Genomic DNA, 57,350 nt, shown 5'->3' with positions numbered 1-57,350 from the left:
ATGACCCTGTCCGCGCTGACCGCACGGATGCCTTCGGTATAAAACAGGGCGGAAGCCTGTTCCAGGATCCGCTCCCGCACGGTTTGCGCTGACATTGGTGTTCTCCTGTTTCCTTGCTTCACCAGGGTTCTACGGCGGCATCCGCAGCTGCCGCAGACTTCATCCGTTTGCAGTAGACGTACTAGTTCGTCTACCTTGAATCCTACATGCTTTCCCCCACCGAAGGCTTCCCCATTAAAGGAGTTCCCATGAGCGCTTTGTACACCGCAGCTGCCACCGCAACCGGCGACGGACGCAACGGCGAGGCCCGCACCAGCGACGGCAAGCTCGAAGTGAACCTGTCCACTCCCACCGAAATGGGCGGTTCCGGCGAGGGAACGAACCCGGAGCAGCTCTTTGCCACCGGATACGCCGCCTGCTTCCTCTCCGCCCTGAAGATGATTGCCCGCGCGGAGAAGGCGCCGATCTCCGATGCCGCCGTGACCGCCGATGTCAGCATCTACAAGAACGACGACGGCGGCTTCAAGCTGGGCGTTGAACTGCACGTGGAGATGTCCGGCGTCGACGAAGGCACTGCGGAGAAGCTGACCCAGGCCGCCCACCAGGTCTGCCCGTACTCCAATGCCACCCGCGGCAATATCGAGGTGGACCTGGACGTCACCGTCGGCTAGCGCCCGCAGACACCACGACGGCAGGTGTCCTCCCCGGTCCGGGGGAGGGCACCTGCCGTCGTTGGTGGTGGACTACTTCTTGAGGGAAGCCGCGATCTGCTGCATCACCGTGTTGTCCGCGAGCGTGCTGGAATCGCCTGCTTCGCGTCCTTCGGCGACGTCCTTGAGCAGGCGGCGCATGATTTTGCCGCTGCGGGTCTTGGGTAGTTCGGGAACCACCAGGATGTGCCGCGGCTTGGCGATCGGGCCGATCTCCTTGCCCACATGGTTCCGCAGGGTCGTGACAATGTCGTCGTCGTCCTTCGCACTGCCGCGCAGGATGACGAAGGCCACCACGGCCTCGCCGGTGGTTTCGTCCGCAGCACCGACGACGGCGGCTTCGGCCACGGACGGGTGGCTGACCAGGGCCGACTCGATTTCCGTGGTGGACAGCCGGTGCCCGGAGACATTCATGACGTCGTCCACCCGGCCCAGGAGCCAGATGTCGCCGTCCTCGTCCCTCTTGGCGCCGTCGCCGGCGAAGTACATGTTGTCGAACCGGGACCAGTAGGTCTGCTTGAAGCGTTCCGGGTCTCCCCAGATGCCGCGCAGCATGGACGGCCAGGGTTCCTTCACCACGAGGAAACCGCCGGATCCGTTGGGTACCGATTCGCCCATCTCGTCGACCACGTCCACCGAAATGCCCGGCACGGCAACCTGGGCCGAGCCCGGCTTGGTGGCCGTCACTCCCGGCATCGGGGCGATCATGTGCGCGCCCGTCTCGGTCTGCCACCAGGTGTCCACGATGGGTGCGGGATGTTCCTTCTTGCCGCCGTTGGCACCGATGACCTGCCGGTACCACATCCATGCCTCGGGGTTGATGGGTTCACCCACGGACCCAAGTACCCGGATGGAGTCGAGGTTGTACTTCTGCGGGATGTCGCGGCCCCACTTCATGCAGGTGCGGATCGCGGTGGGCGCGGTGTACAGGATCGAGACCTTGTACTTCTCCACCAGTTCCCACCAGCGCCCCTGGTGCGGGGTGTCCGGCGTGCCTTCGTAAATCAGCTGCGTGGCTCCGTTAACCAGCGGGGCGTAGGCGACGTAACTGTGGCCGGTGACCCAGCCGATGTCCGCGGTGCACCAGTACACGTCCGTCTCCGGGTGCAGATCGAAGGTGTTCAGGTGGGTGAACGCCGTCTGGGTGAGGAAACCGCCCGTGGTGTGCAGGATGCCCTTGGGCTTACCTGTGGTTCCGGAGGTGTAGAGGATGAACAGCGGGTGCTCGGAGTCGTGGCCCACGGGGGTGTGTTCGGCGTCTGCCGAGTCAACGACGTCGTGCCACCACCGGTCCAGTCCATCGTTCCACTGAACGGGTTCGCTGTTGCGGCGGACCACGAGGACGTTCTGCACGGTGTGGCCGTCTTTGGCCAGTGCTTCGTCCACTGCCGGCTTCAGGGCGGTGGGCTTGCCGCGGCGGTAGGAACCGTCCGCAGTGACCACAAGCTTCGCTTCGGCGTCGTCGATCCGGCTGCGCAGCGCTTCGGCGGAGAAACCGCCGAAGACGACCGAGTGCACTGCCCCGATCCGGGCGCAGGCCAGCATGGTGATCAACGCTTCCGGGATCATCGGCAGGTACACCGCTACGCGGTCACCCTTGCTGACGCCCAGGGACTCGAAGGCGTTCGCCGCCTTTTTTACTTCCTCGGTCAGCTGCGCGTAGGTATAGGTCCGGGTATCCCCGGGTTCGCCCTCGAAGTGGATGGCCACCCGGTCGCCGCGGCCCTCTTCGACGTGCCGGTCCAGGGCGTTGTATGCGGCGTTCAGCTTGCCGCCCACAAACCACTTGGCGAACGGTGCATCCGTCCAATCGAGGGTCTGGGTGAAATCCTGTTCCCAGCTGAGGATGTTCCTGGCCTGACGGGCCCAGAACTCGTGACCCTCCGCTGCCGCTTCCTCATACAAGGACGGCTGGGCCACCGCCGATGCCGCGAACTCGGTGCTCGGAGGGAAGCTCCGGTGTTCATGCAGCAGGTTCTCGAAGGCGTCTCCGTGCTTCTTTGCAGGGGACTGATCAGACATGGTTGAACCCTTTCACGTCGCTGAAATCCAGCACCAAAAGATCGTGCATGGTTGCCAACCACCCTATCGCCGGATTTCGACCAGTGTGTCCGGGGTCACTTAATCGAATGCAAAACGGCTCGATTATGCGGTGAGCGGTATGTCACTCCCTACGGGACGCGCCGTCGCCCGGCTAGTCTGCTCCGCCGTCCATGATTAGGCTGTCAGGAGGAAGCAACCGCCTACGGACCGTAGATGCGGCCTACCGTTCTGCGGCGCACCTGTGCGGTGCAGCGACGGGAGTCGTGAATGGAGATCAGTATGAACAACCCCCCTGTTGAGAATGAGGCCCGCGCCATGGCCGGATCTTCCGAAACCGGTGGACACCCCTCCGCATCGGACAAGGGCGTGCAGGCGCACCCCAGTGCCGCCGGCCAGGAGGCGCACCCCGGTGCCGCCGGCCAGGAGGCCCTCGCCGGCCCGTTCGGCCTGCGTGACATTGCCGTGATCGGTTCCGTTCTCGTGATGCTCGTGGGCAGCATCCTGCCCTTCTTCACGGTGACCCGCCTCGGGTTCGAAGAGGACTTCAACCTCTGGAGCGCGTTCTCCCTGTTCTTCATCGGCATCGGAATCCTGCTGCCCCTGGTGGTCGCAGGCCTGTTTGCCGGCCGCCGGCTCGCCCCGGGCATGAAGCCGCGCGTCGGCTCCCTGTCCCTGGACCAGTTCGCCTCCGTGACCGCGGTACTGGCCCTCGCCTTCTTCTTCCTCCAGACGGTGACGGATTTCAGCGTCGGCGCGATGGTTGCCCTGATCGGTTCCCTGGGCCTGGTGGTGTCCACCACCCTGGCGCCGCACCTGCCGTTCTTCGCCCGGGAATTCAAGGACCGCCCCGAAGCCGCCGCCGCGCTGACGGCCCGTAACGCCGTGCCGCTCCGTCCGCGTCCTGCGCGTCCGAAGCCGGAGCCGACCGGCACGGACAATGCAGGCAGCGCCCGCCGCTTCCCGAACCCGCTGCGCCGCAGCGAGGCGGACGCCCGCACCACTGTGCACGGTGCACCGCACCAGGGCGGAACTGACGGAATTGCCGGCGCTGGCGGCACCGCCGTCGTCGGGACCTCTTCCCCCGGCGCCTCCGCCGCTGCCCCGGCCACGCAGGCCCAGTCCGCCGCGGCCCCCGCGACGCACGCGGCCCCCGCAACGCACGCAGCCCCGGCAACGCAGGCCCAGCCCACTGCCGCGCCGGCCTCCGGCCTGCACGCCGAAGAGCCCCTGGCCGCCACCACCGTGAACCCCGTCGTCCGCGATGCGGGTGCCAGCGGTGTCGAAGCCTCCGGTGCACACGAAGTGGAATCCACCCCGGCGGAGCCGATTACCGCCACGCGCAACGAGTCCGAGCCCGTTGTGGAGGCCTTCTGGTTCGCCGTTGGCACACCCCGCCAGATTGTCGACGAGCGGACCGGCCTGCCGCTGTTTATGTTCCACCCGGGTGACTGGGAACTGGGGCTGGAGGACCGCGGCGACGAATTCCTCGTCCAGGACAAGCGCACGGGACGCATTGGCGTGCTGCGCGACCTGAGCAACATCGAACGCGTCGACGCCGACCAGTAGATTTTCGGCCCCCGTGGCCACCAGCAGCACGACCGCCAGCAGAAGGACACCAATAAGTGGCAAAGGCAACCGGCAGCGACCCGTCCCTCCTCGCATTGAAACGGAGGGCGCGGCGCATTAACCGGCTGCTCGGCGAGGCCTACCCCTACGCCGTTGCCGAACTGGACTTCACCAACGCGTTCGAGCTGCTGGTGGCCACTGTGCTTTCGGCCCAGACCACCGACATCCGGGTCAACGCCGTCACGCCCATCCTGTTTGCCCGTTATCCGGATGCCAAGGCAATGGCCGAGGCCGACGAGGAGACTCTGCAGGAGATCATCCGGCCTACCGGATTCTTCCGCGCAAAATCCGCGAGTGTAAAAGCCTTGTCGACCCGGTTGGTGGATGAGTTTGACGGTCAGGTGCCGGACCGGCTCGAAGACCTGGTCACCCTGCCCGGCGTCGGGCGCAAGACCGCGAACGTGGTGCTCGGCAATGCCTTCGGCATTCCCGGTATCACTGTGGACACGCACTTTGGGCGTCTCTCCCGCCGGTTCGGCTGGACCACCGCCACGGACCCGGTCAAGGTCGAGGAAGAGGTCGCGGCGCTGTTCGAGCCCCGGGACTGGACGCCGCTCTCCAACCGGGTGGTGTTCCACGGCCGCCGTGTCTGCCATGCCAAGAAGCCCGCCTGCGGGGCCTGCCCCGTCGCGCAGCTGTGCCCGTCCTACGGGGAGGGAGAGACTGATCCCGTGAAGGCCCGGAAACTGCTGAAGTATGAGCTCGCCCCAGGACGCGAGGAGCTGCATGCCCGGATGATGGCTGCGGAAACCCGTGCGCAGCTGCGGGCCGCGGGCTTCGGACTGGAAGCATGAGCGTTCTCGCGGACCTTGAAGCGCTGGCCGCCGGGGCTGCCGCCGGCACGACGCACTTCAACGTCCACATTGACCAGCTGCGCAGCAGCGTGGACCCCGCCACGGCGCGTGCGGCGGCAGTGTTGATCCTCTTCGGCGTCCTGGACAGCCGACCCGCTGACTTCTCTGCCGAGGCCGTCCCCGGCGACGTCGACGTGCTGCTGGTTGAACGGGCAGCCACGCTCAACGACCATCCCGGCCAGGTCGCCTTCCCCGGCGGGTCGGTGGATGCCTCGGACGCCTCGGTGGTGGCCGCTGCCCTGCGCGAAGCGGAGGAAGAGACCGGACTGGATCCCGCCGGTGTCCGGGTCCTCGGTGCGCTGCCGCCGGTAGGGCTGCCGGTCAGCAACTTCCTGGTCACCCCCGTCCTGGGCTGGTGGGATAAACCGACGCCGGTGGACGTCGTCGACTACGGCGAGTCCGCGTCGGTGTTCCGGGTCCCGGTGGCGGACCTGCTTAACCCGGAGAACCGCCGCACTGCCGTCCTGCCGGGCCGTAAGGGTGCTCCCCGGACCCCTGCCTTCCTGGTCAACGGGGTGCTGGTGTGGGGATTCACCGGCATTATCCTTTCGAGCCTGCTCGACGAGCTGGGCTGGACCCAGCCGTGGGATGAGGGCCGGGAAATCGTTCCCAAGCTCTAGACACGAGCGGTCATGGCTTCGGTGAGAGCGCCGTCAAGGTAATGTGATATCCGTTACCGCGCACCTAGCGGTAGAACGATCACAAAACCGCCTGGTATGCCGCCCTGTCTCGGGTCCGGCAGGCGCGTCGACCGCGGGCGCTGCCTCTCCCTGGCGGTAACGGACTTGGATAGCGAAGCTAGAGGGCGTCGGCGGTGCGCTTGGGGGAAGCGTGGCCGTTGCGAGTCTCAGTGTCACAGTCGTGCGCGCCGGCGCTGGCCGGCATTTGTCGAGCGGGATCCGCGGAGCGGGACCGCAGGCCCACGGCTTCCGCACCGACATCCAGGCGCTGCGTGCCCTGGCAGTGGGGCTGGTGGTCCTGAACCATCTTTGGCCGCTTCGCCTGCCTGGCGGCTACGTCGGGGTGGACGTCTTCTTTGTCATTTCAGGGTTCCTCATCACCTCGCATCTGTACCGTGAAATCCAAACATCAGGGAAGATCCGGTTAGCTGCCTTTTACTCGCGGCGGGCACGCAGGCTATTCCCCGCAGCCTTCCTCGTTCTCGCCGCGTCCATGCTCCTCGCCGTGCTGTTCCTGCCTTATCCGCGCTGGATCACCACCGCCCAGGAAGTACTGGCCAGCGTCTTCTACGTGGAGAATTGGCTGTTGGCTGCGAAGAGTGTGGATTATTCGGCGATGACGGAATCTGCGTCCGCAGTCCAGCATTACTGGTCCCTCTCAGTGGAAGAACAGTTCTACCTTTTCTGGCCGCTCGCAATTGTGTTGTTCGCTTTCCTTGCCCGCTGGCTGAGGATGTCAATGCGCTACGTACTGCTGGCCGGTGTGTTCGCCGTCGCGGCAGTCTCGCTTACGGCCAGCATTTATCTGACAGCAGTTACGCCCGCCCAAGCGTACTTTGCTACTCCGGCACGGGTGTGGGAATTTGCTGCGGGTGCCCTGATTGCCCTGGCCGGGGTACGGCTGGCTTCCCTGAAGCTCAGTAGTCTCCTTGCCATCGCCGGGTTCGCCTTGATCCTTGCCAGCGCCCTGGCCTACGACGGGCAGACCCCCTTCCCGGGCTGGACCGCTGTGGTGCCCGTGGCGGGGACGGCATTGGTTATTGTGGCCGGTACCGGCGGCGGGCGCCTGTCACACAACCGGCTGACGGCGTCGGCGCCGGTGCAGTTCTTCGGGAAGATCTCCTATTCGCTGTATCTCTGGCACTGGCCGTTGATAGTTGCTGCACCTTTCGCTCTCGGGGTTGTGCCGACGGCGCCCTACAAACTGGCGGTGCTGGCCGCTGCGGTCCTGCTTTCCTGGGTGACGAAGAAGTGGGTGGAGGATCGGTGGATCACCCGCCCCGGAGGCCGACGGTCGAAGGTCCGGGAGCATGGTTTCGGTCGTGCGCTGTGCGGCATGCTGGCCGTGGCTGCCGTTGCAGGTTTACTGGCCGGCAGCGGCGCGGTTAAGGAACGGCAGGCTGTTGAACTGGCGGCTACGGGAGCCGCGGGACCCTGCTATGGTCCGGCCGCGATCGATAACCGGGACTGCGGTGATCCGTTCTCGGCCCCGGTCGCAATGCCGCACATGGGTGTCGAGAACGAGTACGGGCGCCTCCCCGCAGAATGCGGAAAACCGAAAGACATGCTTTTGGAGGGAGGTGGTCCATCATCCTGCGACTTTTCCGGCGGCAACCCCGAGGCGGAGGTCGTCTGGGTCGCTGGGGACTCGCATGCCGTGCAATGGATGGCACCAATCGCCGCAATCGCTCAGGAACGGGGATGGATGCTCAAATGGTCCAACGCCGCAGGATGTCCCCTCGTGGAAGCATCCATTGTTTCCATACGGGGAGAGCCGGTACCAACGGACGCTGCAGAGCACTGCCGGCGCTGGAACCGGGCACTCGTCGACGCCGTCGAAGCGGACAAACCTGACCGAGTATTCGTGGCGATGTTCGCGGCCGCTGAGCACATCGACGATGGAAGCGGACAGTCACAAACGGATCAGTATGCCAGAGGACTGGCACTGGATTGGAAACGCTGGGTAGACGTCGGAATCACGGTGATACCTGTCACCGATCCGCCCTTAAACGGATCGGTGCGGAGCCTCGATTGCCTTGCCCTTAACGCCGCCACTCCTACCGCATGCGCCGTGCCGCGCGATCAGGCACTGGGCATCAATCCGTTCGTCGAAGCTGCGGCAATGGTGGACAGCCCGAGTGTGCGGCCGCTTGACCTCACAGACTACTTCTGCGATCTCCACAAGTGCTACAGCGCCGTAGGCGGAGTATCGGTGTACTTCGATGCTGACCATCTCAATGCCCAGTATGCACAGGCCCTGGCCGGGCACTTCACTGCGGTGCTGGATTAGCAGGTTCTACACAGCCAACGCGCGCGCATCACCTCGCCGTGCAGGAAGCCGACCGGCGTCACGGTATTGTTTGTAAGCGTTGTGCCGCCATTGCTGCGGCAGAACCAAACGGAAACTGTTCTGGTGACGCCGCCCTGCACTGGGGCTGCAGGTGCGTGTCGACCGCCGACGCCGCTTCATCCGGCAGTACAGCTAATCTTTGGAAACGAAGCAGATGCCGGCGGTGCGTTGGGGGAACTTGTGGTCGATCTCAGCCTGAAGGCTGTGGGCACCCGTGTAGGCGGAGGCGCCCGCCATATGGCAGCAGGCACCGGCGGAGATGGTCGGCAAACGGGCCGCTTCCGTACCGACATCCAAGCCCTGCGGGCGCTGGCCGTGGGGCTGGTGGTACTTAACCACCTTTGGCCGCTGCGCCTTCCCGGCGGGTACGTGGGTGTGGATGTCTTCTTCGTCATCTCGGGGTACCTCATTTCGTCCCATTTGCTCCGGGAAATCCAGGCGTCCGGCAAAGTCCGCCTGGGGGTTTTCTACTCCCGGAGGGCACGGCGGCTCTTCCCCGCAGCATTTCTGGTCCTCGGCGGGTCAATGCTCCTGGCCGTGTTGTTCCTGCCTTATCCCCGCTGGATCACCACCGCCCAGGAAGTCCTCGCCAGCGTCTTCTACGTGGAAAACTGGCTGCTGGCGGCAAAGAGTGTCGATTACTCCGCAATGACGGAGTCGGCATCAGCCGTGCAGCACTACTGGTCCCTTTCAGTGGAAGAACAGTTCTACCTGTTCTGGCCGCTCCTGTTGGTCCTGTTAGCCGGTATGGCCAAGCGAGGTGGAACCTCTATCCGGCGGACGCTGATGGCCGGAGTCTCCGCGGTGGCGGTCGTGTCACTCGGTATCAGTATCTACATGACGGAAACCGCTTCCGCCCAGTCCTACTTTGCGACCCCGACACGGGTGTGGGAGTTTGCGGCGGGAGCCCTGATTGCCCTTGTGGGTGTCCGGCTGGTTTCCTTGGCACTGCGCAACCTCCTGGCCGTCTCAGGTTTTGCGTTGATCCTCGCCAGCGCCCTGATTTACGACACGCAGACCCCGTTCCCCGGCTGGACCGCATTGGCTCCCGTTGCTGGAACGGCATTGGTAATCATTGCCGGAACGGGTGAAGGACGTTTGGCGCACAGCGTTCTCACGGGACTGCGGCCGGTGCAGTTCATCGGGAAGATTTCCTATTCCCTATATCTTTGGCACTGGCCACTCATAGTGGCGGCACCCTTTGCCCTTGAGGTTGAGCCCACCGCACCCCACAAGCTGGCCATGCTGGCCGTCGCCATTCTCCTCGCCTGGGCGACGAAGCAGTGGGTGGAGGATCGGTGGATTGGGGGTGGCCAGCACAAGACGCCACGGGGCCGCGGTTTCGGGCTTCCGGTTACGGGAATGCTCGTCACCGCACTCGTAGCGGGCCTGCTCGCCGGCGCCGGGGTACTGAAGGAGCGGCAGGCGGTGGAGTTGGCTGCCGCGGGTATCGACGGACCCTGCTATGGACCTGCGGCCATCGGCAATCGAAACTGCGGTGACCCGTTCACGGTTCCTGTAGCTGTGCCGCACATGGGACCCGAGAACGAGTATTGGCACATGCCTGAAGAGTGCGGAGAGCCCAAGGACCTGTTGGTGGAAGGCGGCGAGCCGCCATCATGTGATTTCTCGGGCGGTGATCCCGAGGCCGACGTGGTCTGGGTGGTGGGTGATTCGCACGCTCAGCAGTGGATGCCGGCGGTTGCCGAAGTCGCCCGGGAACGCGGCTGGCTGGTTAAGTGGACGCTTCGCGGCGCCTGTCCATTCGTGGATGTGCCCGCTGTTTCCTTCAATGGAGCTGACCTGGCGCAAACGGAGCGGGAATCCTGTGCCCACTGGTCGAGGGTGGCTGCCGAGGCCATCGAAGAGGACCGGCCCGAAATGGTGTTCCTGAGCACGTTTGGCGACCAGGAAGTCATCGACGACGGAACAGGCCGCGCCCAGAGTGAGCAGTACACGGACGGCCTCGTCCGTGACTGGCAGCGATGGGTGAACGCGGAGATCACCGTTGTTCCCATCACCGATCCGCCGCTGAACGGCATCGTCCGGAGCCCGGAGTGCCTGGTCTTCAACGCAGAGGACCCGGCCGCCTGCGCCGTCCCGCGGGAACAAGCGCTGGGGATGGACCCGTTCGCCCCAGCGGTGGCCCGGATAGACAGTCCGCTGGTAAAGCCTGTCGATCTTACCGACTATTTCTGTGATCGGCAGAACTGCTTCAGCGCCGTGGGCGGAGTGGGCGTGTACTTCGACGCCAACCACCTCAACGCCAAGTATGTCGAGGCTCTGTCAGGGCACTTAGCGGAGCTGCTGGACTAACCTGTGCAGTGCCGGGCTGCCGCCTCAGAGGCGCGTTATTTGGCGTCCGCGTAGGAGTCCACGGCAACCGCAACCACCGGGAACTCCAGCGGGATATCCCCGAACAGCAGTCTCGTGGCGGCAGCCGCTGCCTCGGTCACCAGGGTGCTGACCTCTTCGACCCGTCCGGCGGGAACGTGGAGCATCACCTCGTCGTGCAGGAAAAACACCAGTTCCCCCGCGGGGGAGGCCGACGACGCCGCCCGCAGCCGCCGTCGTATGTCCGCCAGCCAGCACAGGGCCCATTCCGCCGCCGTCGCCTGCACCACGAAGTTACGCGTGAACCGGCCCTGGGCGCGGGCGAGGGAGTCTGCCCGGCGCTGTTCCTCGGCGCTCGTGCTTTGCTGGGCGCGGAGCCAGCGTTCCGACACCGGCGGCGAGCTGCGGCCCAGATGGCTGCTGACCACCTGTCCTGCTTCACCTGCCCGGGCGCCGCGTTCCACGACGCCGATGGCCTGCGGGTAGGCGCGGGTCAGCACCGGCATCAGCCGGCCGGATTCGCCGCTGGTGGCGCCGTACATTGCTCCGAGCATCGCCAGTTTGGCCTTCGCCCGGTCACCCTCGAAATTCCGGTCGGCGATGCCTTGGTAGAGGTCCTTGCCGCGGGCCGCCGCGGCCAGTGCGGAGTCCTGCCCCAGGGCGGCGAGGACGCGGGGTTCCAGCTGCGCGGCGTCGGCCACGATCAGCCGGTGGCCCGGATCCGGGCGGACAGCGTCCCGCACGGTCTTGGGGATCTGCAGTGCGCCTCCGCCGCGCGAGGCCCAGCGCCCGGACACTACGCCGCCCACCAAGTATTCGGGGCGGAAACGGCCGCGGTCCACCCAGGCGTCCAGCCACGCCCAGCCGTTGGCGGTCAGGAGCCGGGACAATTTCTTGTACTGCAGCAGCGGCTCGATGGCCGGATGGTGATGTTGCTGCAGCTCCCAGGAGCGGGTGCTGCGTACCTCGATGCCGGCACGGTGCAGGGCGCGCAGGAGCTCCTGCGGGGAATCCGGGTTGAAGCCGGGGTTACCCAGCAGCCGGCGCAGCTCCGCCACGAGCTGCTCGAGTTTCTCCGGCCGCTGGCCTTCGGGCGGGCGGGGGCCGAGCTCCTCGGCGAGCATGGCCTCATGGATGTCCCGGCGCCACGGAATGCCGGAGTTTTCCATTTCCACCGCGATCATCCCGCCCGTGGACTCCGCGACGGCCAGCAGGTTCAGTTTCGCCGGGGATGCAGACCGGGCCACCGCGTCCAGCTGGTCCGCGAGTTCGGCGGCGAGTTCCGCGGCCGTGCTCTGCTGCGGTCCGCCTGCCGTCCCGGCGGGGGCGTCGAGGGTATCGAAGATCGAGGTCTGGTCGGGGGAATGCCGGACCGGCAGCAGCTGCCGGGGTGCGGCGTCGGTGGGCTCTTCCGCCGTACGCAGCTTTTCGATGTACGGGGTCGGGGGCACCGACTCGGCAAACCGCAGGACGCCCCGCACCAGCGCGAGGTCATGGCAGCGTTCCACGGTGATGCCGTCGGACAGCAACCGTGAATACACGCCGCGCGCCGTCTCCCAGACCCAGCGGACCGGTGTTTGATCGTAGTGCCGGACGGCGGCAGGCAGCCGGTCTCGGGTCACGACGACGGCGGGTGCGGACGGGGCGCCGGCGTCGTCGGTTTCCTGCAGGGTCCAGGTCTCGTCCTCCGCCTGCGCAGCGCCGGTGCCGGGGGCGAGGACGATGTACATGCTTCTATTCTCACCCGGAAGCGGCCCGGGCCGGGGACGGGCGCTGCGTGCCTTCCGCACGCGCCGCCGGCCCGGATAGGGAAGACTGGAGGTTCACCATCACCAAAGGCGGAACCACTTGATCACTCTTATGCAGGACACCGACGGCTTCATCCGGATGGACCGGCATTTCCCCGGCTCCATTTCCGTCAGCATCACGTTCACCGACGGCACCAGCGAAGTGGTCACCGGTGCCGTCCTTAACCAGGCGTACGACGACGCGCTGGCAGTTTTCCGGGCGAAAAACGGCCTGGACGCCAAGGGGTTCTCCCGGGTGCCGAAAAAGGCCTTCGGCGGCGGTAACAAGATCGACTACGTCCCGGTGTCCCCGGGTCTCGGGGAGAAGGCCTAGCGTCCTCCGGGGCGATAAATCCCTGCAGTCCCGGTAGGACTGAAAGAGGACTTCTGCACGGAAGCTTCCCCTCCACACGCCCTTGACGGTTGGTCAGTTTCCCCAGTGACCGCGCTGTGGATGTATGGATAGGCAGCCCGCCCGGAAGGGTGGGCGCATGAACGAGGAACAAGGCACCCAGGCCTATGCGTCGGGACGCGCCGGGCCGCTGCCGGAGCCTGACGGCAGGCGCGGCAGACGGCTGCGCGGGACTATGCCTGGCGAGGGCGCCGTCGTGGTGCTGGTAGCCGAAGACCAAGGGCTGCGGGACGAAGTGGCACGCCTGGCTGCCGCAGCCGGTGTTGAAATCTCCGTGGCCGCGGGCGTCGCAGATGCCCTGGCACTGGAACCTGAGGTGCTGCTGCTGGGCAGTGACCATGTGCGGTCACTCGCCGAGCGTGGGGGCGGAGAGCGCGGCATTCCGGGAGTCCGGGCGGCTTCCAGTCCGGGTGCTTTACCTCCGGGGGCAGGGAAAACCGAGGTCATTGTGGTGGGGCTGGCACCGGACGCCGGCATTTGGGATGTTGCTGCTGCGAGTTCTGCGGCGCGGGTGGCCATCCTGCCCGCCGCCGCGGGGTGGCTCGCCGGTTACTTGAGCAGGCAGCGGAGTGTTTCCGGCGGGGTGGTGCTGGGCGTGCTGGGCGGCTGCGGCGGGGCCGGGGCATCCGCCGTCGCGTGCTGGCTGAGCGCCGGCGCGGCGGACCGGGGCGAACCCGTGCTGCTCGTGGAAGGGGATCCATGGGGTGCCGGCCTCGAATGGGTGCTGGGTGCCGGGGAGCTGGAGGGCATCCGCTGGCCGGACCTGGTGGAACTGAGCGGCAGCCTGAACCCGGTGCAGCTGGCAGCAGGGCTGCCGGCGCTGGCAGGTTTTTCCTTGCTGGCACGGGGCGGCGGTCAACCTTCCCCGGATGTGGGGGTGATCCGGGCGGTCATGGACGCGGCCCGTAGCGGGTATGGACTGACTCTCGTGGATCTTGGCCGTGCAATGGGTCCGGATTCCCTGCTGCCGTTCTGTGACCAGGTGCTTCTGGTGGTTCCGGGCCGGGCAGCCGGTATCTTGGCCGCACGTACGCTGCTGCCGTATCTGGGGCCGGTTCCCGTCCAAGTCGTGGTCCGTGGTTCTCTCGGCGACGGACTTGATGAGCTGCGGACCGCTGAGGCCCTCGGGCTCCCGTTGGCGGGGTATGTTCCCTCACTGAGGGGGATGGGCCGGGCCATGGACACCGGGCGGGTGCTGTCCTGTCTGGGGCGGCCCGGGATCAGGCGCGGCGTCCAGCGGATACTGGACCAGGTCCTGCCCCGTCCAGCCGGGGCACACGCGTGAGTGCCACCGGCGGTACCTTTCCCGGCAGCTACGCACCGGCCATTGGCCCCGATCCGTTGCTGGCGCGGGTGCGGGACCGGATGCTGGCCCATCCCGAGCCCGTCACCGGCGCGCGGCTCGCAGCGGCGGTGCAGGCCAGCGGGCGGCTGCTGGGATCGGAGGGAGCCCTGCACGCGGTCGACCGGGTACGTGCGGAAGTCCAGGGGCTGGGCGTCCTGCAGCCGCTGGCAGCGCTGCCCGGGGTCAGCGACATTCTGGTGAACGGACCGGACCGGGTCTGGGTCGACGCCGGGCGGGGACTGGAACTGACCGGGGTGCGCTTCGCAGCGGACTCCGATGTACAGGCGCTGGCCACCCGGCTGGTAATTGCCGGCGGGCGGCGGCTTGACGATTCCTGCCCCTGCGTCGACGTCCAGCTGCAGGGCTACCGGGTACACGCCGTCCTTGCTCCCGTTTCCACGGGTTCAACGCTCCTGTCGATCCGTATCCACCGGAACCGGACCTTCACCCTTGGCGAGCTGGCGCGCGGCGGAACCCTGGACGAGCAGTGCGAAACCGTGCTGCGGAACATTGTTCGCCAGCGTCTGAACTTCCTGGTCAGCGGGGCAACCGGTACCGGGAAGACGACATTGCTTTCCGCCTTGCTGTCCCTGAGCGGGCCGCAGGAGAGGGTGGTGCTGGTCGAGGACGCCGCGGAACTGAACCCGGTGCACCCGCACGTGGTCGGGTTGCAGAGCAGACACGGAAATGTGGAGGGCACGGGGATTCTGGACCAGGCGGAACTGGTCCGGCAGGCGCTGCGCATGCGCCCGGACCGGTTGGTGGTGGGGGAGTGCCGCGGAGCAGAGGTGCGGGAGTTGCTGGCTGCCCTGAATACCGGGCACGACGGTGCGGGTGGAACCATCCATGCCAACTCGGCAGCGGACGTCCCTGCCCGGCTGGCCGCTCTAGGCGCGCTCGCCGGGATGACGCCGGACGCTGTGGAGCTGCAGGCGGGGGCTGCCTTGGACGTGGTGGTCCACCTGAACCGTGCTGCGGGTGGCCGCATTGTTTCCGAAGTTGCCGTCCTGGGCATGGCGGGCGGCCGGCTGACAGCCATTCCGGCGCTCGTCCGAACAGGTACCGGTTATCAGCGGCGTGCTGGGTGGGCGGAACTGGAGCGCCGATTGGCGGCACATGGTGTGGACGGGGCTGCCTGACCATGGCGACACGTAAGCGCCCCGTCCGGCGGTGGCTCCATTGACTACGGCGACGACGGTGTCTTCATTGGCTTCACTGGCTGCTCCATTCGCTCGATTGGCTGTGGTGGGTAGGGCGGCGGAACTATGGACGGGCTGAGGGCCTCGGTGCTGCTTGCAGTGGCAGTGCTGTTTTGGACGGTGCCGGATCGAGGACGGGTGCTGATTCCTCCAGGGGGCCGGCGCCCGCGCCAATCGCCCCGGCCCTTGTCGCGGCTGTGGAACCGGGCCGGGGTGGAGGGGGATGCCCCTGCCCTGCTGGTCCGCGAATTGGCTGGGCTCTTTGCGGCGGGACGGCCGGCGCACCGCATCTGGGCCGACGCGGCCACACTTTACGATGCGGAAAGCGCTAACGGAGGCGTTGTTCACCCGTTCACTCCCGTGCTGCAGGCGGCAGCGGCCACTGCTTCCATGGGGTTCAGTCCTGTTCCTGTTCTGGCCGCCGCAAGCCAATCGGGTCGCGCCGGGCAGTCCGGACCTGCACCTCCCCGTTCCCACGCCCGCTCCCACTCGCCACATGAGCAGCTGCTCCGTGAGCTGTGGGCAGGACTTGCCGTATGCATCCGGGTGTCCGAACGCAGCGGTGCCCCGCTGTCTGCAGTACTCGCCCGTTATGCCGGACAACTGGATGCCGCCCGGGATGCGTCCGCCGACCGCGACGCGGCCCTTGCCGGTCCCCGCGCAACCGTGCGGCTGCTGACGTGGCTTCCTGCGGGCGGAATGCTGCTGGGCTACCTGCTGGGAGGCAACCCGCTTCACGTACTCGCGGCCACACCACTGGGATGGGCGGCAGCCGTGGCGGGCGGCGGCTTCTGGCTGGCCGGGCGGCTCTGGTCCGCGAGACTGGTGCGGGAGGCACAAAGCCCCTCCTCGGTGGGGCCCGGGTGAGCGGACTGGTGGTCTTTGTGTGTCTGGCTGCGGCGGCACTTCTCCTGCTGCCGGAGGGCAGGCGCCCGGTGCCGCGGGAACGCAGCAGGGCTTCTACACATTCTCAGAGCGGTTGGATCAGCGATCCCGCCCTGATGCTTGACCTCATAGCGGCAATGTTGGAAGCCGGGCAACCTCTGACCTACGCCCTGGCGATACTGGCCGACGGGGTGGACCCGGCAACCCGCCGGGACCTTACCCGTCTTTTGGGGGCACTGGAGCTCGGTGTTCCCTGGGAAACCGCATGGCAGCTTTCAGCGGGCGGCGGCGCGTCCGGACAGCGGACCGCCCGGATAAAGCAGCGGGGGACCAAGCGCTCCCCGGGGCAGACCAAGGCTTCGCCGGGAACGGTGCCGGCTGGGCAGAGAGGTCCCTCCGCGCAGAGAGGTCCCTCCGCGCAACCTTCCTCGGCGCTCGCGGCCCTTGGGCCGGCGCTGCGCTTTACCGCAACCACCGGAGCCCCGTCCGCTGCAGTGCTTTATTCGCAGGCTGACTCCCTTCGGCGGCGGAGGCAAGCCGAGAGTAGGCGCCGGGCGGCAGCCCTTGGGGTGCGCCTGGTCGTGCCGCTCGGTCTGTGCTCCCTTCCCGCTTTCGTCGCGCTGACGGTGGTGCCGCTGCTGCTGTCGCTGCTGCCCGGCGGTTTATGACCATTTCCCGGCAGGGCACTGTGGTCCCGGGGCGGCGGGGAGGAAACGGTGTCCTCCTCCACAGCCCTCTGTCGGCACCCGGTTGTTCCAAACAGCACCCCCTGAGCATCTATCGCGAACCGGTCAGCAACAGGATCGAGTTCCTCAGAACTTTTCACTAGGAGGAAATACCATGGCACCGATCCCCGCATCCTTCCCCGGCCGGATATCCCCAGCCATCCCTCATCACCTTCTGCCGCTTGCCGTCCCCGGTGACGCCGGTGCGAAGCCCGTCGGCAACGATGGATCTGGTGCGGTTGCGATGCCCGAAAGAAACGTTGGGTCCTCCGGCGTTGCTGGGCGCTCCGACGATGCGGATTCCGCCGGCATAGCGGAGTCCGCGGTCAGCATTGCGCCGGTCGGTGCGACTCTGCGGACCGACGAAAATGCCGCTGTCCGCAGTGTCTGCCCCAATCCTTTGACTGACGGACGCCACGGACTGCACAGCCTGTCCGGGCGGGCTGCTCCTGTTACCCGGCGGCTCACGCTGGTTAAACCGGTCATGGGTTCTCCCCGCGAAGGCGGCTCAGGAGGACACCCGGAAGATGACCCTGCAGCAGGCCTGGCGGCAAAACCCGCTGTAAGGCGCCGAACTACCGCCGCGGAGCTTTCCGCTCCGGCCTGGTCCGACCGGGAAGCGGGAATGGCTACAGCGGAATATGCAATCGCCACGTTGGCTGCCGTGGCCTTTGCCGGGCTCCTTGCTGTGGTCTTGGGAAGCGATGAAGTCCGGTCGATGCTGGTGTCCCTGATCCGGTCCGCGCTGACCCTCGGATGAGAGGACGGATGAAGGGATGGGCGATGCCGGGAACCGCCGCGGGGGATCCGAGGGGTGGGCGGGACCGGGGTGCCGTCACCGCAGAGTTCGCCGTGGCGCTGCCGGCCATTGTGCTGGTGCTTGTAGGCGGGTTAACGGGCATTGCAGCGGGAGTTACACAGCTGCGGCTGGAGGAGGCAGCCCGGGCAGCAGCAAGGGAGATCATGCGTGCGGACCGGGAAGCAGCAGAGGCTGCCGTGGAGCGGTTGGCGGGCAGCCCGGCTCAGTTGGTGCTTTCGGAAGAGGACCAGTGGACAGTAGTGGAGGTCCGCAGCGCTTTGTCCCTTCCAGTGCTGAGCCTGCTGCCGCTGGAACTCTCCGCCGATGCCGTCGCCTTTCCCGGGGATGGGGGTCTGCCTGATGGGGCCAGACCTGAGCGCTGAATCCGTCCCGCCGCCCCGCACAACGGGCCCCGACCTACACGGCACCGACTCGAAGAGCCGGAGTACCGACACGAGGGACAGGGGTGCCGGAACGATTACCGCGATCGGTATCTGCCTCATCTTGCTGGGGTTCTCGGTAGCTGCCTTGGTACTGGTGCAGACATCGGTGGGTGCTGTCCAGGCCGCCACCGCTGCGGATCTGGCGGCGCTCGCGGGCGCCGATGCCCTGCGTGGTCTGCAGCCAACGGGCCAAAGGTCGGGACCCGTCACCGGGTCCGCATCCGGCGCCGCTGCCGGTCCCGGTCCAGCGGGCGCCTGCGGGGTGGCGGGGGAAGTGGCTGCAAGGAACAACGCAGCACTGCGGAAGTGCAGCGCGGACCCCGAAGCGGGAATCCTCACCGTGGAAGCGCAGGTGCGGGTTCCTGCACTGCCGTATCCCGCCACGGCCACGGCACGTGCCGGGCCTCCCGGCTAAGAAACCTGCACGGAGGAGGCCAGGGCCAGGACGACAGCGCCAGAGGGAGCGAGTCCGAGGGCCTCATGCGGAGGAAGCCAGGTCCTCCGGCGCCAGGAAGCCGAGGCTAGGGGGTCAGCACCAGCGCGTCCGGCGCGTGATCCAACAGCACGTCCAGGAGCGTGACGGCACCCTTCTTATCCAGCGGGTTGTTCTTGTTGCCGCACTTGGGGGACTGCACGCAGGAGGGGCAGCCGCCGTCGCACTCGCAGGCCCGGATGGCATCGCGGGTCGCGGTGAGCCAGATCCGGGCAGCCTCATAACCGCGCTCGGCGAAGCCGGCACCGCCGGGATGCCCGTCGTAGACGAAGATGGTCGGCTTCTCGGTATCGGCATGCAGGGCCGTGGACACCCCGCCGATGTCCCACCGGTCGCTGGTCGCCACCAGCGGCAGCATTCCGATGGAGGCGTGTTCTGCGGCATGCAGGGAACCGGGGAAATCGGCAGGCGCCAGTCCGGCCGAGACCAGGAACTTCTCGTCGATGACGAACCAGACGGCCTTGGTGAACAGCTCCTTGGCTTCCAGCTCCAACGGTTCCTCACCGAGGATTTCGTTCGAGATCAGAGCCTTGCGCTGGTAGGACACCACCTGCGTCGTCACCTTGACCGTGCCGAAGCAGACCTGGATGCCGTTCCACTCCGAGGTCCGGTCGGTTTCCAGCACCTCGACCTGGGTGATGTCCCGGGCCTGGGTGTAGAACTCCGGGTTGGTCCGGGTCACCATGGCGCAGTGGTCGGCTTCATTGAGCTCGTCCACCAGGAAAGTTTGTCCCTGATGAACGTAAACCGCCCCGGTGTGCGCCTGGTACTGCGCCTGCGGAGAGTCCATGGTGCCCAGCAGCATGCCCGTATCCGTCTCCACAATATTGATCGGACCACCGCCGGCCGCCCGCAGGTTGACCATGGACGCGGCGCTTTCCGGGTGCGTCCAGAACCAGCCGGAGGGCCGGCGCCGCAGATAGCCCTGGTCCACCAACTGTTCCAGCAGCCCGCCGGCAGTGGGGCCGAACAGCTCCCGCTCATCGGGAGTCAACGGCAGCTCCGCCGCGGCAGCGCACAGGTGCGGTCCGAGGACATACGGGTTGGACGGGTCGAAAACCGTCGCCTCCACGGAAATATCAAAGATGGCTTCCGGATGATGCACCAGATAGGTGTCGAGCGGATCGTCGCTGGCCACGAAGGCCGCCAGGGCGTCCTGCCCCGACCGTCCGGCCCGGCCGATCTGCTGGAACAACGAGGCGCGGGTACCGGGCCACCCGGCCACCAGCACCGCGTCGAGGCCGGAAATGTCGATGCCCAGCTCCAGTGCGGAGGTACTGGCGATGCCCAGCAGCTCGCCGCTGCGCAGCCGCCGTTCCAGCTCCCGCCGTTCCTCCGGCAAATAGCCGGAACGGTACGCCGCAACCCGGTCCGGAAGCGAAGGATGCACCTCATCCAGCAGCCGCCGGGTAATGGTCGCAATCGTTTCGGCCCCACGGCGGGACTTGATAAAGGCAATGGTGCGTACCTGTGCCGCCACCAGGTTGGCCAGCAGATCGGCGGTCTCCGCCACGACCGTGCGCCGCGACCGGGCGCCGTTCTCTCCCTTGAGCTCGGTCAGCTGCGGCTCCCACAGGGCCACCGTCGTGGATCCGTGCGGCGAACGGTCGTGCGTCACAGCGGTGACCGGCGCGCCAATGAGCCGGCTGAAGGACTCCGAGGGTTCGGCGGACGTGGCCGAGGCGCCGATGAACACCGGATCGGCACCGTAATACCGGCAGATCCGCCGCAGCCGCCGGATCAGGTTCGCGACATTGGAGCCGAAGACCCCGCGGTAGCTGTGCGCCTCGTCGATGATCACGTATTTCAGCCGGCGGAAGAACCGGGCCCACCACGCATGGTTCGGCAGCACCCCGAAGTGCAGCATGTCCGGATTCGCGAGCACGAGATTGGCGTGGTCCCGGATCCAGCGGCGGGCACCGGTGTCCGTGTCGCCGTCGTACGTCTCGGCGCGGACCGTGGGAAGGCGCAGCGATTTTACGGCGGCCAGCTGATCGGCGGCCAGCGCTTTGGTGGGTGCCAGATACAGGGCGACAGCGCCGGAGGGTTCGAGGGTGGCGCGGTCATCCAGGGAGGTGCGGTGGATGGCATCGAGGACGGGCAGCTGGTAGGCCAGTGACTTACCCGACGCTGTGCCGGTGGCAATGATCGTGTGCTGGCCGGCATGAGCAGCCTCGGCGGCTTCCATCTGGTGGGCCCACGGCTCCTGGATGCCGAGCCCCTGATAGGCGGCAACGACGTCGGGGTGTGCCCAGGAAGGCCACGGCGCAGTGACGGCCAGGCGCGCAGGAATCTGATGCACGTGCATCAGCTGCTCGGGCTCGGCGCCGCCGCCGAGCAGCGGGATCAGGGAATCATGAAGAGCCACGTGCTCATTGTCCCATCCGGCAATCCGCGGCGGCGCATGTTCACTGCGGGGGAAACCAGCCCGGGAAACCGCCGGGGAACCCACAGTGAAAATCAGAGCCGGGGCTCGAACATCACCACGGCCGCCAGGGACTCCCAGCCCAGGTACCGGTAGAGTTCCTGGCCGTCGAGGGACGCGATGAGCAGCCCGGATTCGGCGTCGTCCTCCAGTGCCTGGGCGGTCAAGGCCCGCATCACGTAGCTGCCCAGCCCGCGCCGTCGGTAGCCCGGCTCGGTGATGATCCGGTCAAACACTGCGTAGCCGTCCACCACGGCCATCCGCCCCTGGGCTATGGGCTGCCCGTCGTCGAACACCGTCACGGCACCCACCCGGTCCTCATGGGTGCTTTCGGCATTGAAGGTGTCCCACGGCAGCACGGGGGCCTCGATGTCCTGGCCCTCCATATCCGCGACCATCAGCACTTCATCGGTTGAACGGATCTGCAGCCCGTACACCGAGGCTGCCCCGTGCATTTCCCGGACCCGGGTCGTCACGATGGTGAACAGCCGGGAGGGACTGTGCCGTGCGGAGGAGGCGAGGGCGGCGAACTCGTCGGGGGAGGGCTCCAGCGCGAAATACTCCCAGTCATTGGTCCGGTCGTGCAGCAGCGCCGCAGGGAAACGCCCCTCGTGGCGGGTCCGGTAGCCCCTCGCCTGTGCCCACCCGGAGACCCAGGTCTCAAGTAAATCGTCATCCAGCGCTCTCATAGATGCACATTAGCGGCCGTCCGAGGGGAACGGTATGGATGGGAGATGAAAAGCGGTCCACCGGCTCGGTCTACCCTTGTCTAGTGGCATTGAACCGAATCGCACTGTATTACGCTTTCACTCCTCTTCCGGACCCGGACGCGATCCGCCTCTGGCAGCGCGCCCTCTGCGAAAAGCTGGCCCTGCGCGGGCGGATCCTGATCTCCAAGGACGGCATTAACGGCACCGTCGGCGGGGAGCTCGACGCCATCAAGGCCTACGTCAAAGCGACCCGGGAATACCCTCCATTCAAGAAGATGGACATCAAGTATTCCGAAGGGTCGGCGGAGGACTTCCCGCGGCTGAGCGTGAAGGTCCGCGACGAAATCGTGAGCTTCGGCGCACCGGGCGAACTGAAGGTCGACGAGAACGGTGTGGTCGGCGGCGGAACCCACCTGCGCCCCGAGGAACTCCACCAGCTGGTTGAAGAGAAGGAAAAAGCCGGTGAGGAAGTGGTCTTCTTCGACGGGCGCAATGCCTTCGAAGCGCAGATCGGCAAGTTCAAGGGCGCCGTGGTCCCCGATGTAGCCACCACCCACGACTTCATCAAGGAACTTGAATCCGGCAAGTACGACGACCTCAAGGACAAGCCCGTGGTCACGTACTGCACCGGCGGCATCCGCTGCGAGGTGCTCTCCAGCCTGATGGTGAACCGCGGGTTCTCCGAGGTCTACCAAATGAAGGGCGGCATTGTCCGCTACGGGGAAACCTACGGGGACAAGGGCCTGTGGGAAGGCTCGCTGTATGTCTTCGACAAGCGGATGCATACCGAGTTCACGGACGACGCCGTGACCATCGGCGAGTGCGTCCGCTGCCACGCGCCCACGAGCAAGTTCGAGAACTGCTCCAACCCCTCGTGCCGGAAATTGACCCTCTACTGCGCGGACTGCGCCTCCGACCCCGCCACACTCCGCTGCCCCGACGGCTGCGACGACTGACACCCGGAACCACTTGGGCGCCTATGCACTGCCTGTGTACTTCCCATGTACTTCCCCAACCGGCGTTGTTAGCATCCCCCGCACGGGCGGCGATGCCCGTGAGGAGTCCGGCCCGGGCCCGGTGACAGCCGGCGCACCGGGCTCGGCCTGGCCCAAAGGCGGGGGAACATGGAAACGGTTGACACAGCGCTGGATGCCGCAGGAGGAGCAGTCGGGAACGGGCCAGGCACGCAGGTCCCCGACACGGAAGCGGACCCCGGCGCCGGATCCGCGGCAGCCAGGGAGTGGGACCGGATAGTCGACGTCCTGGTGGTCGGATCGGGAGCGGCCGCATTAACGGCGGCCATCACCGCAGCGGACGAGGGGCTGGACGTGCTGGTGGTGGAAAGCACCCGGCTGTGGGGTGGCACCACGGCCATTTCCGGCGGTGGCCTGTGGATGCCCGGTAACCCCCTGATGAAAAAGGCGGGGGTGCAGGACAGTCAGCAGAATGCCCTCACCTATATGGAGGAGGTGATTGCCGACGTCGGCCCTGTCTCCTCACGCGAACGCAAACTCGCCTTCCTGCAGTCCATCCCCGAGGTCGTGACGTTCCTGGGCGGCCTCGGCGTCCAGTGGATGCGTTCCAAGGACTACCCCGACTATTACCCGGACCGGCCCGGCGGCATGGTGGGGCGTTCCCTGGAGGTCAAGGCCTTCGACACCAAGCTGCTGGGCCCCTGGTTTAAGCAGTCCCGAGCAGCCGCGTCGGGCATCCCCGCTCCGCTGGCCACCGACGATGTCTGGGAGCTCTCCCGGGCCTGGTCCACGCCGAGCGGCTTCGTCCGCGGAGCCCGTTTTGTCTTCCGCACCCTTGGCGGCCTGCTCCGGGGCAAACGCCTGTACGGTCTGGGCGGTGCCCTCTCATCCTCGCTGATGTACATCGTCCGCAACCAGCAGACCCCCGTCTGGCTTTCCGCGCCGCTGACGGATCTGATCCAGGACGACGAAGGCGCGGTGCTGGGCGCCGTGGTCCGCCGGCAGGGCCGGGATGTGAGGATCAAAGCCCGCCGCGGCGTCGTCCTGGGCGCCGGAGGATTTGCCCGGAACGCGGCATGGCGGGAAAAGTACCAGGGCCTGGAAAAGGAGTACTCCTCGGCACCGGAAGGGGACCTGGGCCAGGCAATCGACATCGTGGCTGCCCGCGGCGGTGCGCTGGCCCTGATGGATGACGCGTGGTGGGGTCCCACCGCCGTCGGACCCAAGGGCAAGGTCACATTCACGCTCGCGGAACGGTCCATGCCCTTCTCCCTGGTGGTCGACGCGGCGGGCAAACGGTTCCTGAACGAGTCGGAATCGTATGTGGACTTCGGCCACCACATGCTGGAGAACAACAAGAAAGTGCCGGGGGATCCCGCGTGGCTGGTGTTCGAAGCCCGGCACGCCCGCCGCTACCTGTTTAATGCCCTGCTGCAGGGACGCCGGGAGTGGCAGCGCCAGGGTCTGCTTGTCCGGGACGGCACACTGGCCGGCCTCGCCGGAAAGATGGGTGTTCCGCCGGCCGTCCTCGAAGCCACCGTGGAACGGTTCAACGGTTTTGCCCGGACCGGAATCGACGAAGATTTCCACCGGGGCGACACCGTGTATGACAACTACTACAGCGACCCGCGGGTGAAGCCGAATCCGAATCTGGGCCCGTTGGAGCAGGGACCGTTTTCCGCCGTACGCCTGTACCCGGGTGACCTGGGAACCAAGGGTGGACTGGTGACGGACGCCGATGCCCGCGTGCTCCGCGAGGACGGCAGCGTCATCCCGGGCCTATACGCGGCGGGAAACACCACTGCGTCGGTCATGGGCCGTACCTACCCCGGGGCCGGGGCAACCATCGCCCCGGCGGTTGTCTTCGGCTACCGCGCCGCCCGGCACGCCGCCGCCTACGGTGCCGCAGCGGCCGGAACCGCCGCCGCACCCGCGGTGGCCGCCGCGGCTCCTGCCGACCTGCCGGTGCAGGCCACGGCAGGGTAGGCCGCCCCATGCCTCGGGGTGTCGGAACGGGGTGGGGTACGGACCACTGATTACCCGGCCATAGACTGTGGATGTGAGTGATTTCTCTTTCGTTCCTTCCGCACCCCGCAGCCGCGACACCTGGCTCCTCAAGGCGCTCGCCGCCGATCTGGAGGAGGCCGGATACACCGTGAACGGTGTGGCCGAATTCCTCGGAGAGGACGCATCGGCGGCCCTGCAGCGCGACCAGCTGGTCCCTGCGCTGCTGGCCTGCCGGGCGGAAGCCGAGGCTGCCTCCCCCCGCCGGGTGGCCGTTCCCGTCCAGCTCTGGCTTCTGGGCGAAACGGCGGAGCGCGCCGAACTCGACGGCGCGCTGCCCCGCACAGGCACGGAAGGCCTACTGGAACTCGGGCTGATTGAACGCGGCCGCGTGTTCGGCACCTTCCGCGCCGCGGTGGACCTTCGCCCCTACGGCACGGACGACGGCGGCACAGGGTCCGACGGGAACCCGGACGGCGACCTTTGGGTGGCCAGCGACCTGGGCAGCCACCAGCGCCCCGGAGTGCTCCGCCGCGACCATGTCCTGGGTATCGGGCAGGCCTCCCTGAGCCTGGCCCAGCTCACCGTGCGCGCACCCGTGGGCCGCGCCCTGGACCTCGGGACCGGCTGCGGTATCCAGACTTTCCACCTGCTCCGGCACGCGGACCACGTCACGGCCACGGATGTTTCCGAGCGTGCACTCGCCTTCACCCGGTTCAACCTGATGCTCAACTCGTCGCAGCTGGACATCGATCCGGACCAGCCCGGGGAACGCTTCACCCTCCGGCTGGGAAGCCTGCTGGAACCGGTGGCGGAGGAGAAATTCGACCTCGTGGTCTCCAACCCGCCGTTCGTCATCACCCCGCGCACCGGTGAGGACAGCGAACGTTACACCTACCGTGACGGCGGCCTGGCCGGGGACGGCATTGTTGCCGCGCTGGTCTCCGGACTGCAGGACGTCCTGCGCCCGGGCGGCACCGCGCAGATGCTGGGCAACTGGGAGATCCCGGAGGACCGGGAGCAGGACTGGTCAGCCCGGGTCGAAGAGTGGCTTCCGGAGGGGACGGATGCCTGGGTCATCCAGCGGGAGACCCTCACCCCGTCCGAATACGCCGAAATGTGGCTCCGTGACTCCGCGCAGGGCCGCGACCGTGAAGAGTACGCTGCGGCGTACGCCGGCTACCTGGAGGACTTCGCCTCCCGGAGTGTCGGGACTGTGGGATTCGGCTCATTCTGGCTGCGCCGGCGACGGAAGCCCGGGGCTGAGCCGCTGCGCCGGTTCGAAGAGATCACCCATCCCATCGAGCAGCCCATGGGGCCGCACCTCGACGCCGCTGTCCGCCGGTTCGACTGGGTCAGCGCCCGCGGCGACCTCACCGACGTGCACCTCCTGGTGGCCGACGACGTCACGGAGGAGCGCCACCAGCGCCCCGGAGCCGAGCATCCCGGGGTGATCCTGCTCCGCCAGGGTGCCGGGCTGCGGCGCACCAACCTCATGAGCACTGAGCTCACCGGATTCGTGTCCGCGTGCGACGGCGAACTGTCCGCGGGGCAGATCATCTCGGCGCTGGCCGCCCTGCTGGACCGTCCGGATCCTGAGTTTGGCCGGGAGCTGATCGCGGAAGTGCGTAATCTGGTGTTGGACGGGTTCCTCGTTCCGGACCGCTGGTAGGCGGCGCACCTGTCCCCGGGCAGGTCAGTGCCTGCGGTGCTTTCCAGTTACCCTAGTGCTGGGGCATCGCGCATACTGTCTGTGGATGAACCGGACTGCGGATGCACCAAAGCGCCGGAACGAAGCGCCCCTAAACTCATTTGAACCACCTTTGTTACGTAGGAGAACAGTGCCAGTTAAGGCAACGGACAAGAAGACCGGCAAGAAGCTTGTAATTGTCGAGTCTCCGGCCAAGGGCAAGACCATCGCCGGGTACTTGGGCGAAGGCTTCGAGGTGACGGCATCGATGGGTCACATCCGCGATCTTCCGCAGCCCTCCGATCTGCCCGCCGAGCTGAAGAAGACGGGTGTCGGCAAGTTCGCCGTCGACCTCGACAACGACTTCGAGCCGTATTACGTGGTGTCCGCAGATAAGCGGAAGAAGGTGGCTGAGCTCAAGGCCGCACTGAAGGACGCCGATGAGCTCTATCTCGCAACTGACGGTGACCGCGAAGGTGAAGCCATTGCGTGGCACCTGCTGCAGGTGCTCAAGCCCAAGGTCCCGGTCCACCGGCTGACCTTCCCGGAAATCACCCGCGAAGCCATCCAGCGTGCCCTGCTGGAAATGCGCGACGTTGACGTTGCCATGGTGGACGCCCAGGAAACCCGGCGCATTCTTGACCGCCTGTACGGGTACGAGATATCCCCGGTGCTCTGGCGCAAGGTCGCCCGCGGCCTGTCCGCCGGTCGCGTGCAGTCCGTCGCTACCCGCCTTGTGGTGGAACGCGAGCGGGAGCGCATGGCGTTCCGCGCGGCGTCGTACTGGGACCTGGTGGGAACCTTCGCCACCGAAGCCGCCGAGAAATTCAAGGCCCGCCTGGTCGCCGTCGACGGCGCCCGCGTGGCCACCGGCAAGGATTTCACCGACCGCGGTGAGCTGAAGTCCAAGACCGCCGTGCACCTGGACGAAGCGGCGGCCGTATCGCTTGCCGCCGGCCTGGAATCGGCCGCGTTCAGCGTCCGTTCCGTGGACACCAAGCCGTACACCCGCCGTCCGGCCGCCCCGTTCACCACCTCCACCCTGCAGCAGGAGGCCGGCCGCAAGCTGCGCTTCTCCTCGCGGGTGACCATGCAGGTGGCCCAGCGGCTGTATGAAAACGGTTACATCACCTATATGCGTACGGATTCCCCGGCGCTGTCGGACCAGGCCATCAACGCGGCCCGCCGCCAGGCTTCGGAGCTTTACGGCCCCGAATACGTCCCCGAAGCCCGCCGCGTGTACAAGGGCAAGTCCAAGAACGCCCAGGAAGCGCACGAGGCCATCCGCCCCGCCGGCGACTCCTTCCGGACCCCGGCGCAGGTCGCGTCGTCGCTGCGCGGCGACGAGTTCCGGCTTTACGAGCTGATCTGGAAGCGCACCGTCGCCTCCCAGATGGCCGACGCCAAGGGTTCCACCGCTTCCGTCCGCATCGGCGCGGTGTCCACTGACGGCCGCGACGCCGAGTTCTCGGCCTCCGGTACCGTCATCACCTTCCGCGGCTTCATGGCTGCCTACGAGGAGGGCCGCGACGCCGTCCGCGAGGACGACGAGGCCGAGGGCACCGAAGGCGCCCGCCTGCCGGTGCTGAAGGCCCAGGACGCCCTGACCGCTGCGGACATCGCCGCCGGCGGCCATGAGACCTCCCCGCCGCCCCGGTTCACTGAAGCGTCGCTGGTGAAGATGCTCGAAGAACTCGGCATCGGCCGCCCCTCCACCTACGCCGCCACCATCTCCACCATCATGGACCGCGGCTATGTCACCAGCCGCGGACAGGCGCTGGTGCCGAGTTGGATCGCGTTCTCCGTGGTCCGCCTGCTGGAGGAACACTTCACGGACTACGTGGATTACGACTTCACTGCCGAGCTCGAAGAGGACCTGGACCGCATTTCCCGCGGCGAAGCCGGCCGTGTGGAGTGGCTGAACCAGTTCTACTACGGCGACCGGGTGGAAACCGGCCTCCACACCATCGTGAACGACCTCGGCGAGATCGATGCCAAGGCGATCAACTCCATCGAGATTGCCGACGGCATCGTGCTGCGCGTGGGCAAGTTCGGCCCGTACCTGGAGCGGCCGCTGCCCGCCGACGCCCCCGAAGGGACCGAGCCCGAGCGGGCGAACGTCCCCGAGGATCTGGCCCCTGACGAGCTCACCGCCGCCAAGGCCCTGGAACTGATGGAAACCGCCGCCCCCGAGGAGCGCGTGCTCGGCACCGATCCCGAGACCGGCCGGACGATCGTGGCCCGCAACGGCCGCTATGGTCCCTATGTGATCGAACTGATTCCGGAGATCACCGAGGAAGAGCTGGCGAACCAGCCGGTGGAGTACTACAAGAACGGCAAGCCCAAGCCACCGAAGAAGCCGGTGAAGGCCAAGCCGCGCACCGGTTCGTTGTTCAAGTCCATGAGCGTGGAAACCGTGACCCTGGACGAAGCGCTGAAGCTGATGAAGCTGCCGCGCGTCCTGGGTACCGACGCCGAGGGCAACGAAATCACGGTGCAGAACGGCCGGTTCGGTCCGTACCTGAAGAAGGGAACGGACTCGCGTTCCATCGGGTCCGAAGAGGAAATCTTCACGATCACGCTGGACCAGGCGCTGGAGATCTACTCCCAGCCCAAGCAGCGCGGCGGCCGGCAGGCGGCGGCGCCGCTGGCGGAGTTCGGTGCCGACCCCGTTTCGGAGAAGCCGATTGTGGTCAAGGACGGCCGCTTCGGCCCGTACATCACGGACGGCATCACCAACATCACGGTGCCGCGTTCCACGGCCATCGAGGAGCTGACCCGCGAGCAGGCAATCGAGCTGCTGGCGGAGAAGCGCGAGAAGGGTCCGGCCAAGAAACCCGTGAAGAAGCGTGCTGCACCCCGTAAAGCCGCGGCCAAGAAGTAGCGGGCAGTCGGTAGAGCGATAATGGAACCATGCGCCTAGGCGTCCTCGACATCGGGTCCAACACCGTCCACCTCCTGCTGGTGGACGCGCACCCCGGTGCCCGCCCGGCTCCTTTTGCCTCGCACAAGCGGCCGCTGCAGCTGGTGTCGTATTTGGACGCCGACGGCGGGGTAAGCCGGGCCGGGCAGGACGAGCTGATCGGCTTCATCAACGAAGCCTGGGATTTCGCCCGCCGCCACGGTGCCCAGGACCTGCTCGCGTTCTCGACTTCGGCGATCCGGGAATCGGCCAACGGTGCCGAGGTACTGGCCCGGGTACACCGGGAAACCCCGGTGCGGCTGGAGGAACTCTCCGGCGGAGACGAAGCCGCAATGACGTTCCTTGCCGCCCGCCGCTGGTACGGCTGGGGTGCCGGCTCCATTCTGGACCTGGACATTGGCGGAGGCTCCTTCGAAATGGCCCTGGGCCAGGACGAGCTTCCGGAAATCGCCCGGTCACTTCCCTTGGGTGCGGGGCGGCTGACCCGGGACTGGCTCCCCGGGGACCCACCCACGCCCAAGAGCATCAAGAAGCTGCGCAAGTACATCCGCGGCATGGTGGAGGAAGTAGCCGGGGAGTTTACTGCCTTTGGCCGGCCGGACCTCGTCACGGGCACGTCCAAGACCTTCCGTTCCCTGGCCCGCATTGCCGGCGCCGCGCCGTCGGCCGCCGGTCCGTTCGTGCCCCGCGTGCTGACCTTGGAGGACCTTTCCCTCTGGACCAAGCGGCTGGGCGCCATGAGTGCACGGGACCGCGCCGACCTGGACGGCGTCTCGGCGCTGCGGGCTCCCCAGATGCTTGCGGGAGCCCTGGTGGCGCAGGCTGCCATGGAGGCCTTCGACGTGCCGGTCCTGAAGATCTGCCCCTGGGCGCTGCGTGAGGGCTTGATCCTGCGCCGATTCGATACCCTGCGTTTTGAGACAACCGGTGACCTGCCCCGCGGTCCCGTCGAGGGGGAAGAATTCCTCGTGGAAGCGGGTCCCTCCCTCAATGGAAGCTGACATGTCGACGTCCCTATCAGAGCCGCAGTCCGGACATTCCGCCGCCATCCCGGTGGCGCTGTCCAGTTCCTCCGTGTACCCACTGTCCGTTCACGACACCTTCGCCATGGCCCATGACCTGGGGTATGACGGCGTGGAAGTCATGGTGACCAACAGCCAGGTCAGCCAGGACCCGGATGCCTTGAAGGACCTGAGCGAGCGGTATCAGCAGCCGATCCTCGCCATCCACGCTCCGACCCTGCTCTTGACCCAGCAGGTCTGGGGCAAGGCCTGGACGAAGATTGAGTTGTCCGCGGCGATGGCTGCTGAGGTGGGAGCCTCCACCGTCGTCACGCACCCGCCGTTCCGCTGGCAGACCGGCTACGCGGAGAACTTCGCCGAGGGCGTGGAGGACATTGCTGAACAGTACGGGGTCACCATTGCGGTGGAGAACATGTACCCGTGGCGGGTCCGCGGACGCGAGGCGAAGGCCTACCTGCCGCACTGGGACCCGGTGCCGCAACCCTACGAAAACATCACCTGGGACTTTTCCCATGCCGCCATCGCCGGCATGGATTCCTTTGAACAGATCCGCAAGCTCGGGCCACGGCTCCGCCACGTCCACCTGACCGACGGAACCCCGAACGGCAAGGACGAACACCTGCTTCCGGGTGAAGGCACCCAGCGGTGCGGTGAGGCGCTCTCCTACCTGGTTGATTCCGGCTTCAGCGGCGTGGTGGCCGTGGAGGTCAGCACCCGGAAGGCACGGGGAGCGGGGGAGCGCGAGGAGCAGCTGAAGCAGACCCTGGAATTCGCACGGGAGCATCTGCGGCCCAAGGCTGTGCTGTCGGGCCGCGACGTCCAGTAAAGGGTCCTGGCAGGCCCGCCGGACCATGCGCATGCACAGCATGACAGAATCGAAATCATGGACACGGCACAGAATCCCCGACTGACTTTCCTTGGCTGCGGCTCGATGAACGAAGCGATCCTTGGCGGGATCCTCGCTGGCGGCCTTGAGCCCGGGCAGGTTACCGCCACCGTCCGGCGCACCGAGCGGGCCGAAGAACTCCGCGCAGCCCACGGGATTACCGTCCTGGCCGGGAACGCGGACCCGGAGGCTAACCGGAAAGCCGTGGCCGGCGCCGACCTCGTCATCGTAGGCGTCAAGCCCGTGGGAGTTGCGGACCTGCTGCGGGAAATCGCGGCGGACCTACCCCGCGGCGCCGTGGTGCTCAGCGTGGCGGCAGCCGTACCGCTGGCCCTGATGGAATCGCTGCTGCCCGAAGGCCAGCCCGTGATCCGTTCGATGCCGAACACCCCGTCCCGCCTGGGCCGCGGCGTCACGTCCATTTCCGCCGGACACTCTGCGGGACCGGAAGCCATGGACCTGGCCCGCCGGATCCTCTCGGCGACCGGCACCGTGGTGGAGGTACCCGAGGAACAGGTCGACGCCGTTTCCGCCGTCAGCGGCTCCGGCCCCGCGTACGCGTTCTACCTGGCCGAGGCCATGGCCCGTGCCGGCGTGGAACTGGGCCTGGACCCGGACCTCTCGGCCCTGCTGGCCCGTGAGACGGTCGCCGGTGCCGGCTACATGCTGGCCGAGCCCGACGCCGACGCTCCCACCCTCCGGCGCGGCGTGACCAGCCCGAACGGCACCACCGAAGCGGCCATCCGCACCTTCGACGAACTGAACCTGCCCGGCATTATCGAATCCGGCGCCCGTGCGGCTGCGGCCCGGGCACAGGAAATCACCGAGCAGCTGACCGCGTAGGCATACGGACCTAACCGGCCCACTCTTGCGTCCAGCCGGGCGTAGCACCCGTCCCTCGCGCTATTGCGTCTGGCCGACGGCGGCTGACCGGACCAGCTCCGTCTCGCCGCTGCTGACGAAGCGTCCAGGTGCTAATCGCCGTAAGGCGTGGCGGAGGCGGCTTTAATATTCCAAGCGAGCTCTGCGAGCGAGGAATTTCGTTGCCGCCGGAGCCACGCCTGGAGGCGACCCACAGGCGACCCGGAAGGCCCGGAGCCGAAACCCTACGGCCGCGCGGCGAACCGTTCCAGCAGATCCACGTGCCCGGACACGATCAGGGTGTCCCGGCTGGAGACCTTGGTATCCGGCTGTGCGTAGGTGAAGTCCTCTCCCGGGGACTTCACGCCCACCACGGTGACGCCGTACTTGGCACGCACATTGGACTCACCCAGGGTGAAGCCCTGCGTCTCCTTGGGCGGGTACATCTTCACGATCGCGAAACCGTCGTCGAACTCGATGAAGTCCAGCATCCGCCCGCCCACCAGGTGCGCTGCCCGCCGGCCGGCGTCGGCCTCCGGATAGATCACGTGGTTCGCGCCGATGCGGGTGAGGATCTTGCCGTGCGCCGGAGTGATGGCCTTGACCCACAGGTGCTCGATGCCCAGGTCCACGAGGTTCACGGTGATCAGCACGCTGGACTCGATCGAGGTGCCCACGCCCACGACGGCGGCCGAGAAGTCTTCGGCGCCAAGCTGCTTGAGCGCCTCGATATTGGTCGCGTCGGCCTGGATCACGTGCGTGAGGATGCCCGAGGCCTTCTGCACGAGTTCCGGATCGCGTTCCACGGCCAGGACCTCGCGGCCCTGCCGGACCAGCTGCTCGGCGGTGGCCGCACCGAAGCGGCCCAGCCCGATAACCAGGACCGGTGCGTTGTGTGGGGGTCTGTCAGCCAATGATCGGCCTTTCTTCGGGGTAGTGGTAGAGGGTGTTGCGGTGCCGCACGGCCAGGGCCGCGGCAAGAGTAATGGTGCCCACGCGTCCGGCGAACATCAGCATCGACAGGACATATTTGCCCGACGGCGGCAGGGCCTCGCTGAGCCCGGTGCTCAGACCCACTGTGGCGAAGGCCGAGATGACCTCGAACAGGACCGGCTCCAGGGATTCATCGGTGATGACCAGGAGTGCGGAGGTGGCGACGGCGACGAGGGTGGCACCCAGGATGGTCACCGAGATGGCCACCCGCATGGCTCCTTGGGGGATGGTGCGGCCGAAGGCCCGGACATCGGCGTCGCCGCGGGCTTCGGCGACCACGGCCAGGAATAGGACGGCGATGGTGGTGACCTTGATACCGCCGGCCGTGGAGGCGGAGCCGCCGCCGGCGAACATCAGCATGTCGGTGATGAGCAGGGTGCTGGAGTCCAGGTCCGTCATGGAGACGAGGTTGAAGCCGCCGGACCGGGTCATGACCGAGGCAAAGATGGAGTGGATGATTTTGTCCCCCACGGACAGGTCCCCGATGGTGCTGCTGTTGAACCACTCGAAGGCGCCCCAGAGTACGGCTCCGGCCACCAGCAGGATGGTGGATACCAGCACCGTGAGCTTGGTGTGCAGGTTCCATTTGCTGACCATGGCACGGGTCTGCAGGAGGACCATGATGACGGGGAAACCGAGGGACCCGATGAAGACGCCGAACATGAGCGGCACCAGGATCCACAGGTCCTCTTCGTACGGCACCAGGCCGTCGGAGTGCGGCGTGAAACCTGCGTTGTTGAACGCGGAAATGGAATAGAAGACCGCGTGCCACACCGCCTGGCCGGGGGACTCGCCCAGGATCATAAAACGCGGTGCCATGACCAGGGCCAGGGCCAGCTCAATCACGACGGCGGTGCTGAAGACAATGCGCAGCAGATGGCCCACTTCGCCGAGGCGGCCGGTGTTCATGCCTTCCTGCGCCATGAGCTTGCCGCGGACGCCGAGGCGCTTGTTCACGGCCAGGGCCAGCAGCGAGGCCAGGGTCAGGATGCCCAGGCCGCCGACCTGGATGGCGATCAGGATCAGCACCTGCCCGAACGTAGACCAGTACGTGGCCGTGGAAACCACAGTCAGGCCGGTGACGCAGACCGCCGAAACAGCAGTAAAGAAGGCATCGTGCAGCGGCGTGACTTCACCGCTGCTGGACGCCGCCGGAAGGCTCAGCAAAGCGGTGAAAAGCAGGATGACGAGACTAAAGACGAAAAGCGCCAGCCGGGCCGGCCGGCCGCTGACCACTCCGCCCACGGCGCCACGGATTCGGCCCACGGCGCCGCGGATCCCGGCAACAATGGCGGGACCGCTATGCTCCTTCTCGAGCAGGGATTGCCGGGGGAATGCCATGGATGGTTCCAGTTCTTTTCCGCGGTGGTTCCGCACAGTAGTAGCACTTATCCGGCTGAGGGGCGCGGACACCAATATCAGAGTAGCGCCCGCATCACGTAGCCTGTCTGCATGATCAGTTCCGGGCTAAGCCTTCCTATTATGCCGACGTGCATTGTCTGGGATGAATCCATGCTGGCTTACGACTTTGGCAAAGGGCATCCGATGAGCCCGGCACGCCTGGATCTGACGGCCCGGCTGGCACGCGAACTGGGGCTCTTCGAGCTCGAAGGCGTCCGTTTGACCGAGCCCTATGTTGCCTCTGCGGCGGACCTCCTGACCGTCCATGGTTACGAATACATCAGTGCCGTGCAGGCCGCCGGTGCCGACCCCTCGAACTGCAACACACTGCTGGGACTTGGCACGGAGGACACCCCTGCCTTCGCCGGCATGCACGAGGCCAGCGCCCGGCTGGTCGGCGGCTCCCTGGCCGCGGCGGACGCCATCCTGTCCGGCAAGGCGACGCACGCAGTGAACTTCGCCGGCGGCATGCATCACGCCGGCTACGAGAAAGCATCCGGATTCTGCGTGTACAACGACGCCGCCGCCGCCGTCGCGCGGCTCCTCGCCAACGGGGTGCAGCGGGTGGTGTACATCGACGTCGACGCCCACCACGGCGACGGAACACAGGACATATTCTGGGACGACCCCCGCGTCATGACCATTTCCATCCATGAAAGCGGGCTGACCCTGTTTCCCGGGACGGGGTTTGCCAATGAGACCGGCGGCAAGGAGGCCGAAGGTACTGCTGTCAACGTCGCCGTGCCGGCACGCACCTCCGACGCCGGCTGGCTGAGGGCGTTCCATGCGGTGGTTCCCCAGCTGACCGAGGCCTTCGCCCCGGAAGTCATCGTCAGCCAGCACGGCTGCGACAGCCACAAGGACGATCCGATGACCAGCCTGCGGCTTTCCGTGGAGGCCCAGCGGCAGGCTGCCCTCACGATCAGTGACCTGGCAGGCCGGCTGTGCGAAGGCCGCTGGATAGCCACCGGCGGGGGCGGCTACAACGTGGCCTCCGTGGTTCCGCGGTCCTGGGCCCTGATGATGTCCGTGGCTGCCAATGGGCGGGTCCGTCCCTCCACCCCGCTGCCCCCGGCATGGCGGGACTACGTGCTGGAAAAACACGGCGTGAAGTGTGGCGAGACCCTGGGTGACGGCGCCGATCTGTGGTGGCGGTCCTGGGAAGTGGGCTACGACCCGAACGACGAAATCGACCGGACGGTCATGGCCACCCGCAAGGAGCTTTTCCCGCTGCACGGGCTCGACCCGTGGTTCGACTGATCCCCGTGTGGCCGGGATGCTCCCGGTCGCATATGCGGATAGGGTAATTCCCATGGTCTTTGACGATGTGTTTGCAGTAATCGCGGAAGGTACGCGGCGTGAGATCCTCGGCGCTCTACGTACCGGCGACAAGTCCGTAGGGACACTGGTGGAGGAGCTCGAGGTCAGTCAGCCCACGGTCTCCAAACACCTCAAGGTGCTGCGCGAAGCAGGCCTCGTCTCCATGCGCGCCGACGGCCAGCGCCGCTACTACTCCCTGGAAACCGCACCGCTGGAGGAACTGGTCCTGTGGCTGCGGGCGTTCGACCTCCCGTCCTTCACGGAGTCCGCGCCCCGGCTGGCTTCCGTTTCCGCCGGCCCTCCGCTCGCCACCGCGGCTGCCGTCGCCGCCGGCACCCTGGTGCCCGGCGCCGTCGAGACCCGGCCCCTGCCCGTGGACGCCGGCGTGCAGAACCTCGGCCGCACGGTGGGACGTGCCGCCGAACGTGCGGCGGACCTGTTCGGGCAGCTGCCCAAATTCCGCCGCCGCCGGCCCTAGGGCCGGCCCTAGGAATACGGTCTGCAGCTGCATAGGTCCGGTCATGCATCGCCTCCCGGGTACCGGCGGGGCTAGCGTAGTCCTGAAGGGGGAACCCAAACCCTTGAGGAGCAGCACATGGAACGTGTCCTGACGCGCGTACGCGACGATGTCTTCCGCCGGAATCCCGGCGAGACGGAATTCCACCAGGCCGTGGTGGAAGTCTTCGACTCCCTGGCACCGGTGCTGCGCAAGCACCCCGAATTTGCCGAAGCGGCCATCCTGCAGCGGATCTGCGAACCCGAACGGCAGATCATTTTCCGGGTGCCCTGGGTGGACGACAAAGGCCAGGTACAGATCAACCGGGGTTTCCGGGTGGAGTTCAACTCCGCCCTGGGCCCCTATAAGGGTGGACTGAGGTTCCACCCTTCCGTGTATCTGGGCATCATCAAGTTCCTTGGCTTCGAGCAGATCTTCAAGAACGCCCTGACGGGCATGCCCATCGGCGGAGGTAAAGGCGGCTCGGATTTCGACCCGCGCGGAAAGTCCGACGCCGAGGTGATGCGTTTCTGCCAGTCCTTCATGACGGAGCTGTACCGGCACATCGGCGAGTACACGGATGTTCCGGCCGGGGACATCGGCGTCGGCGGCCGTGAAATCGGCTTCCTCTTCGGGCAGTACAAACGCATTACGAACCGCTATGAATCCGGCGTGCTCACCGGTAAAGGCGTCAGCTGGGGCGGGTCCCTGGTCCGTCCCGAGGCCACCGGCTACGGCGCCGTGATGTTTGTCGAGGAAATGCTGAAGACGAAGGGCATGAGCCTGGACGGGCAGCGGGTGATCGTCTCCGGCTCCGGAAACGTGGCCATCAACGGCATCGACAAGGCGCAGATGCTCGGCGCCACAGTGGTGGCCTGCTCGGATTCCTCGGGCTACGTGGTGGATGAAAAGGGCATCGACGTTCCGCTGCTGCGGCAGATCAAGGAAGTGGAGCGGGGCCGGATCTCGGAGTACGCCGAACGCCGTGGGCACTCCGTGCATTATGTGGCAGGCGGGTCCATCTGGGACGCGGGGGCCGGCGTCGCGCTTCCGTGCGCCACCCAGAACGAACTGGACGAGGCGGATGCGCTGGCACTGATCAAGTCCGGGGTGCGGGCGGTTGCGGAAGGGGCGAACATGCCCTGCACACCCGCTGCCATCAACGCGTTCCAAAGCGCCGGAGTGCTGTTCGGACCGGGCAAGGCCGCCAACGCCGGCGGCGTCGCCACCTCCGCCCTCGAGATGCAGCAGAACGCCAGCCGGGATTCCTGGTCCTTCGACCATACGGAACGCCGGCTCAGCGAAATCATGGTCAATATCCATGAGCGGTGTGCACGGACGGCTGAGGAATATGGTTCGCCGGGGGACTACGTGGTGGGTGCCAATATCGGCGGCTTCGTCAAAGTGGCCGATGCGATGCTCGCCCTGGGCGTGATTTAGGGGCTGCCTTGCCCTGCCGGGCCTGCAGCGGCAGAAAGAACTTCCACTATGGTTACTCCTGCCACTACAGTAGGGACCATACGGGGCCATAAGTGACGCACGTCGCAGGAGGCCGGTGACGCGATGTCCTTCAGCCAGGTGCTCCTAACTGCCATGCTGCGGGAGCGGCGGCAATGAGCAAAGGAACGGGAATAAATGGCAGACGAGGGAAACTTCTCGGATGTGCGGTTTCTGACGGTGTCGGAAGTCGCCGACGTCATGCGTGTCTCCAAAATGACCGTTTACCGGCTGGTCCACTCCGGCGAACTGCCGGCGGTCCGCTTCGGACGGTCCTACCGTGTGCCGGAATCGGCCGTTCAGAAAGTGCTCCGGGACGCCGTCATCGACCGGCGTTCGGACACCGCTTAAACCTCTGGAGGGGCAGCAGCAGCGTCCCTTGATTCCTGCGGGTTGGAAGCTGTCAATTTCCACAGCGCCGAAGCTGTACCCTGTTAAGGAACGTTTTAATCGTCGCCAGTAACTACCGGCATGCAGCCCCTGTGCCCACGGCAGCAGGGGATGGGCGCCGGTGACTCCTAATAAGTTTGTGAGGACTCTGTGGGTTCAGTAATTAAGAAGCGCCGCAAGCGTATGGCCAAGAAGAAGCACCGCAAGCTGCTTCGCAAGACCCGTCACCAGCGTCGCAATAAGAAGTAACTTCTTCTCAGCGACCGTTGCCAGCGGGCCCCGGCTGTACGCCCGGTCCCGCTACGGCAGAGCCCGCCAGTCCTCACGGATAGGCGGGCTCCGGTATTTAAGAATGCGTCCCTGTTGTCAGCGTGCCCGGACCCAGGTGAATCCCCGCCACAGGCCGTAGGCGGCACCTGCAGCGGAAGCGGACTTCAGGCCCAGCGTGGCCGCCCTCCGCCCGGACCGGAAGTCGTAGACGGGCCAGTTGCGCTCACGGGCATGCCGGCGCAGCCGTCCATCCGGATTGATCGCCACCGGATGCCCCACCAGGCTCAGCAGCGGCACATCGTTGTACGAATCGCTGTAGGCCCAGCAGCTTTGCAGGTCCAGGCCTTCCTTTTCGGCCAGCGCCCGGACACCGGCGGCCTTGGCCGGTCCGTGTAGGAACTCGCCTACCAGCCGTCCGGTGTACATGCCGTCCGTAACCTCACTGACCGTGCCGAGGGCACCGGTGAGCTCCAGCCGGCTGGCGATCACGGACGCCACTTCGATCGGGGTCCCGGTCACCAGCCAGACGGGCCGGCCGGATTTCATATGCTGTTGGGTGAGGGCGCGGGTGCCGGGCCAGATCTTTGACACGATCATTTCGTCATAGACCTCTTCGCCCAACGTGCGCACATCCTCCGAAGAGAGCCCGATGGCGAAGGCCAACGCGGCGTCCCGGACCGAGTGGACATCCTTGAGGTTCTCGCCCTGCAGCATGAACCTCAGCTGCTTGCGTGCGAATCCGGCCGCCTCACGGATCGTGAAGACTTTTCGCTGGTACATCTTCCGGCCCACGTGGAACAGGCTCGCGCCGCGCATCAGCGTATTGTCGACGTCGAAAAACGCAGCTTCTCCGGGTTTGCCCTCTGCGTCCGGAGTTCCGGAGGCTCGCACTGCAGTGGCTCGGGGCATGGTCCGAGTCTACGCAAAACCCGGTCCGAGCGCGGAAATCCGTCATATTGGGGATACTTTGGACCTATGAGTGAATCCGCCGGACCGGAAGTTGTCCTTCTTACCCGACAGGGATGCCACCTGTGCGAGGACGCACGGCTGGTGCTCAACCGTGTGGGGGAGGAGCTCGGAATGGTCTGGCAGGAGCGCAGCGCCGAAGATCACCCGGATCTTGCCGCGCGCTTTGGGGAGGAGATCCCGGTGTTGTTCATTGACGGAGTTCAGCGGGACTTCTGGACAATCGACGAAACCCGGCTGCGGCGCCTGTTGGGAGCGTGATGGCACCCGAAGGAGCCGGTTCGGAGCGCACCGCGCCGGAACGGGAAACCGAAAACAGCACCCAGCCACCCCGAACGCCGTCGTCCGGGGCCGGTGCCCAGCGGCATATACCGCCGGCGTCGCTGGCCCGTCTGACCATTTACCTGCGCGCGCTGTCCGCCTTGCTTTCCGACGGCGTCGAGCGGGTGTCATCGGACGAACTGGCCGAAGCGGCCGGCGTGAATTCCCCCAAGCTGCGGAAGGATCTGTCCTACCTCGGGTCCTACGGAACCCGCGGCGTGGGGTACGACGTGCTGTATTTGAGCGGGCAGATTTCCGCGGCGCTTGGCCTGACCCAGAACTGGCGCGTGGCCATAGTAGGTGCCGGCAACCTGGGCCGTGCCTTGGCCGGGTACCCCGGTTTCGGCTCCCGGGGATTCGAAGTAGTGGCACTGTTCGACGCGGACCCGATGGTGATCGGCCAGGAAGTCGGCTGGTTGAAGATCAGCCCGGTGGAGTCCCTTGAAACGGTGCTGGCGAAGACGAAGACGAACATGGCGGTACTTTCGGTGCCCGCCGAAGTTGCCCAGGATCTCTGTGACCGGCTGGTGGCATCCGGTATCACCAGTATTCTCAGCTTCGCCCCGGTGGTGCTCCAGGCCCCGGAGAATGTCCAGATCCGGAAGGTCGACATGGCAACCGAACTGCAGATCCTTGCCTACCATGCACAGCGCTCCCAGGTCTCGGACATTGCAGCCCGCGCCCGCCTGCCCCGCTAGGAGGGCTCCGCTCAAGCGTCCTGGGGTGAATCGGCCTGGACCGGGTCCACGGGAAGCGGCTGGAGGCGTCGCCGTGGGCGGAACCAGGGAGCCGCCCCCTTCGTGAAGGTAATGGCCGCTCCTGCCGCTCCCAAGGCGGCCGCAGCGGCCTGCATTCCCGTGCCTGCATTCAAGGCGTAGAACAGTGCTGTGCCCGCCAATACCGCGGTGACTATCCGTGCCCAGCGGCGTCTGTCGCGGAGAGTGACGGCAAGCAGGAGCGCGATTCCCAGGACCACCAGGGCATAAGCAATCTGAATGCCCACCAGGACCTTGCCGTATTGGGCTCCCGTCACTCCGTACCGCTGGAGAAGGGCAATGGACGACGGCAACGCGTCCGGCACGGGCATGCGCGAAACGACTGAGATAGTGTTTCCAAGGTTCACCAGTCCGGCGCCTGCGACGAAGGTACACGCTGTCGCGATCGAGGGCACCGGGTTGCCGGTGTTCGCAGGCAGCCGGCGCTGTACGGTCCGGACCCCTGCCCGGACCCAAACGTAAGCGGCATGAGCCAACGACCGGACCCGGACGGCCGCGGAATGCACAGCAGCGCCAACCCGGATAGCTCCGAGCTGGACACGGACAGCCGCGGCGTGGGCGGCCGTGGAGACTGCGCGGGCGCCGGTTTGAACGCCGGTGGAGACGGCGTGGGCGCTGGCCTGGACCCGGGTGGACACTGCATGCGCACCGGCCTGAGCCCCGGTGGACACGGCGCGTGCGCCGGTCTGGACCTGAGTGGAGACGGCGCTTGCTCCCGTTTGGACCCCCTTGGAGACGGCGTGCGCGGCTGTTTGAGCCCCGTTGGACACTGCGTGGGCGCCGGCCTGAGCCCGGGTCGAGACAGCGTGGGCAGCTGTTTGAGCCCCGGTGGAGACGGCGTGGGCGCCCGTCCGGGCTCCGGTGGACACGGCGCGTGCACCGGTTTGGACCCCCTTGGAGACGGCGTGCGCGGCTGTTTGAGCCCCGTTGGACACTGCGTGGGCTCCGGCCTGAGCCCGGGTCGAGACAGCGTGGGCACCCGTCCGGGCTCCGGTGAACACGGCGCGTGCACCGGTTTGGACCCCGTTGGAGACGGCTTGCGCGGCTGTTTGAGCCCCGGCTGAGACGGCGTGGGCGCCCGTCCGGGCTCCGGTCGACACTGCGTGCGCACCGGCCTGGGTGCGGGTTGAGACGGCGTGTGCACCGGTCTGGACCTGCGTGGAGACAACGTGGGCGCCTGCCACCGCCCGGCGGGACGTGGTTCTCGCTCCGGTGTGGATCCGGACCGAAGCGGTGTGCGCACCGGAGAGGACACGGTCGGTCCCCGCCCGCACGCTGCGGGCCGCGACGTACGCTCGGGTCCGTGTGAATTCAGCTGCAGCCTGCCCTCCCGCCCGGACCCTGCGATAAGCGCTTAGTATGCCGGAGCGCAGCCACCCGTAAAGGCCCTGCCCGCCGACGCGCAGCCACCCATAAAGGCCCTGCCCGCCGATGCGCAGCCAGCCATAAAGGCCCTGCCCGCCGATGCGCAGCCAGCCGTAGACTCCCTGCACCCCTGTCCGGAGCCAGGCATAGACGCCGCGTATTGCCGTTCCAACCCAGAGGAAGAAGCCCACCCAACCGGCCCGGAGCCAAAGATAGACGGCGTGCTCCCCGCGGGCGGTGCCCGAAACGTGCCTGGCTGCCATCCGGGTGCCAGCAGTGCGTCCCGGGGCAATAATCGATGGGATGTCCGCGGCGGCGGACGGCGGATAGGGTGGCGGATCCGGGAGGGGTGGGCCGGATCCCGGCGGTTCGGTCAACTGCTCTGGATACTGCAACGGCGTGCCTGATTTTTGTTGTTGCGGGTTCGGAAGCAGTGCTGCCACGGTCATCCCCTTCACGGCGGAACGGCACCCTCCGGCAGTCATGCGAATCAAAGCACCGCCGGGCGAGAAAACAACGCTACGCGGGCTGGACCCGCGTGTGACCCCTCCAGTGCCGAACCTGGTCCGGTAAGCGGAAAGTCCCGCCGGAGACCGGCGGGACTTTCGGGGATTCTGCGGGGTCGACTTAGTACGGGTACAGCGGTGCCGTGCGGAAGTACGGGTTGGACGGCTTCAGGTAAAGCATCACAATCCCTGCAATACCAGCCAGGCTGGAAGCGAGGGAGATCAAGCTCAGCGGCGACGTGAAGTAGGCGCCCAGCATGGTGAAGATCCCAATCAATGAAAAGGCGGCGAATACGGTTCCCAGGACGCGGGCCCAGTTCTTTCCCCGCCGGACAAAGAACGCAATCAGCACGTAAACGCCCAGGCCCATCAGCGCTACGACAATGCCGAAGGAAACCAGGAAGGAGTTCAGGCTCTGTTCGTCTACGCCTACACCGGAGAAGGCCTCCTGCTCCTCGGAAGTCATGAGGGAAGGCAGGCTGAACGAGGTGATGACGTTATTGATAAAGCTCAAGACGCCCGCAGCGATAATGAGCCAGAAGCCGGTGATTACTTCGCGCGGGGCCGGTCCCTTTGCCGGTTTGGCTGCTCCAGGCTGATAGGCATAGGCGGGCTGGGCCGCCTGCTGGCCGTAGGGGTCTGGCCCTGGAGCATACTGGCCGTACTGGGGCTCGGGACGAGCGCCGGGTCCCGTGCCGGGTCCGGTGCCGGGGCCCATGGGTCCACCGGAGCCCAGGGGGCCGGTCGGATTGGTCGGGTAGTTCTGCCCGGGGCCTGGCTCGGGTGTGTTCTCGGGTGTAGTCATGTCCGCCTGCTCAGTGTTGGTGTCGTGAGGCGGCTGGGCGGGTGCGCCACCGGCGTCGAACCTGGCCGTGGGCGCCTCCGCAGCCGGGTGTTCAGCGTATCGCGGCAGGCACGGGTGAGTCAGGGCTCCGGGAAACTAGGTGGAAAAAAGCAGCCCCGGACCAGTCGGTCCGGGGCTGCCCAGGGTTGGTTACGCTGCTACGAACGCCGCGTCAACGTTGATGGTGACCTTGTCGCCCACCAGGACGCCGCCGGTTTCCAGGGCAGCGTTCCAGGTCAGGTCGAAGTCCTTCCGGCTGATGACTGTGCTGGCGGAGAAGCCCGAGCGGGTGGCACCGAACGGGTCCACGGCCACACCGTTGAATTCGGTGTCCAGGACCACGGAGCGGGTGATGCCCTTGATCGTCAGGTCGCCCGTGACCTTATAGGTGGAGCCTGAGGCTTCAATGCCCGTGGCAGTGAAGGTCACCTCCGGGAACTGGTCGGCGTCGAAGAAGTCCGCGCTCTTGACATGGGCGTCGCGGTTGGCGTCGTTGGAGTTGAAGGAGTCAGCAGCCATCACTGCAGTGACGGTGGTTTCCGCAATGGTCTCGCCGACGGTCAGGGTTGCCGCTACCTTTTCGAACTGGCCGCGGACCTTGCTGATGCCCGCGTGACGGACAGTGAAGCCAACTTCACTGTGCGATGCGTCGAAATTCCAGGTTCCGGTGGTGAGGCCGCTGGGGATCATGGAGAGCTCCTTCTGGTAGCGGTGCCGGAGGGGGACCCCGACGGCACGTTTCATGCATTTGCATACAGTGTTGCACGGTTTGGTTAAAGGTTCAAGTGAAATGCCCGAGGTGGGCTTCCGGAATTTAGCTGCTGGCTCCAACTCTGCGAAACTGGGACACATGTCCCGCTCATCCATACACCTCGTGCGCCACGGTGAAGTCTTCAATCCGGACAAGGTCCTGTACGGACGCCTTCCGCAGTTCCACCTGTCCGACCTCGGACGCCAGATGGCGGACCGGGTGGCGGAACACTTCACAGAAGAGCGCAGCAAAGGGGCCAACCTGGTCTACCTCGTGGCCTCGCCCCTGACCCGGGCCCAGGAAACTGCTGCTCCTTTGGCTGCTGCACTGAACCTGCAGATTGCTACGGATGAGCGGATCATCGAAGCGGAAAACCGTTTTGAAGGGATGTCCCGCATCAAGAGCAAGCTGCGCAATCCCCGTTACTGGCCGCTCCTGCGCAACCCCATGCGTCCCTCCTGGGGCGAGCCCTACGCGAAGCAGGTTGCCCGCGTAATGTCTGCCGTCGACGACGCGCGGATGCGCGCCGTGGAACTCGGCGGGGACAATGCCGAAGCGGTCCTCGTCAGCCATCAGCTGCCCATCTGGGTGACCCGGCTTGCCGCCGAGGGCAAGAAGCTCTGGCACGATCCGCGCCAGCGCGAGTGCACCCTGACCTCCATCACCACCCTGGAGTTCGACGGCGCCGTGCTCACCGGCGTGCGCTACGCCGAGCCGAGCGTCGACCTCCTTCCCGGTGCAGCAAATGTTCCGGGAGCATAATAGAATTACTACGCGTTGTAGAAGTGGCTCCTCCCTGCCGCGATGAAAGCTGGAAATCCTTGAAGAACCGTCAGAGCCCTGTTGAGCGGGAAGCCTTCGGCCGCCGCTCCTTCCTTCGGCTCGGTGCCGGGCTGGCCCTCGCTGTCCCGTTCGCCGCTGCCGCAGCCGGCTGTTCCACGGATGACCCCTTGGCTGAACAGGCAAACGCAGGAGACAACAAGAATTACATTGCCGGTGACGGCTCGGTGACCGAATACGACGCTTCCGACCGCGGCGACGCCGTGCAGCTGGCAGGAACCCTGTTTGACGGCACCGAAGTCACCTCCGCCGAATGGGCCGGAGACGTCGTCGTCCTCAACTTCTGGTACGCAGCGTGCGCTCCGTGCCGGAAGGAAGCGCCGGACCTGGTGGAACTTCATGATGACTTCACTTCCGAAGGTGCCCGGTTCTACGGCGTGAATATCCGCGACGAGAAGGCCACCGCAGAGGCGTTCGAGCGGAACTTCAACATTCCCTACCCCAGCTTCAGGGATAAGGACGGCGGCGTGCTGCTGGCCATGACCAACTTCGTCCCGCCGTCGGCCGTGCCCACCACCCTGGTGCTGGACCGGCAGGGCCGCGTGGCGGCCCGCATCCTCGGGCTGGCGGACAAGGGCACGTTGAAGGCCCTGATCAGCGACGCGCTGGCAGCGTAGGGACAGTGTCCTTCCTTCCCGCCGTCGTGGCTCCCGTGGCCGAGTCCACTGCAAACACCTTTGCCGACACCGTGCTGAACGGGTCCGTGCTGCTGGCCATCCCGGTGGCTGCCCTGGCCGGCCTCGTGTCCTTCCTTTCCCCCTGCGTGCTGCCCCTGGTTCCGGGGTACCTCGGCTACGTCACCGGGCTGACCGGCGTCGACCTGCAAAAGCAGCGCAGGGGCAGGATGTTCGCGGGCATCGGATTGTTCGTCCTGGGCTTCTCGGTGGTCTTCGTGGCCCTTGGCGCCGGAATCGGACAGCTGGGCGCCTGGCTGAAAGGCTCCGAACAGGAATGGATCACGCAGGCCCTCGGCGTGGTGGTGATCCTGCTGGGCATTGTTTTCATGGGCGGGATGAGCTGGTTCCAGCGGGACCGCAAAATCGAGGCGAAACCCCCGGCCGGGCTGTGGGGTGCGCCGGTGCTGGGCATCACCTTCGGCTTGGGCTGGGCGCCGTGCATCGGTCCCACACTCTCCGCTGTGCAGCTGCTCTCCTTTTCGGGAAGCGATGCCAGCGCCGCCAAGGGCGCGCTGCTGACGTTCGTGTACTGCCTTGGACTCGGGCTGCCTTTCCTGCTCATCGCCATCGGCTTCCGGCGCGGGATGGGTGCCCTGGGCATCTTCCGCCGCCACCGCCTGGCCCTGCAGCGCTTCGGAGGCGGCATGCTGATTGTCCTCGGCCTGCTGATGGTCAGCGGCGTCTGGAACCTGTGGATCAACGAGCTCCAAGGTTGGTTGGGTAACGTGTCCCTGCCGATCTGATTCGCGCAGCACAGAACGATCCGCGCACCACCGAACAGCGGAACACCGAACAAAATGAGAACAGACGAACCATGAGAAAACTTTGACCCCGGGACCGGATAACGTGACAGACAAAGCAACAACGCCCCGCCCCTCCCGCCCTGCCAAGGACCGGAAGGACGATGTTGCGCTGCCCGCCCTGGGGCTGCTCGGCACCCTGCGTTGGGCCTGGACCCAGCTGACCAGCATGAAGACGGCCCTGTTCCTGCTGCTGCTCCTCGCCGTCGCCGCCGTTCCCGGTTCCCTGTTCCCGCAGCGCCCCGCCGATCCCGCCGTCGTGACGCAGTACCTCAAGGACAACCCCGAGACCGGTCCGTGGCTTGACCGTTTCCAGCTCTTTGACGTGTATTCCTCCGTCTGGTTCTCGGCTATTTACCTGCTGCTCTTCATCTCCCTGATCGGCTGCGTCATTCCCCGGGCCAAGGCGCACTTCAAGGCGATGCGCTCGAAGCCTCCGCGCACGCCCAGCCGCCTGTCACGGATGCCCGAGTACGGAACCCTCACGGTTCCGGCCAACGCGTCCCTGACCCCGGCGGACGCCGTGCGCGACGCCGCGAAAATCCTCCGCCGCCGCGGTTACCGGGTAGACGTCCGGGATGGGGACAGCGACCGTCCGTCCGTCGGCGCGGAGCGCGGGTTTGCCAAGGAACTGGGCAACCTGGTCTTCCATACCAGCCTCATCGGTGTCCTGGCCTGCGTTGCCGTAGGCGGATTGTTTGGCTACAGCGGACAGAAGATCGTGGTGGAGGGGGAGTCCTTCGTCAACACCCTGGTCAGCTACGACACCTTCACACCGGGCTCCAACTTCTCCGAAAGCCAGCTGAGCCCGTACTCGCTCACGCTGGATGAGTTCGACATCGAGTTCGACCGCGAATCCGAGACCCACTACGGCCAGCCCCTGGACTTCACCGCTCACATGACCGTGAAGGAAGACCCCGACGCCGAGCCGGAGGAGCAGGTCCTCAAGGTCAACTCGCCCCTGACGCTGGGCGGAACCCGGGTATACCTGGTCGGCAACGGCTACGCTCCCGTGGTGACCGTGCGCGACGGCGAGGGCAACGTGGCGCTGGAAGGCCCCGTGGTCGCGGTGCCCACCGACGCCATGTACACCTCGCTGGCCGTGGTCAAGGCCCCCGATGCCAAGCCCGACCAGCTCGGCTTCGTCGGCTTCTTCCTTCCCACCGCCATGATCGACGAGGCCGGGGTCAGCTACTCCGGCGATCCGGACCCGATCAACCCGCAGCTGAACCTCAACTCCTACTACGGCGACCTGGGGCTGGACGAAGGTGTCCCCTCCAACGTTTACGTGCTGGAGACCGAAGACCTGACGCCGCTGAATAACCGCGACCTGGACGCCGGCGGTATTGTCCTGGGCGCCAACCAGACCTACGAGCTGCCCGACGGCAAGGGATCGATCACCTTCGACGGGCTCAAGCGGTACGCTGCACTGGACATCCACTACGACCCGGCAAAGACCGGCGTGCTCGTGTTCGCCGTGCTCTCCCTGTCCGGACTTGCCGCGTCCCTGTTCCTGGCGCGCAGGCGGGTCTGGGTGCGGGCCGGCCAGCATCCGGACGGCCGGGTCATGGTCGAGTACGGGCTCCTGGCCCGGGGCGAAGATCCCCGCCTCACCAGCGAAGCCGCAGCACTGCGCGGCCAGTTTGCCGCGAAGTGGTTGGCACCGCAGGACGCAGAAGGACACAATGTTGGGCGGGTTACCGTACCCGCAAACGCACCGGCGGACAGCAGCGCCGCAGAAGAATCAGATAAGGACCGGTAATGCCCTCCATCGATTACACCCTCGCGAGTTACAGCGAGCTCTTCATGCTGCTGGCGGCATTCGCCTACACGGCGGCGTTCCTGGCGTTCACCTGGGACCTGGCCAAGAGCAGCAAAACCATCAAGGCGGTGGAGAGCAGGCTGGAACAAAAGACGGCCGTGCGGGAAACCGTCCCGGCCGGCAACGGCTCCGTCCGGGACTGGGACGCCGACGGCAGCCGTGAAGCGCAGACCGCCGACTCGGCCATGGGCTACACCGGTCCGCGCCGCAACGCAGCACGGGTTGGCGTCGCGCTGACCGTGTTGGCTGCCGCCATCCATGCGGCCGGCGTCGTCACCCGCGGCATGGCTGCGCACCGGGTTCCGTGGGGAAACATGTACGAGTTCTGCACCACCGGCGCCCTGGTGGTGGCCGTGGTGTTCCTGCTGGTGCTGACCCGCCGCGACCTGCGCTTCCTCGGCACCGTGGTGCTTGGCTTGGTGCTGGTAATGATGATGGCCGCCACCATCGGGTTCCCGACGCCGGTGGCACACCTTGTTCCGGCGCTCCAGAGCTACTGGCTGATCATCCACGTATCCGTTGCCGTGATCGCCTCGGCACTGTTCACGCTCACGTTCGCCATGTCCGCGCTGCAGCTGCTCCAGGCCGACCGGGAAACCCGTATCCGCTCCGGACGCAAGGAGCGGCTGCCCTTCATGCGCATCGTGCCGTCGGCGCAGAGCCTGGAGAATCTTTCCTACCGCATCAACGCGGTGGCGTTCGTGCTGTGGACCTTCACCCTTATGGCCGGTGCAATCTGGGCCGAACAGGCATGGGGCCGTTACTGGGGCTGGGACACCAAGGAAGTCTGGACGTTCGTTATCTGGGTGGTCTACGCCGGCTACCTGCACGCCCGCGCCACCCGCGGCTGGACCGGGACCCGGTCCGCCTGGCTGTCGATTGTCGGCTACCTCTGCGTGATCTTCAATTTCACCATCGTGAACATGTTCTTCTCCGGGCTGCACAGCTACTCAGGCGTCTAGCCCCAGCGGGGCCGAACGCCTCCAGCAGCAGAAAAGACCCGTTCCGGAACTCTCCGGGACGGGTCTTTTGCTGCCGGTCCTGCCGGCTTAGCGGGGGAGATGCTGGTCCTGACAGGCGGCGGCCGGGCTCAAGAGCTGATGCTTCTCGAGCCGCCGGTGGGCGTCGAAGGGGCACCGCAGGGTAGGCGAGGAGTCTCAGGCTCCGGGCTTGCCGTCGTCGTTCTGCTTGCCGCGGCCCTCTTCACGGGCACGCAGCTCGGCCTCACGGGCCCGGAGCTCGGCTTCCTTCTGGGCCTGGCGGCGCCGGATCTCCAGGTTGCGCAGGAAGTCGGGATCGTCGTCGGGGGCCGACGGCCGCCGCGGCTCGCGCGGTCCGGAACCTCCCGGGGATCCGCCGGACGGGCGGCCGAAGAGGAACCAGAGCACTGCGCCCAGGACGGGGATAAGGATGATCGTGAACAGCCATGAGGTCTTGGAGATGCTGCGCACCTCGTTTGCCCGGGACATAACGCAGTCGATGGCGGCATAGATGATCACGGCAGCGACGATGATGACGCCGAACAACACAAGACGGGGCATACGGCCATTGTAGTGGAGGGTCCTGCCCGCGGGGGCCTGCAGGGGGAAGGAACGCCCAGGACGCCAAGCGCATAGAATGAAGGCGTGGCTTTCTGGAAATTTACCGCACTCCGCCTGGGTTTGGTGGCCGTCTTCTTCGCGATCTGCATGCTGCTCGGACTGGGCCTCCTGCTTTCGGCACTGGCTGCCGCCGTCATGGCCTGGTGCGTCACGTACCTGTTTGCGCGGGACATGCGCGACGAAGCGGCCCGCACCGTGCAGCGCCGGTTCACCGAGGAACGCGCACCCAAGCGCAGCCAGGGCGAGCTGGATGACTCAGCAGCCGAGGACAACCTCGTGGCAGAGCACCCGGACGTGCAGGTCGACAACGACCGCCGCCGCGAAGCCTAGCCCCGGCAGGCCCTAGCCCCGGAGCCCTAGCCCCGGAGCCCTAAGCCGGACAGCTATTAGGCCAGGAGCCGGGTGATGACGAGCCCGGCGCCGTACAGCACGCTGAAACCGAGGTTGATCATGCCCGTGTGCTTCAGCACGGGGATCAGGCTGCCGCGCTTCTTTCCGGTCAGCATGAGCCAGGCGGGCAGGATGCATGCCGGGATCAGGAGCAGCACCAGCAGGATCCACGGGTAGTCTCCGGCAATGAACAGCGGCAGCAGCAGGGCCAGGGCCAGCATCATGACGTAGCTGATCCGTGCCGGCCCGTCGCCCAGCCGGACCGCAAGGGTCCGCTTGCCGGACTCGCGGTCCGTGGGGATGTCCCGGACATTGTTGGCCATCAGCAGCGCCATGGCGATCAGTCCGGTGCCGACGGCGCCCAGGACAGCAGCCGTATTGATTTCCAGCGCCTGGGTGTAGGTGGTGCCCAGTGTGGCCACCAGTCCGAAGAACACGAAGACGAACACATCGCCCAGGCCCAGGTAGCCGTAGGGATTCTTGCCTCCGGTGTAGCCCCACGCGGCGGCTACGCAGCCGATTCCCACGAGGATCAGGGACCAGGTGGAGGCCAGGACCACGAGGACGACTCCTGCCAGCATGGCGGCGCCGAAGCAGGCGAATGCGGCGTACTTGACCTGCTTCGGGGAGGCGAGGCGCGAACCGGTCAGCCGCAGCGGACCCACCCGGTTGTCGTCGGTTCCGCGGATGCCGTCGGAATAGTCATTGGCGTAATTCACGCCGACCTGCAGCAGGATGGCAATGAGGGCGGCCAGCACTGCGCGGACGGGGTGGAATGCCCCGAGGTCGTACGCGGCGGCGGATCCGATGATGACCGGCGCGATTGCCATCGGCAGCGTCCGGGGGCGGGCGCCTTCTAACCATTGGGCGGCTGTAGCCACGGTGTTGTTCCTTAGTTCTTAGTCGAGACAGGTGTTGTAGCGGCGGTTCAGTGCCGCGCAGCGGCCAGCAGCCGCAGCAGGGTCATCCGGTCCGCCTTGCCGGTGGGCAGCAGGGGCAGGGATTCAAGCAGCAGGACCACCTTGGGGACTGCGGCCGAGCCGAGCCGGGAGCGCACGGCTTCGCGTACCAGTTCCGGGTCAACGCTGCCGACGACGGCGGCCCCCACCTGGGAGCCCCACTCGGCGTCGTCCAGGCCCAGCACAAACGCCTGCTCGACGCCGGGGACGGTTTCCACGGCCTCGGCCACTGCCTGCGCGGAGACCTTGATTCCGCCGCTGACGATAACGTCATCCAGCCGTCCGGAGACACTGACCCGACCGTCGTCGTCGACCGTCCCGGTGTCATCCGTACGGAACCAGCGTTGTCCCGAGTTGAACCGGAAACGGTCGCTGGTGAGGTCCGGCCGGCCCATGTAGCCATCCGCAAGGACGTCACCGGCAATCCAGAGGCGCCCCTCCCACCGGATGACGTCGACGCCGGGCAGCGGGACACCGTCGTAAACGCACCCGCCGCACGTTTCACTCATGCCGTAGGTGGTCACCACGTTGAGCCCGTAACCGCGGGCCTTGTCCAGCAGGGAGGCGCCGGCCGGTGCGCCGCCGAGCAGGATGGCGTTGAACCGGCGCAGCACACGGAGGGTTTCGGGTGCCGGATCCTGCAGCAGGCGGTGCAGCTGGGTGGGGACCAGGGACGTGAAGCGGTTGCGGTCCGTCATGTCCTCTGCGGCACGCGTGAACACCTCGGCGCTGAACGGCACGGACAAATCCATAAAGACCGGCTGGGTGCCGGCGTACAGGGAACGGACCAGGACCTGGATTCCGGCAATGTAGTTGACCGGCAGGGCGGACAGCCACTGGCCGTCCGCCTTCAGCGCGACGGCGGTTGCCATCGAGGAAGCAGCCAGCGCATCGGTGCTGAGCATGGTCTGCTTCGGGGTGCCGGTGGAACCGGAGGTGCTGACGACCAGGGCAATGTCGTCGTTGGGCAGTTCGCCCGTAAAGGTCTGGGCCGGATCGGTGTGCGGTGCGACGGCCGGTCCCTCACCCGCCAGCGCGTCGGCCAGCGGGGAGAGCAGCATTCCGGCGTCGAAACCCGGAGTCACCAGGACTGGGAGCAGTTCCAATGCGCTCCTAGAAGTAGTAGGGGAAGGAGGACCAGTCCGGATCACGCTTGGCAAGGAATGCTTCCTTGCCCTCCACCGCCTCGTCCGTCATGTAGGCCAGGCGGGTTGCTTCGCCGGCGAAGACCTGCTGCCCGGCCAGCCCGTCGTCGGCCAGGTTGAAGGCGAACTTGAGCATGCGGATGGCCTGCGGGGACTGCCGGGCAATGTCTGCGGCGTATTCCAGTGCCACCTTTTCCAGGTCCGCATGGTCGACGGCTTCATTGACCGCCCCCATGGCGACCATGTCCTCGGCCGAGTACTCGCGCGCCAGGAAGAAGATTTCCCGCGCCTTCTTCTGGCCGATCTGCCGGGCCAGCAGCGCCGAGCCGTAGCCGGCGTCGAAGCTGCCCACGGTGGCATCGGTCTGCTTGAACTTGCCGTGCTGGCGTGAGGCGATGGTCAGGTCCGAGACCACATGCAGGCTGTGCCCGCCGCCTGCCGCCCAGCCGTTGACGACGGCGATGACCACCTTGGGCATGGTCCGCATGAGCCGCTGGACTTCCAGGATGTGCAGCCGTCCCGCACGCGCCGGGTCGATGGTCTCTTTGGTTTCACCCTCTGCGTACCGGTAGCCGTCGCGGCCGCGGATCCGCTGGTCCCCGCCGGAGCAGAACGAGTGGCCGCCGTCCTTGGGGGAGGGGCCGTTGCCGGTGAGCAGCACAGTGGCAACGTCCGGCGTCATCCGTGCGTGGTCCATGGCACGGTACAGCTCGTCCACGGTCCCGGGGCGGAAGGCATTGCGGACTTCCGGACGGTTGAACGCGATGCGCACCGTCGGCAGGTCACGCACTACGGTGCCGTCGGCGCCGCGCTCCACCTGGCGGTGGTAGGTCATGTCCTGCAGGTCCTCGAACCCGGAAACAAGACGCCACTGCTGCGGGTCGAAAATATCGGACACCTGTGCTGGAAGTTCTGAGCTCACGAATCGAGTTTATCGCCAGTGGGCAATACCGCCGGACACTGCACACCGGGAACGGTTGCGGCTCCATTGGTGCCCAGTGGTTATCCGGGCCCCGCTGTGACGGCAGGGCGTGTCGCAGGCCGGCGGGCCGGTTTTGTTTCCCTTGGTCTGCGTGCACCGGCAGGTAGAGTCGGAGCATGGGTGCAACTGAACTTATTCTGGTACGCCACGGTGAATCCGCAGGCAATGTGGCCGCTACCCGCGCCGGCCGCGAGGGCGCCGAACGCATTGACATTCCATGGCGGGACCCCGACGTTCCCTTGAGCGCCGACGGCGAACAGCAGGCCGCAGCACTGGGCCGCTGGTTTGCCGGGCTTCCCGCTGGGGAACGGCCCGACTCCGTCTGGTGCTCGCCCTACCTGAGGGCACGGCAGACCGCGGAACTGGCGGGACTGCCCGGCATCACCGGCGGTATGCGGATTGATGAACGCCTGCGCGACCGGGAACTGGGCATTTTGGACCTGCTGACCTCTGCCGGCGTCGCGGCACGTTTTCCGGAGGAAGCCGAACGCCGGTCCTGGCTGGGCAAGTTCGTATACCGGCCGCCGGGCGGCGAGTCCTGGGCCGACGTCGCACTGCGGCTGCGCTCGGTCTTCCGCGATCTGGATGACGAGGAAGACGGCAAGCGGGTGGCAGTGGTCTGCCATGACGCCGTGATCCTGCTGATCCGCTACGTTCTGGAACGGATGAGCGAGCAGGAACTGCTGGACACCGCCGCCGCCAACAGCGTACGGAACGGTTCCGTCACCCGGCTGGTGCGTCCCAGCGGAACCGGGCCGTGGCAGCTGCACACCTTTAACAACGTGCTCCACCTGCAGGACGGCGGAGCGCCCGTAACCGAACATGCAGGAGAAACTGATGACATCCACCCCCGCTGAGCTCGTCACCCCTGCGCTGCTGCGCGGCTGGAGGCTGTCCACCGAGGCCTCCGGCAAGGAAGACCGCGGCACCGTACTGGTGATCGGCGGAGCCCGCCGCACCCCCGGAGCCGTGATGCTGACCGGTCTTGCCGGACTGCGGGTCGGTGCCGGCCGCCTGACCATGGGGTTGGCGGAATCGGCGGCGATCGCCGTGGCCGTTGCGATCCCCGAATCCGGGGTGGTCGGACTGCGCGAGGAATCCGGCGGGATTGACGGCGAGGCGGCCGGTGCATTGCTTGAATCCGATCTTTCAACCGCGTCGGCCGTAGTGATCGGCCCCGGGCTGGATGACCCCGACCAGGCAGCAGCGCTGCTGCGGTCAGTGGTGCCGCTGCTCGGGGACAAGACACAGGTGGTGCTGGATGCGTATGCCCTCGGTGTGCTGCCCGGACTGCCTGATCTTTACGATGCCCTGGCCGGACGCCTCGTCCTGACCCCGAACGGCGCCGAAATCATCCGCCTGCTCGAGGATGAGGAGGCGGACGAAGATTCCCTGGACCTGGCGAAGGCGTCCCTGGAAGTGGCGCGGAAATACTCCGCCGTGGTCAGCGCACACAACGTTATTACCGCTCCCGACGGAAAGAGCTGGGAGGTTCCTGCCGGAAATTCCGGTCTGGGCACTTCCGGTTCCGGGGATGTCCTTGCCGGTGCCGTAGGCGGGTTCCTGGCCCGCGGGGCGACGCCGGAACAGGCTGCCTGTTGGGGAACCTATCTGCACGCCGTGAGCGGGGACCGGCTCTCAGCCTCCCGGGGGCCGCTCAGCTTCCTGGCACGGGAATTGCTGGACGCCATGCCTCCGGTGATCGCGGAGCTGAATTAGCGCAGGCCTGTATCCCCGCCGGATGCCCCATAGCTCCGGGATGGCCCATATCCTGAGGGTATGACTGCGAACGAATACCGGACCGGACCGGCGGGGCGTCCACCGGCGTCGATACCGTGGCTTTCCTACCGCTTCACCCGGCGGGATGCCGTGGCGGCCGGATTCTATGTCCTGTTCCTGCTGGTCTTGAGTTTCGCACCGGGGCTCATTTTCCCGGTGCTGGTGATGGTGGTTCCGGATCCCCTCACCGCCTCCTACGTCCTGAACCTGGGCTTCTACGCAGTTGCCGGCCTTTTGGCCTTCCTTGCGGCCCGCCCGTATGTGGTGCGGGAAACGAAGATCCTGGCCACCCGCCCGGTGCTGACGCTGTCTCTGATTCCCGCGGGCGTCATCATCATGCTCATCGCCACCATGGCCGCTGTCCTGGTGACAGGGGATGTCCAGACCGCAGCGAACCAGGAAGCGGTCCAGGGGTTTGTCGGGTCCGTCTCGCCCTGGCTGATCATTCCCCTGATCGTGGTGCTGGCGCCCTTTGTGGAGGAGTACATCTTCCGGCACCTGCTGATCGGCAAGCTCAGCCGGTACTGGAATATCTGGGCCTGCGGCATCCTGTCGGTCCTGTTGTTCGCGTCCATCCACGTCGTGGGCAAGGAATCCCTCACCCTGCCGGTCCTGGTGCCTTACCTGGCGATGGGTGCCACCCTGGTCGGCCTCTATGTCTGGGCGGGCAACAACTTCATGCTGTCCTACGGGGTGCACGCGGCGAAGAACCTCCTGGGGGTGCTGGTGATGTACGCGGTCCCGCCGGAGCTGCTTCAGCAGTAGCCGGGCCTCGCCGCCGGAGAAGTGGGTGCCTGAGCACTGCGGTAGCATCGCCACCAACCGGTCAATAATCCGGCAACAATGGGGGACAACATGGCAATCGGCTCGGCGTTTGGAATTTTGTATCTGCTCGCGGTTATCGGGGTTTCAGTCCTGGTGGTGTGGGCGCTGGTGTTGGTGATTATCTTCCTGCGGCTGCGCATCGCCCAGCTTCGTGGCGTGCCCGGCGAAACCGGAGAACCCCTGTAGCACCGAGCCGCCCCGGCATCCGGATGCCGGGGCGGTACGGCAGCTAGGAGCCGGCCTTTTCGATCTGCTCAGTTTCCGGTGCCCGCACCAGGGAGCCGTTGCATGGAACCACCCGCTCCGGCCGGGCTAAGTAGAAAAAAGAACTCCGCGCACCGGACTCGAAGCCGCCGGGCACCATCAGCGTGGAATAGCGCTGGCACCACTGCGGGGTGTCGACGGCGGCCGCCAGTGCGGTGGCAACGGCCGGAACGTTGTGGAACCACATCAGGTGCTGGATTCCTTCGGACACCAGGTAAATGAGGTCCAGCTGCGGATCGGCCGTGGCTTCGACGTCCGACCACTGCTCCCAGCCCTCGAGACGGCGGCCGTGGATCCAATGGATGTTGTGCCCCGGCGCGAAGCCGCTGCAGTTGCTGAGACCGGATTTGCTGACACTGGAAATGCTCACAGTGGGTTCCTTTTCAGGTTGTCCTTGCCTGCAACGGACGAAGCAGGCCGCTTCGTCATCCGAACCACCCGCCGAACAGTGGGGTTGGTGTGGGGCCAGTCGGAGCTTTTATGCCCGGTTTCCCGGGCGGAGGCCACATCTCGTGAAGCTGAAAACTACTTTAGCGGAGGCCGCCGACATTTCGACAGGGGCCATTCCCGGGTGTGCGGCGGTGAGCGTTCCGGTGGGTGCGCCGGGCGGACCGGAACGGCGGCAACGAAAACTTCCGCTCGCAGAGCTCGCGAAAGTTATTAAAGCCGCCTAACCCGGCCCGTCCGGCGCCATAGTCCGCAGCTCGCCTTCCGTCCGCGGAAGGTCCCGGGGCCGAATACCCTCGCACACTCCCCACCAGAGGTGGGCCCGAAGGATGCGACAGCCGGGATGAGGCTCCGCTCCTCACCATCCGGGGCATTGCGGAAGGTGACGGACGCACGAAGGCGCCGGGAGGAGACGGACCCACGAAGGGGTTTGGCAGGAGTCGACGCACGCCCAAGGCGGGGCGGGAAGCAGCGGACCCACGAAGGGCTTGGCGGACGGTGACGGACGCACGAAGGGGTCTGGGGGAGGCGGCTTTAATATTCTCCGCGAGCTCTGCGAGCGGGGAATTTCGTTGCCGCCGGATCCAGGCCCCGAAGGTGCCAAGGTTCCAGCCCGCTGGGGTGGGCACCCCAGGGACCTACCGGCGACTTACCGCCAGCCGGCCCCCGGGGCGACGAGCTTGACGATGCTTTCCAGCAGCTGCGCGTTGTAGTCCACGCCGAGCTGGTTCGGCACGGTCACC

General features: G+C 66.4%; 54 protein-coding genes and 1 riboswitch (2 of these 55 running past the window's edge). Of the genes, 37 read left to right on the top strand and 17 right to left on the bottom strand.

The features are described from left to right. Positions 1-95, bottom strand: the 5' portion of a protein-coding gene (locus QNO03_RS07075) for a TetR/AcrR family transcriptional regulator (RefSeq protein ID WP_289602752.1). 463 nt of this gene lie to the left of the window's left edge; 95 of the gene's 558 nt are visible here — the first part of the coding sequence; it begins with the start codon at positions 93-95; the stop codon falls past the left edge of the window. Between the two features lie 153 nt (positions 96-248). On the opposite strand from QNO03_RS07075, the gene QNO03_RS07070 reads away from it, so the two are divergent. After that, positions 249-671, top strand: a complete 423-nt coding sequence (locus QNO03_RS07070) for an organic hydroperoxide resistance protein (protein ID WP_289602750.1) — start codon at positions 249-251, stop codon at positions 669-671. A 72-nt stretch (positions 672-743) separates the two neighbouring features. Here QNO03_RS07070 and acs read toward each other — a convergent pair whose 3' ends face one another. Next, positions 744-2,732 carry an acetate--CoA ligase gene (gene acs, locus QNO03_RS07065; protein ID WP_289602747.1) on the bottom strand — a complete coding sequence of 663 codons (1,989 nt, stop codon included), beginning with the start codon at positions 2,730-2,732 and terminating at the stop codon, positions 744-746. A gap of 300 nt (positions 2,733-3,032) precedes the next feature. Between acs and QNO03_RS07060 the strand changes: the two genes are divergently transcribed. The 5 genes from QNO03_RS07060 (at position 3,033) to QNO03_RS07040 (ending at position 10,579) form a co-directional block, all read left to right on the top strand. Then, positions 3,033-4,319, top strand: coding sequence for a hypothetical protein (locus QNO03_RS07060; RefSeq protein WP_289602745.1), 1,287 nt, complete (start codon positions 3,033-3,035; stop codon positions 4,317-4,319). A gap of 56 nt (positions 4,320-4,375) precedes the next feature. Beyond that, positions 4,376-5,173 carry an endonuclease III gene (nth, locus tag QNO03_RS07055; RefSeq protein WP_289602744.1) on the top strand — a complete coding sequence of 266 codons (798 nt, stop codon included), beginning with the start codon at positions 4,376-4,378 and terminating at the stop codon, positions 5,171-5,173. Then, positions 5,170-5,853 carry an NUDIX hydrolase gene (locus QNO03_RS07050; RefSeq protein ID WP_289602742.1) on the top strand — a complete coding sequence of 228 codons (684 nt, stop codon included), beginning with the start codon at positions 5,170-5,172 and terminating at the stop codon, positions 5,851-5,853. The genes nth and QNO03_RS07050 overlap by 4 nt, the downstream gene beginning before the upstream one ends. 241 nt (positions 5,854-6,094) lie before the next feature. Beyond that, the gene (locus QNO03_RS07045; RefSeq protein WP_289602740.1) at positions 6,095-8,203 is read left to right on the top strand and encodes an acyltransferase family protein; all 2,109 of its coding nucleotides are present in this window, start codon (positions 6,095-6,097) and stop codon (positions 8,201-8,203) included. A 240-nt stretch (positions 8,204-8,443) separates the two neighbouring features. After that, the gene (locus tag QNO03_RS07040; protein WP_289602738.1) at positions 8,444-10,579 is read left to right on the top strand and encodes an acyltransferase family protein; all 2,136 of its coding nucleotides are present in this window, start codon (positions 8,444-8,446) and stop codon (positions 10,577-10,579) included. A 35-nt stretch (positions 10,580-10,614) separates the two neighbouring features. Here the strand turns inward: QNO03_RS07040 and QNO03_RS07035 are convergent, their stop codons facing one another. Next, positions 10,615-12,327 (bottom strand): bifunctional 3'-5' exonuclease/DNA polymerase, encoded by a 1,713-nt coding sequence (locus QNO03_RS07035; protein WP_289602737.1) that lies wholly within the window; start codon positions 12,325-12,327, stop codon positions 10,615-10,617. A 118-nt stretch (positions 12,328-12,445) separates the two neighbouring features. Here QNO03_RS07035 and QNO03_RS07030 point away from each other — a divergent pair, with 118 nt between their 5' ends. The 7 genes from QNO03_RS07030 (at position 12,446) to QNO03_RS06995 (ending at position 18,607) form a co-directional block, all read left to right on the top strand. After that, entirely contained in the window at positions 12,446-12,718 is a 273-nt protein-coding gene (locus tag QNO03_RS07030; protein WP_289602735.1) for a hypothetical protein, read from the top strand. A gap of 157 nt (positions 12,719-12,875) precedes the next feature. Further along, the gene (ssd, locus tag QNO03_RS07025; RefSeq protein WP_289602734.1) at positions 12,876-14,081 is read left to right on the top strand and encodes a septum site-determining protein Ssd; all 1,206 of its coding nucleotides are present in this window, start codon (positions 12,876-12,878) and stop codon (positions 14,079-14,081) included. Then, on the top strand, positions 14,078-15,280 hold the full coding sequence (locus QNO03_RS07020) for a TadA family conjugal transfer-associated ATPase (protein WP_289602731.1): 1,203 nt from the start codon (positions 14,078-14,080) through the stop codon (positions 15,278-15,280). Before ssd ends, QNO03_RS07020 begins: the two co-directional genes overlap by 4 nt. 606 nt (positions 15,281-15,886) lie before the next feature. Next, a complete protein-coding gene (locus tag QNO03_RS07015) occupies positions 15,887-16,207 on the top strand; it encodes a hypothetical protein (protein WP_289602729.1) in 321 nt (106 codons plus the stop codon). 858 nt (positions 16,208-17,065) lie between these two features. Further along, entirely contained in the window at positions 17,066-17,710 is a 645-nt protein-coding gene (locus QNO03_RS14690; RefSeq protein ID WP_502874556.1) for a DUF4244 domain-containing protein, read from the top strand. 8 nt (positions 17,711-17,718) lie between these two features. Then, complete coding sequence (locus QNO03_RS07000; protein ID WP_289602727.1) at positions 17,719-18,132, top strand: TadE family type IV pilus minor pilin; 414 nt, start codon at positions 17,719-17,721, stop codon at positions 18,130-18,132. Positions 18,133-18,286: 154 nt separating this feature from the next. Then, positions 18,287-18,607: a hypothetical protein gene (locus QNO03_RS06995; protein ID WP_289602725.1), complete on the top strand. Its 321-nt coding sequence runs from the start codon at positions 18,287-18,289 to the stop codon at positions 18,605-18,607. A 106-nt stretch (positions 18,608-18,713) separates the two neighbouring features. Here the strand turns inward: QNO03_RS06995 and QNO03_RS06990 are convergent, their stop codons facing one another. Beyond that, positions 18,714-21,053 (bottom strand): DEAD/DEAH box helicase, encoded by a 2,340-nt coding sequence (locus QNO03_RS06990; RefSeq protein WP_289602723.1) that lies wholly within the window; start codon positions 21,051-21,053, stop codon positions 18,714-18,716. A gap of 92 nt (positions 21,054-21,145) precedes the next feature. Further along, complete coding sequence (locus QNO03_RS06985; RefSeq protein ID WP_289602721.1) at positions 21,146-21,799, bottom strand: GNAT family N-acetyltransferase; 654 nt, start codon at positions 21,797-21,799, stop codon at positions 21,146-21,148. An 83-nt stretch (positions 21,800-21,882) separates the two neighbouring features. On the opposite strand from QNO03_RS06985, the gene trhO reads away from it, so the two are divergent. The 7 genes from trhO (at position 21,883) to proC (ending at position 32,162) form a co-directional block, all read left to right on the top strand. Next, positions 21,883-22,776, top strand: coding sequence for an oxygen-dependent tRNA uridine(34) hydroxylase TrhO (gene trhO, locus QNO03_RS06980; RefSeq protein WP_289602719.1), 894 nt, complete (start codon positions 21,883-21,885; stop codon positions 22,774-22,776). A 168-nt stretch (positions 22,777-22,944) separates the two neighbouring features. Further along, positions 22,945-24,780 carry an FAD-dependent oxidoreductase gene (locus QNO03_RS06975; protein WP_289602718.1) on the top strand — a complete coding sequence of 612 codons (1,836 nt, stop codon included), beginning with the start codon at positions 22,945-22,947 and terminating at the stop codon, positions 24,778-24,780. Positions 24,781-24,853: 73 nt separating this feature from the next. After that, on the top strand, positions 24,854-26,470 hold the full coding sequence (locus QNO03_RS06970) for a DUF7059 domain-containing protein (protein WP_289602716.1): 1,617 nt from the start codon (positions 24,854-24,856) through the stop codon (positions 26,468-26,470). A gap of 169 nt (positions 26,471-26,639) precedes the next feature. Then, positions 26,640-29,372 (top strand): type I DNA topoisomerase, encoded by a 2,733-nt coding sequence (topA, locus tag QNO03_RS06965; RefSeq protein WP_289602714.1) that lies wholly within the window; start codon positions 26,640-26,642, stop codon positions 29,370-29,372. A gap of 29 nt (positions 29,373-29,401) precedes the next feature. Next, positions 29,402-30,412: a Ppx/GppA family phosphatase gene (locus tag QNO03_RS06960; RefSeq protein ID WP_289602713.1), complete on the top strand. Its 1,011-nt coding sequence runs from the start codon at positions 29,402-29,404 to the stop codon at positions 30,410-30,412. 1 nt (position 30,413) lies between these two features. Next, positions 30,414-31,259, top strand: a complete 846-nt coding sequence (locus QNO03_RS06955) for a sugar phosphate isomerase/epimerase family protein (protein WP_289602711.1) — start codon at positions 30,414-30,416, stop codon at positions 31,257-31,259. A 57-nt stretch (positions 31,260-31,316) separates the two neighbouring features. Beyond that, complete coding sequence (gene proC / locus QNO03_RS06950; RefSeq protein ID WP_289602708.1) at positions 31,317-32,162, top strand: pyrroline-5-carboxylate reductase; 846 nt, start codon at positions 31,317-31,319, stop codon at positions 32,160-32,162. 263 nt (positions 32,163-32,425) lie between these two features. Here proC and QNO03_RS06945 read toward each other — a convergent pair whose 3' ends face one another. Continuing rightward, on the bottom strand, positions 32,426-33,094 hold the full coding sequence (locus QNO03_RS06945) for a potassium channel family protein (protein ID WP_229946965.1): 669 nt from the start codon (positions 33,092-33,094) through the stop codon (positions 32,426-32,428). After that, positions 33,087-34,514 (bottom strand): TrkH family potassium uptake protein, encoded by a 1,428-nt coding sequence (locus QNO03_RS06940; protein ID WP_289602706.1) that lies wholly within the window; start codon positions 34,512-34,514, stop codon positions 33,087-33,089. Before QNO03_RS06940 ends, QNO03_RS06945 begins: the two co-directional genes overlap by 8 nt. Positions 34,515-34,655: 141 nt before the next feature. Here QNO03_RS06940 and QNO03_RS06935 point away from each other — a divergent pair, with 141 nt between their 5' ends. The 5 genes from QNO03_RS06935 (at position 34,656) to QNO03_RS06915 (ending at position 38,526) form a co-directional block, all read left to right on the top strand. Continuing rightward, positions 34,656-35,834, top strand: a complete 1,179-nt coding sequence (locus QNO03_RS06935) for an acetoin utilization protein AcuC (protein ID WP_289602705.1) — start codon at positions 34,656-34,658, stop codon at positions 35,832-35,834. A gap of 52 nt (positions 35,835-35,886) precedes the next feature. Further along, the gene (locus QNO03_RS06930) at positions 35,887-36,372 is read left to right on the top strand and encodes an ArsR/SmtB family transcription factor (protein WP_229946974.1); all 486 of its coding nucleotides are present in this window, start codon (positions 35,887-35,889) and stop codon (positions 36,370-36,372) included. A gap of 117 nt (positions 36,373-36,489) precedes the next feature. Next, complete coding sequence (gene gdhA / locus QNO03_RS06925) at positions 36,490-37,830, top strand: NADP-specific glutamate dehydrogenase (protein ID WP_229946976.1); 1,341 nt, start codon at positions 36,490-36,492, stop codon at positions 37,828-37,830. 195 nt (positions 37,831-38,025) lie between these two features. Beyond that, complete coding sequence (locus QNO03_RS06920; protein ID WP_227912631.1) at positions 38,026-38,238, top strand: helix-turn-helix domain-containing protein; 213 nt, start codon at positions 38,026-38,028, stop codon at positions 38,236-38,238. 189 nt (positions 38,239-38,427) lie between these two features. After that, the gene (locus tag QNO03_RS06915) at positions 38,428-38,526 is read left to right on the top strand and encodes a 30S ribosomal protein bS22 (protein WP_003792170.1); all 99 of its coding nucleotides are present in this window, start codon (positions 38,428-38,430) and stop codon (positions 38,524-38,526) included. A gap of 117 nt (positions 38,527-38,643) precedes the next feature. Here QNO03_RS06915 and QNO03_RS06910 read toward each other — a convergent pair whose 3' ends face one another. Further along, on the bottom strand, positions 38,644-39,456 hold the full coding sequence (locus QNO03_RS06910; protein WP_289602701.1) for an HAD family hydrolase: 813 nt from the start codon (positions 39,454-39,456) through the stop codon (positions 38,644-38,646). Positions 39,457-39,522: 66 nt separating this feature from the next. Between QNO03_RS06910 and QNO03_RS06905 the strand changes: the two genes are divergently transcribed. Both QNO03_RS06905 and QNO03_RS06900 read left to right on the top strand, forming a co-directional pair. Beyond that, on the top strand, positions 39,523-39,774 hold the full coding sequence (locus QNO03_RS06905; RefSeq protein WP_229946984.1) for a glutaredoxin family protein: 252 nt from the start codon (positions 39,523-39,525) through the stop codon (positions 39,772-39,774). Next, a complete protein-coding gene (locus QNO03_RS06900) occupies positions 39,774-40,532 on the top strand; it encodes a redox-sensing transcriptional repressor Rex (protein WP_289602699.1) in 759 nt (252 codons plus the stop codon). Before QNO03_RS06905 ends, QNO03_RS06900 begins: the two co-directional genes overlap by 1 nt. An 11-nt stretch (positions 40,533-40,543) precedes the next feature. On the opposite strand, the gene QNO03_RS06895 is transcribed toward QNO03_RS06900, so the two are convergent. From QNO03_RS06895 to QNO03_RS06885, 3 genes are all read right to left on the bottom strand, one after another. Continuing rightward, on the bottom strand, positions 40,544-42,238 hold the full coding sequence (locus tag QNO03_RS06895; RefSeq protein ID WP_289602697.1) for a hypothetical protein: 1,695 nt from the start codon (positions 42,236-42,238) through the stop codon (positions 40,544-40,546). A 364-nt stretch (positions 42,239-42,602) separates the two neighbouring features. Further along, a complete protein-coding gene (locus tag QNO03_RS06890; RefSeq protein WP_229947445.1) occupies positions 42,603-43,286 on the bottom strand; it encodes a hypothetical protein in 684 nt (227 codons plus the stop codon). Positions 43,287-43,475: 189 nt separating this feature from the next. Further along, a complete protein-coding gene (locus QNO03_RS06885; protein ID WP_289602821.1) occupies positions 43,476-44,015 on the bottom strand; it encodes a YceI family protein in 540 nt (179 codons plus the stop codon). Positions 44,016-44,175: 160 nt separating this feature from the next. Between QNO03_RS06885 and QNO03_RS06880 the strand changes: the two genes are divergently transcribed. The 5 genes from QNO03_RS06880 to ccsB all read left to right on the top strand — a co-directional run bounded on the left by QNO03_RS06880 (position 44,176) and on the right by ccsB (position 49,177). Next, the gene (locus tag QNO03_RS06880; RefSeq protein WP_289602694.1) at positions 44,176-44,838 is read left to right on the top strand and encodes a histidine phosphatase family protein; all 663 of its coding nucleotides are present in this window, start codon (positions 44,176-44,178) and stop codon (positions 44,836-44,838) included. 59 nt (positions 44,839-44,897) lie between these two features. Next, a complete protein-coding gene (locus QNO03_RS06875) occupies positions 44,898-45,533 on the top strand; it encodes a TlpA family protein disulfide reductase (RefSeq protein WP_442860228.1) in 636 nt (211 codons plus the stop codon). Positions 45,534-45,538: 5 nt separating this feature from the next. Beyond that, positions 45,539-46,336 (top strand): cytochrome c biogenesis CcdA family protein, encoded by a 798-nt coding sequence (locus tag QNO03_RS06870; RefSeq protein ID WP_229946993.1) that lies wholly within the window; start codon positions 45,539-45,541, stop codon positions 46,334-46,336. 103 nt (positions 46,337-46,439) lie between these two features. Next, positions 46,440-48,155 (top strand): cytochrome c biogenesis protein ResB, encoded by a 1,716-nt coding sequence (gene resB / locus QNO03_RS06865; RefSeq protein WP_502874555.1) that lies wholly within the window; start codon positions 46,440-46,442, stop codon positions 48,153-48,155. Continuing rightward, entirely contained in the window at positions 48,155-49,177 is a 1,023-nt protein-coding gene (gene ccsB, locus QNO03_RS06860) for a c-type cytochrome biogenesis protein CcsB (RefSeq protein WP_289602692.1), read from the top strand. Before resB ends, ccsB begins: the two co-directional genes overlap by 1 nt. Before the next feature lie 195 nt (positions 49,178-49,372). Here ccsB and QNO03_RS06855 read toward each other — a convergent pair whose 3' ends face one another. Further along, positions 49,373-49,756: a PLD nuclease N-terminal domain-containing protein gene (locus QNO03_RS06855; protein WP_289602691.1), complete on the bottom strand. Its 384-nt coding sequence runs from the start codon at positions 49,754-49,756 to the stop codon at positions 49,373-49,375. A gap of 84 nt (positions 49,757-49,840) precedes the next feature. Between QNO03_RS06855 and QNO03_RS06850 the strand changes: the two genes are divergently transcribed. Next, positions 49,841-50,146 carry a DUF4229 domain-containing protein gene (locus tag QNO03_RS06850; RefSeq protein WP_229946998.1) on the top strand — a complete coding sequence of 102 codons (306 nt, stop codon included), beginning with the start codon at positions 49,841-49,843 and terminating at the stop codon, positions 50,144-50,146. Between the two features lie 56 nt (positions 50,147-50,202). Here the strand turns inward: QNO03_RS06850 and QNO03_RS06845 are convergent, their stop codons facing one another. Genes QNO03_RS06845 through QNO03_RS06835 form a run of 3 tightly spaced genes read right to left on the bottom strand, consistent with a single transcriptional unit; the run spans position 50,203 to position 53,232 of the window. Beyond that, positions 50,203-51,087, bottom strand: a complete 885-nt coding sequence (locus QNO03_RS06845) for a 1,4-dihydroxy-2-naphthoate polyprenyltransferase (protein ID WP_289602689.1) — start codon at positions 51,085-51,087, stop codon at positions 50,203-50,205. Between the two features lie 47 nt (positions 51,088-51,134). Next, entirely contained in the window at positions 51,135-52,271 is a 1,137-nt protein-coding gene (locus QNO03_RS06840; protein ID WP_289602688.1) for an AMP-binding protein, read from the bottom strand. A gap of 7 nt (positions 52,272-52,278) precedes the next feature. Next, entirely contained in the window at positions 52,279-53,232 is a 954-nt protein-coding gene (locus QNO03_RS06835; protein WP_289602686.1) for a 1,4-dihydroxy-2-naphthoyl-CoA synthase, read from the bottom strand. A 176-nt stretch (positions 53,233-53,408) separates the two neighbouring features. Here QNO03_RS06835 and QNO03_RS06830 point away from each other — a divergent pair, with 176 nt between their 5' ends. From QNO03_RS06830 to QNO03_RS06815, 4 genes are all read left to right on the top strand, one after another. Further along, complete coding sequence (locus tag QNO03_RS06830) at positions 53,409-54,149, top strand: histidine phosphatase family protein (RefSeq protein WP_289602684.1); 741 nt, start codon at positions 53,409-53,411, stop codon at positions 54,147-54,149. Further along, a complete protein-coding gene (locus QNO03_RS06825) occupies positions 54,130-55,011 on the top strand; it encodes an NAD(P)H-hydrate dehydratase (RefSeq protein ID WP_289602683.1) in 882 nt (293 codons plus the stop codon). The genes QNO03_RS06830 and QNO03_RS06825 overlap by 20 nt, the downstream gene beginning before the upstream one ends. A 60-nt stretch (positions 55,012-55,071) precedes the next feature. Next, positions 55,072-55,836: a CPBP family intramembrane glutamic endopeptidase gene (locus tag QNO03_RS06820; protein WP_289602681.1), complete on the top strand. Its 765-nt coding sequence runs from the start codon at positions 55,072-55,074 to the stop codon at positions 55,834-55,836. 90 nt (positions 55,837-55,926) lie between these two features. Beyond that, positions 55,927-56,082 (top strand): hypothetical protein, encoded by a 156-nt coding sequence (locus QNO03_RS06815; protein ID WP_289602680.1) that lies wholly within the window; start codon positions 55,927-55,929, stop codon positions 56,080-56,082. A gap of 43 nt (positions 56,083-56,125) precedes the next feature. On the opposite strand, the gene QNO03_RS06810 is transcribed toward QNO03_RS06815, so the two are convergent. Further along, the gene (locus QNO03_RS06810; protein WP_289602679.1) at positions 56,126-56,530 is read right to left on the bottom strand and encodes a hypothetical protein; all 405 of its coding nucleotides are present in this window, start codon (positions 56,528-56,530) and stop codon (positions 56,126-56,128) included. Positions 56,531-56,545: 15 nt separating this feature from the next. Then, positions 56,546-56,678: riboswitch (SAM riboswitch) on the bottom strand. Between the two features lie 578 nt (positions 56,679-57,256). Beyond that, positions 57,257-57,350, bottom strand: the final stretch of a protein-coding gene (locus QNO03_RS06805) for an LLM class flavin-dependent oxidoreductase (protein ID WP_289602677.1). Its footprint extends 926 nt past the window's final position; the window shows 94 of its 1,020 coding nt (coding positions 927-1,020); the start codon falls outside the window, past its right edge; the stop codon is at positions 57,257-57,259.

Source organism: Arthrobacter sp. zg-Y877, from assembly GCF_030373105.1.
In the GTDB taxonomy this organism is placed as follows: domain Bacteria; phylum Actinomycetota; class Actinomycetes; order Actinomycetales; family Micrococcaceae; genus Arthrobacter_B.
Note: the sequence above shows the minus strand (reverse complement) of the source record. Positions and strands in the feature narration are given on the sequence as shown.

Bases quoted from the DNA above. Each gene is read 5' to 3' on its own strand.
- ccsB (WP_289602692.1), top strand. From the start codon at position 48,155: ATGCCCTCCATCGATTACACCCTCGCGAGTTACAGCGAGCTCTTCATG.
- QNO03_RS07070 (WP_289602750.1), top strand. From the start codon at position 249: ATGAGCGCTTTGTACACCGCAGCTGCCACCGCAACCGGCGACGGACGC.
- QNO03_RS06985 (WP_289602721.1), bottom strand. From the start codon at position 21,799: ATGAGAGCGCTGGATGACGATTTACTTGAGACCTGGGTCTCCGGGTGG.
- QNO03_RS06820 (WP_289602681.1), top strand. From the start codon at position 55,072: ATGACTGCGAACGAATACCGGACCGGACCGGCGGGGCGTCCACCGGCG.
- QNO03_RS06930 (WP_229946974.1), top strand. From the start codon at position 35,887: ATGGTCTTTGACGATGTGTTTGCAGTAATCGCGGAAGGTACGCGGCGT.
- QNO03_RS06940 (WP_289602706.1), bottom strand. From the start codon at position 34,514: ATGGCATTCCCCCGGCAATCCCTGCTCGAGAAGGAGCATAGCGGTCCC.
- QNO03_RS06905 (WP_229946984.1), top strand. From the start codon at position 39,523: ATGAGTGAATCCGCCGGACCGGAAGTTGTCCTTCTTACCCGACAGGGA.
- QNO03_RS07000 (WP_289602727.1), top strand. From the start codon at position 17,719: ATGAAGGGATGGGCGATGCCGGGAACCGCCGCGGGGGATCCGAGGGGT.
- acs (WP_289602747.1), bottom strand. From the start codon at position 2,732: ATGTCTGATCAGTCCCCTGCAAAGAAGCACGGAGACGCCTTCGAGAAC.
- QNO03_RS06900 (WP_289602699.1), top strand. From the start codon at position 39,774: ATGGCACCCGAAGGAGCCGGTTCGGAGCGCACCGCGCCGGAACGGGAA.
- QNO03_RS06890 (WP_229947445.1), bottom strand. From the start codon at position 43,286: ATGACTACACCCGAGAACACACCCGAGCCAGGCCCCGGGCAGAACTAC.
- QNO03_RS06960 (WP_289602713.1), top strand. From the start codon at position 29,402: ATGCGCCTAGGCGTCCTCGACATCGGGTCCAACACCGTCCACCTCCTG.
- proC (WP_289602708.1), top strand. From the start codon at position 31,317: ATGGACACGGCACAGAATCCCCGACTGACTTTCCTTGGCTGCGGCTCG.
- QNO03_RS06855 (WP_289602691.1), bottom strand. From the start codon at position 49,756: ATGCCCCGTCTTGTGTTGTTCGGCGTCATCATCGTCGCTGCCGTGATC.
- QNO03_RS06920 (WP_227912631.1), top strand. From the start codon at position 38,026: ATGGCAGACGAGGGAAACTTCTCGGATGTGCGGTTTCTGACGGTGTCG.
- QNO03_RS06895 (WP_289602697.1), bottom strand. From the start codon at position 42,238: ATGGCAGCCAGGCACGTTTCGGGCACCGCCCGCGGGGAGCACGCCGTC.
- QNO03_RS06935 (WP_289602705.1), top strand. From the start codon at position 34,656: ATGCCGACGTGCATTGTCTGGGATGAATCCATGCTGGCTTACGACTTT.
- QNO03_RS06880 (WP_289602694.1), top strand. From the start codon at position 44,176: ATGTCCCGCTCATCCATACACCTCGTGCGCCACGGTGAAGTCTTCAAT.
- QNO03_RS06815 (WP_289602680.1), top strand. From the start codon at position 55,927: ATGGCAATCGGCTCGGCGTTTGGAATTTTGTATCTGCTCGCGGTTATC.
- QNO03_RS07060 (WP_289602745.1), top strand. From the start codon at position 3,033: ATGAACAACCCCCCTGTTGAGAATGAGGCCCGCGCCATGGCCGGATCT.
- QNO03_RS14690 (WP_502874556.1), top strand. From the start codon at position 17,066: ATGGCACCGATCCCCGCATCCTTCCCCGGCCGGATATCCCCAGCCATC.
- QNO03_RS07050 (WP_289602742.1), top strand. From the start codon at position 5,170: ATGAGCGTTCTCGCGGACCTTGAAGCGCTGGCCGCCGGGGCTGCCGCC.
- gdhA (WP_229946976.1), top strand. From the start codon at position 36,490: ATGGAACGTGTCCTGACGCGCGTACGCGACGATGTCTTCCGCCGGAAT.
- ssd (WP_289602734.1), top strand. From the start codon at position 12,876: ATGAACGAGGAACAAGGCACCCAGGCCTATGCGTCGGGACGCGCCGGG.
- QNO03_RS06885 (WP_289602821.1), bottom strand. From the start codon at position 44,015: ATGATCCCCAGCGGCCTCACCACCGGAACCTGGAATTTCGACGCATCG.
- QNO03_RS06975 (WP_289602718.1), top strand. From the start codon at position 22,945: ATGGAAACGGTTGACACAGCGCTGGATGCCGCAGGAGGAGCAGTCGGG.
- QNO03_RS06910 (WP_289602701.1), bottom strand. From the start codon at position 39,456: ATGCCCCGAGCCACTGCAGTGCGAGCCTCCGGAACTCCGGACGCAGAG.
- QNO03_RS06825 (WP_289602683.1), top strand. From the start codon at position 54,130: ATGACATCCACCCCCGCTGAGCTCGTCACCCCTGCGCTGCTGCGCGGC.
- QNO03_RS07035 (WP_289602737.1), bottom strand. From the start codon at position 12,327: ATGTACATCGTCCTCGCCCCCGGCACCGGCGCTGCGCAGGCGGAGGAC.
- QNO03_RS06955 (WP_289602711.1), top strand. From the start codon at position 30,414: ATGTCGACGTCCCTATCAGAGCCGCAGTCCGGACATTCCGCCGCCATC.
- QNO03_RS06830 (WP_289602684.1), top strand. From the start codon at position 53,409: ATGGGTGCAACTGAACTTATTCTGGTACGCCACGGTGAATCCGCAGGC.